The sequence below is a fragment of the Flagellimonas hymeniacidonis genome (assembly GCF_008040165.1).
Classification (GTDB): domain Bacteria; phylum Bacteroidota; class Bacteroidia; order Flavobacteriales; family Flavobacteriaceae; genus Flagellimonas; species Flagellimonas hymeniacidonis.
On sequence record NZ_VRUR01000001.1, the window covers coordinates 1,220,208 to 1,277,878 of the forward strand.

Consider the following 57,671-nt stretch of genomic DNA (forward strand, 5'->3'; position numbering starts at 1 on the left):
TGAGTGCAAGGAATATATTTTTGAAACGATAAAGCGAATTTCTGAGTTTTACGACCATGACATTCATATGACGCAGACAACTCTTGAAGGAACCTTGGAAGTCAAAGCAGACCCGACCAACTATTACTGGCCAGGATTGGGCAAGGTTAACCTCATTGAACGGTTGAGCTGTCTTAAAGAACAAAAAACGAGGGACATTGCTGATTTTAAGAAAAACAACGTCTGTCCTTCTAATGAGGAGCTAATAATGGAGCAGGCTATTCAAATGGCGATAGCTTATTATACGGATGGCTGGTCTTTGATACTTCCTCCAGCATGGACACATGTTGATGTCGGAGAGCTATTCAAAGGGAATGTCCTAGGTGGTGAAAACAGCATGCCCAATGAGGCCAAGCGTGAAATCTATAATGTTTTGGGCATGGGTGAAAACCACACTATTAGACAGGTATTGGACAATCCTCTGCAGCCAAATAAATGGGGGGTAAAATTGGATGCTCCAAAGATTGAGATACCGAAACTTCCAAAAGTAAGAATCGAATTACCGCCAATCCCAAATCCATTGGATTGGTAATTGGGAATGCCTGGTACCAATTCAGGCATCAACAGTAGATACTACGCATGGCTTAAAGGCCCTTTGGAAATTTTTGTTTTCACAGGGCTTTTTTTACTTTCAATCTGTAAGAGCAATCTGGCCGATATCGTTAAAAACTGTAAGATTTTGACCCATTTTAAGCCCCTCTAAGGCACTCAAAAAATGTAAAAGCCTGTAGGGCAGGTGAATAGAAAGTCCTATAACAGGTTTTATGTTAAATAGAATGCCTGAGAGCTTCTTTAAGACAGATAAAAAATAATAGAAAGAAAATTCATAATACAATATGAATGCAAAGGTAAACACGTAAAATATTCCCATCAAAAGACTACGGCATAACCAGACTCATACTTCGCTCTTTTTATTCCGTTTCCTTATTGAGCTGAAATTTTACTAGCATTTGGGACTTGGCAAATATTGTATAATCTAAAATCTTAATTATGAAAAATCAAGAAATCAAAATCGTTGTCTTAGACCAGGTGTTTATCACAAACCTTGAAAACATCAAGGCTAACTATACACTTGAAGCTGAAATAGCATCAGAGTTTGGAAAAACCAAGGAATTTCGTAGCCATGAGCATTTCAAAACAATCGAAGCTTACACATCGGCCTTGGTTGCTGGGAAGATTGAGAATTACGATAATGAGTTAGAGCTAGACACAACACACGATTTGGGAGATTATCCCGACGGGTTCAATCCAGACCTATACGGCTTGTAAAAGTCGACACGCTTTTAGGTTGGGAAGTTAAGAACCTTTTTAAATTAAGTCCGGCACAAATCCTCCATTATGATAGAGAAGAAATCAACATCCGCAAGCGGGGTGCTTTCTAAAATAGTAACAAAGGATGGTCCTGAAATTGATGATGATTTTGGTAATAATAAAAATTGCCGTCAAAAGGACGATAATGGTTTCAATTGTTTTCATTTTTAATTGGTTGTAATGGTTAATATTTTTTTGGTTGGTATTTTGGTCTATAGACCGAAGGCAAGAAGTTTCAAAATTAACCGATAATCTTTAGACTAAAAAAAACATTAAATTTTTCGAGGATCCTCAATTATTAATTAAGGCATATTTGAAAATTAGTTTACATATTTGGATAATTCAAACATCATTTATAATGGCCTTATCTTTTGAAAATTCTGATTTAGACATAACCTATACCCATTGGAAATGTGAAGGGAAGGACAAGTATTTTCTATTTCCGCCATTAAGCCTAAACAACAAATTGTTAGGGGTTCAGTCAAGAAATCGAGTTGAGCTGTCGCGTATAGATTTTACTCTGAAAGAAAAAGCTGATAGTTTAATCTTTGAAGACCTTCATAGCGGGTTTCGTTTTATGCTAGACCTTTCCGATGTTTCGATTGGGAAAATTCACTTTTCTGGCCATAGTGGACTAAAGGAAACCTGGATAAGAATACCCCTTGAACAAACATCAGTTTGGATGTAAAGCGTTAACTCATCAATTTGAACCCAACCTTGTCAATCACTCAGTCTGTATGAGGCTCGGATTTAGCTTTATGTATTAAACCTGTATGTCCTTACAACATTGTTCTGGACTCATATTGTTTTCTGTTTCAACAACAATTATTTCAACACAAATCTTAGATGCTGCCCCAATTGCCCTTTCGGGATCACAAAATAAATAGCCGGCGCTGCGCTTGTTATTTTTTTTGCGCGTTCGCAAGCTCATGATCCCGGTCCAATTGTGGCTACACATCCTTCTAAACGTGTATAAATAATGTTTAACATAAAACAAAAATCATGAGTAAAGTAAAATTTAATGTAGTACAGACAACAGGAACATTTAAAAATGAAAAAGGCGAAGCTAAAAACCGATACCAACAAGTTGGAGTGGTTTTTGAAAACGAGGAGGGTCATCTATCGATGAAATTAAACTCATATCCATTGCCAAACGAAAAAGGCCAAGTATGGATAAATCTCTTTCCCCATGAGTCAAACACCGAAACTACCGAAAAATCCAAGAGAGATGCTTAATCCACGATTCTAAACAAAATGAATCCTTCCAATGGAGGGATTTTTTTATGTCCTAGCCTACGCCCTAATTTTGTCATGGTTTTTAATTCAAGAGCACACACCATAAAGTTTAACGGTCTTGTGTATGGTTAGTTGCGGACTTTTCCAACGGAAAACGTCCGCCCGCAATTAATTATACACCGTGTTGGCATTCGTTATTTTTTTGACAGTTCCGTACATTTTTCATCAATAGAAACTGCTTCGGGACTGTCCGCAAATTTATCTCCCATTACTTCTTTAAAGGGGTACTTTTGATATTCATCGATTAGGCAATCGCAATATTTCTCAATATCGTTTGTTTCTTCAAATTCAGTCCCAACAAGTTCCTTTTTCCAGTTTTTGCGCATTGAATCTGCTAAACGCTCAGTCCATTCCATATTTTGACCATAACATTCGTCTAGACCAATACTTAGGAAGATAGAATCCTGTTGAACCTCTTTGAAAACCTCAATTATTTTGTCTCTTTCAAGTCGACTTTTGTATTTTTCTTTTAATTCAGGGTTGTCCGTTAACTTTTCAACGAAACATTTACAAAATTCCTCACGTTGTTTATCATCGGGGATAAGCCTTTTATTCCCGTCTATGCACTTGCCAAGAGGTATTTTTATTCCATTTACGGTAACAAAATTTGAAGGAACAATTTTGCGACCAACATTGAGGAAAGCGAAACAAAAGAAAATTCCGAACGCAATGCCAAAATATTTTAGAAATTGAATCTTGGTCAACTTGTTTTTAGTTGCGGAAAATCCAGTTCCGATTAGCCAAGTACATATCAAAAGTATAATTATAACTCCTCCAATAACTCCAGCCGAGTACCAAGAGCCTGCTTCGCGACTTGCCGCAACATATTCAACTCCCGCTCCCCAAAGCAATAGAAATCCAACAATAATTTTTAAAGTCCTCAAATCTTGATTGATTTTTTATAATGAATGCCAACGGTCTCGGCTATGCTTAGTGCGGCGCAGAAATCCGACGGATTTCCAGCTACGCGCTAAGCAAAAGCTTTTGGTTTTGTTTTTTCTTTTTTTGTCTAAAGCAAAATCCCAAAGATTTTGCGACTTTATAAATATACACAGACCTCGACTTAAAGACCGAAGTCCGTATTAATTATAGGCATTGTTACCTGCAGTTATTTTTCTCGAATATCAATTTCCATTTCACTTTTTGCCTCTTGAATTTTACTTTTAATTATTAATTCAATTCCATCAAGTGATTTTTCACGTTCTTCAACTATAGCCTTATAGACAGATGAATAGGGGAATCCATTAATCTTATATTCTTTATGTATAACAGTTAAATCGGTACCATACTCGTCACTTAACACTTTCCATTCACAGTCCAAATTGTCCACAATATTTTGTCCAAAAGCACTACCAATAAGAGCAACAACTAACTCTTCGGATTCTTTTTCCGGTGATAAGTCCATTTTCCATGCATTTAGAATTAAATCCAGATTTTTTGATTCTAAAATACCTTGATTGACCTTCGAATACTTTTCGGCAAATATTTTCGCTTTTTCAATGTCCTTCTCGATTAGTTGAAGTTGTTCTTCCGTTAATTCTTTTAAAGAAGTATTACTAGAAGGTCTGCCTTCTGATTCCGTAGTCTCAATTTCTTGGCCGTCAATAACTACAGTTTTTTCTTCAACTTTTTGTTTGCAGCTTTTACCAATAATTGCTAGAGCTAGAATGATGTAAATTATAAAAGGTTTTTTCATAATTGCAGGTAACGGTCTCGGCTATGATTTCGTTGTGGAATCATCCGCAGGATTATTCCGCCGAAATCCAGCCGTTTGATTTATACTTTTATTTTGGTATGGCACAAAACCACAATGAATTATAGCCATTGTTAGCGCCAGTATTTTCTATTTTTATTTAAGAATCCGAGTACCTTGTTAGAAATGACGCTTGTCAAATTATTCGTCACACAATTAATAGTTCCAGATTCACAAGCGAATGTAAATCCTGGGTTTTGGTCGTCAGCTGTCAGTTCTTCATCAAGGACAATTTCATCAAATTTTAGATTATACAGTTGATATCTAATTTCTCCACTCATTCCATTCTCATTCTGTACAAATTCAACTCTTGGAATATTCACGACCCAATTCATATTGTGTTTTTCCGCAATCTTTTTCAATTCCGATTTTGTTGAGTTATTTGTCTCGTGTGCTGGATAAACCATATGGTTTTCGTAGTATTCAAAAAGTTTAAAACTGAAATAGAAATTTAGTCCAAATGTAATTTGAGAGCCTAAATCCATTTTCTCCATAAATAGGATTTCCTTTTCTGATTTCAGTTCGAAATTTTCTCCATTACTTTCTCTTACTCTTTGCTTATGTTCCTCTGTCAATTTCTGTTCACGCTGATACATTTTCGTGATTGAATCAAGTGCTTTGTCTGTAACCGTTTCTTGAGGACTTAATACAACTATAGAAGGAACTCTATTTTCTTGGGAAAAAGAGGTCAAATAGTAAAAAAGTGATATTATCAGTAGTAGTTTTTTCATATTGGCGCTAACGGCCACACGGCTATGGCGAGTAGTGTTGCGAGCGGAGCTTGCATTAGCTACTGTGAGCCATTAGACGCTGATTCGCCATGGCCTATGTTAGGAAATGTAGCGAACAGCGGTTGTGAGAGCCTGTTATTGGGTATTAAATATAAGGTTAATCTGGGCGAAATGGCAGTCGTACTGTGTGGCCGTTAGGAGAAATAGTTCAAGAGGGGGTATCGCTGCGCGATACGGCTTGAACGACCGCAGGTATTTTTCCTAACGGTAAAGTGTATGATTTCGTTGCGTATTTCAGCACCTAATTTAGCAAATACAAACCGAATAGAAAATCCTCGCGGATTTTCGTAAGTAGGCGAGTATTAGCAATGAATTATACACGGTGTTGTGCTTAGTTATTTTATTTTCACATTAAAACTCTCAAGTATTTCATTTCGAGTTTCTGCAATTAGTTCTTCGTCAACTTTATAATATTCTTCAGGGTTTTTCACACCAGTTGATAAACTCATATTCATTATTTCTTTTTTAGAGTAAACAAACGAAGGTGTCTTAGGAATACACATCCTCAAAGCCATTATCTCCGCAAGTGCATAAAGATGAAGTGGAAATTTATCATTTCTCTGTTCCTCCAATAATAGACCTTTTCTAAAATCCGATAATAATTCTTCATTTAGATAGTTCTTTGTCAAAAAACCATCTTCTATTGCCAAAATGAAAACCATTTTTTTGATTTTAATCATTATCATTTTGGGATACACAAAAGTCCTTAAATCAAAAAAATCTTTGTCAGATTCGAACACATATAAACTTGATGGAAGGCAAAATCCGACACCATCTTTATATGCGTTTTGTATCATTCTAAAATTGTCGGTGTTAATTATCTTTTCAGCAGTTTCTTTGTGTTCTAAATCGTCTATTTTTAAATAATCATTATAAAATAGTCCGTAATAAATCTTGGAAAGCCAAGTGGAAATTAAAGATGTTGAAGAATTGTCTGGACTATAAATTATTGATATTCCAGATTCTTCCTTTTTGATTTCCTCAAATAGTTTCTCTGGTTCATCAAGTAATTTGAGAATTTCATTTTCATATTCACTCCCAAAATTACTATTACAATCCTTATGTGCAGGAACCTTTACACGACTATATTGAAACACTCCTTTACCAGTAACTGTCTCCTCTTTAATGCCTAATTTTCCTAATAGGCTATCAGGAATTATATGCTCTTGAGTTTTTTTGTCCTCAATAATTTCAGAACAAAAGAAACAAGTTCTTCGCATATTATTATTTATGGTCTTTTTCTTAGGTTCTGTCATAATTAAGCACAACGGCCACACGGCTATGGCGAGTAGTGTTGCGAGCGGAGCTTGCATTAGCTACTGTGAGCCATTAGACGCTGATTCGCCATGGCCTATGTTAGGAAATGTAGCGAACAGCGGTTGTGAGAGCCTGTTATTGGGTATTAAATATAAGGTTAATCTGGGCGAAATGGCAGTCGTACTGTGTGGCCGTTAGGAGAAATAGTTCAAGAGGGGGTATCGCTGCGCGATACGGCTTGAACGACCGCAGGTATTTTTCCTAACGGTCCCGGCTATGATTTCGTTGTGGAATCATCCGAAGGATTATTCCGCTGAAATCCTGCCGTTAGATTTATAGATTAAACATCGATTTAGCTTTTTGCCACAATGAATTATAGCCATTGTTGCCATTAGTTTTTATTCCGTCAATGAAAGAATCCAATTCGGTCTGTTTCAGGTCATTCGCATTGTCGTAAACTAAATAAAAAGTCAATACAAAATTCCCAACTTCGTAAGTCAATATTCTTAAACTTGAAGGAATTGGTTCAGTTCCATTTTTAATTTTATATTCAAATCCGTATTCGGTCGAAAGTGCTCCAGTCAAGTCGTTTTTCAGAATTCTTTTGGCATTCATTGGAACTTCGTTTGTCTTTTTTGCTAAATATGGTGTCCACATTAACTCAAACTTGTTTATGCTCCGAATGTTCAGGTTGCTTCCACCTTTCAATGCTCTAATGTCAAATAAGTAGCACGCAATGATTGGTCTTCCATTATTTTTTTTGAGTGTAAAAACAGGTGGGAAAATCCGGTTTTTAAAGTCTTCTCTGTCTTTTTTTGAAAATTCCGAGTTTTCTGGAAAAACATATTCTGTTTTAAAACTTTCAAAAATTCCGCCGTCATCAACTGTAAATCCGTTGGGTATTGGAATCGAAATTCCGATGTCGTTCAATTCAACAGTATTTTCTAAAATTTCAACCTTTGGTTTGAATTTCAGCTCTCGGATTTTTATTTGGTCAGTTAGTTTCATTCAAATTAATGGCAACGGTCTCGGCTATGATTTGTGGCGGCGTTGGAAATCGTTAGATTTCCCGCCGTGGCAAATCCAGCCGTGGATAGTTTCTAAGTTTCAAGTTAACGAATTGCAGCTATAAATTATAGCCCTTGTTACCATACGTTTTTTAGTCCGTTCGTACAGAGTTTGAATTTAAGTCAAACCAGTTCTTTGATATTAATAAACCTTTCTTGTTAAACTTGGCAGTCATTAGGGGTGCTCCCATGTTATAGTATATCACGGATTTCACATGTCCATTTTCATACCACTCCGTCCACACCCCATTTTCAAATCCACCTTCCTTTTGCCCAGAGATTTTTGGTTTTCCGTTTTTATAGAATTCCAATACTTGTTCATTGAATTGAATCGGTTCAATCGTATCCTCAGTTCGCTTAAATTCCAGTTTCTTTTTGAAAAGAACTAAATCCCCTAATTCTTCCAAAGAAAATTGGTTTAGTGAATACTCAAGTACTCGGTATTTCCGTGTTCCTATAGTTAATATTGAATCAGAAATCGAATATTTTGCCTTGAATTGTCCAAAATCTTCTTTAATATCCAATATTCCGTCCTTTTGAAATAAGTAAATGCTTTTGGAAACATGATTTGATTCCTTTTCACTTTTAGGCCTTAATAAAAGTTCTGGGTCTTGTTTGGGTTTTTCATGCTCCCAAGTCCCAAGAATTTGGTTTTCAAGCGAATCTTGTCCGTTCATAATGATTGGAACAATGAACAGAATCGAAAAAAGGGTATGACTAATTAAATTGTTCAAAATGTATGGTAACGGTTTTGTGTATGAAACGTAGCGTGTAAAAAGACGCTAGCTTTTCGGATAAATACAGAGCCGAATTTTTATATTTTGTTTTTAACTTATCAATCTTAAAAGCCGAATTTAAAAATTTGGCGGTCTTTGCAAATAAACACAAACCCTTCGATTTAGGACTTACTAGCTATGTTTTATACACCTTGTTAGGCACAGTTATTTTTATTCCTTTTTGTCAAATGGTATCACTCCATTTTCTGTCAATTCTTTTTTTAGTTTATCTGCATAATTATGTGCATATTTCTCTTTCTCAGAACTGGGAAGCTGAAAATATCTATCATTTCGTTTTTCCCATTCTGAAAACTCTTCCTCCTCAAAACCTGGTCTTTCTACAAATTCCAAATAATGAACATAATGTCCAAATTCGTGTATTAAAGTTCGATATAGTTGCGTGTTTCTAATCGCATTTAAGTCAAATTCTGCTATATAATTTCTTTTGTCTTCTTGAAAAATATGTCCGTCCTCTTTAAGTCTTTTCAGTTCTTTTTGTCCATCTAATCCAAGTTTTCTGCTCCATTTAAGTTTTTTATCTCGACTTTGTGCCTCAAGAATTATTGCAGGGAAATAATCGTTTTCGAATTCGTAAGAATAAATCAACCTGCCCCAAACAGAAGATTTAATTTCCTCTTTTCGTTTTGGTTGTCTTAAGACAATAAATCTTAAATCTCCATAATCTGCTTTAGGTATATTTTTAATTATTTCACTAATGTCTCTGATAGTACAAGCGTGAGCAGAATCTTTTCGAGTTTCTTCTGTTATAAATACAAATTCGTGACTATTTATTGTTCTATAATCAATTGAGTAGTTTTCAAGACGCTCGTAAAATTCTCGAAACGGTTCTAAAGGTCTTGGTATTTCTAAAGAATTATCCTGTCCAAATCCTTGTTTAGCTGTTCCAATATTTCTATTTCTTCTTGTTGGATTGAACATTTTGCTTTAATTGTGCCTAACGGTCTTGGCTATGATTTCGTAGCGAAGCTATGAGTTATAGCTGTTGTTGTACCCAGTTTTTATTCAGTTAGTCTTTGTTTCCTTTCCGCAATTCGTTTCTCAAATTTTGGATTCCGCTCAATTCCACTTATAAAGTCAAGCTCAAAACTCCCAATCGTTATAAACTCAAAGTCTACAAAAAAGAAATGTTTTAACCCATTTTGCTTTAAAACCTGATTTCTATTCTTTTCAGGTAATCTGTCAATTTCTAGAGTGTCCGAAATAGGTTTTTCGAATTGGTAAATCCGCAATTGATTTGTGTTCAATTTGAGTATTTTTTTCAATCCACTTAAGTCGGTCTGAACGTCCATTTCCATTTGTCGGACAGATAGATTTTTGAATTCAGTTCCGCTTTGAGTTTTCAAATCCGTTTTCCACCATTGAATTACTTCATTCGGCACAAACTTGTGGATGAAAATTGAATTCAAGTCCTTGTCAAAAAGTTCCCAAATTTCCTCGTTAGAATTTATTTCAAATACTAGTTCATTCATTTTTCAAATTGGGTACAACGTTAGGATATATAAACCTACCCTAAAAGGTAATGATATCCAAAGTAAAGTAGTAGTTATCCAATACTTTTTCCTTGAGGTAATGATAACGTATTAAAATATGGTTATTTTATACCTCCTACAATAGTATCCGACTATAATAATGATATACTAAAAGAAATGAAAAGTAAAGTGTTTAATTTCCTTTAATCTTAACCTGGGCTGCCTTCTTAAACAATAAGGCAAAGATTATAGTTTATCATTACTAAAAACTACTCCATAAATATAACCTGGAACATTTTCTATTTTCCTATGGTCTGCTCTTTGATATTCTCCATAATATCGCTTACCGTCAAATCCTGTCTTGGCCACCAATCGGTTATGAATTCTGGCCTTAATGTCCTTAAAAGCAAATCTATCAATGATTTTCAAGATTTGCTTATGGGAGAGCTCGTACTTGGTCAGAAATTCATAGGCTATTCGCTGATCATTGTTCAAAGTTGACAAATTATCATATTCAACCTGGACCATAATACTACGGATTGGTTTTCCTCTAGTTGAAAAATAATTATTGCCATTTGGCACAACTATTATACCGGTGTCTTTTTTATCCGAGATTTCTTTCAACCATTTATTTAGTTGTCGTCTTAAGCTCTTCCATCCATCCACACCTTTGTACGAAGTCTGTACAAATTCTTGATCAGATATTTTAAATATGTTCTGTTGTAACTTTTCTTGGGACTTGTCCCGTAAATGGCCATAGCCTAAAATCAAATAAAGTTCATCCTTTGAAAATTCAAAGGTGTATTTTTGGAGTTTGCTGAAGGCCAAGAGCTTTTCAAACAATTTTTTAGTCTGGCTTTCCTTAAATTCAATAAAAGTTTGCGGGTAATATGAAATATATTGGTCGTATTTCGGAAAACTTTGTTCGAACAATTCCCTTACCAATCTGTTTTCTTGGAAGTGGCCTTCATCGAGTTTGTTGATGTAGAACAATGGAAGAACATCATCCAAAATTGAAACCTCCAGTATAAAATTTTGATTGACAATACATCTACTGAATAGGTTGTAAATCGAATAAAGCGTATCGCCTTTTAGATATTTAAAAGTCACTTTTGATTCCAACAGATCCTCTGTCAGTTCCTTATAATGGTTCTGCCGAATATCTTCCAGGGTCAGGCCCTTTGCCAAGAAATACGGTTTTAAATCTATCTTGAAATTACTTACAATTTCCTTTTGTTTGCTGGTCATATGTTGTACCAACATGATGAAGTCTTTTTGTGTGGCCGTAAAATCATAATATGCGTTTACAAAGCGCAAGGGCTGGAGTACTTTTGCTGTGGTTTTCATGACGAGGGTTTTTTCGTTTACATTCTAGTTGGGCTAACTAGTTTCGGGTTGTTCCGGGCAATGTTCAACAGTTCTTTTTTGGAAAAGAATATGGATCGCCCAACTTGGTAATAAGGAATCAATTCTTTCTTTTTCCATTTAATCAAAGTTTGGACCGTCACTCCCAAAAGGTCACATGCCTCTTGTTGGGTCAATCTATCTTCTTCTGGTGCAACACTCACATCGCTTATCAATTCGGTCTTACGTACTTTGTTAATTACGTATTCTACAATTTTTTCCAAATCTTGTTTGGAATAGGCATACAAAACTGTCTTACTCATAATTTAATTAATTAGGATTCTACAATGATTATTTGATAATTATTATTTGTTTTAGATTTTGTCCCATGTCCTGCTCATTTCATTTTTTTTAAAATGTTCTGCTATATCCAAATATTTCATAAATGAGGCCTCATCCTTATGTCCTGTGATATTCTTTACAACCTTCTCGTTCATACCAAGGATAAGGCTATTGGTAACAAAGGTTTTCCGTGCAGTATGGCTTGTAATCAGTTTATATTTTGGCAAGACTCTATCCACTCTTCTTTGTCCAATAAAACGGGTAATATTAACTGGCTTGTCAATCCCGACAATTTCGCAGCATTCCTTGATATATTGATTGAACTTTTGACCAGAAATGCGCGGTAAGGGCTCATAAATACTACCCTTGTACTTTTCCAGAATATCAATTGCCATTTTGTTCAAAGGCACTTTGTGATCAATACTTTTGGTCTTAATTATGGACAGCCTGAGGTAGTCGTCATAGACATTTGAAGGACGTAATCGGGAAAGGTCGGAGAACCGCAACCCTGTAAAACAACCAAAACAGTAAAAGTCCCTAACATATTCTAGACGTCTTGTTTTGAATTTATGATTGTAGAGTAACAAAAGTTCCTCCATCGTCAAATAGATGACCTCAATATCATTGCTGACCCTTTTGAACTTTCTGAATTCCTGGTTTGAATGATACCCTCTGAGCAAAGCCCAATTCATAAAGGTTTTGACAAAAGCAACTAGCTTTCCAAAGTAATTGTTCATTGTTTCACGCTCCAGAAATGCATAATCCCTGAAGGACTCATAAAACCTTTGGTCCAAGTTCTGGAAACTTAACCCATAGTTTTTAGCCTGGTCAAAATCCCGGATAAAGTTTATACATGAACCGTATTTTTTTATGGTCCCAATGGCGCGTGTTGTTCTATGTGTATCCACAAACTCCTCGAAAGCCCAATAAATATCCATTATGCTTTCTTTCTTAGCACCCCATTTCAATCTTTCGAGAACATAAGGTTTTGTCAATTCATCACCGTTAAGTATAGCATGGCGGTAAATCTTCTTTATTTTGACTTCAAGTTCATCAAGGACGATATTGTGTTCAATATGGAAATTGTAGGGCTCCACTTTTAGATTTGGTCTTATTCTTTGATTTTTCCAATCTTCGGGTTTTACTTTCACACCACGGACATCCCTTCTAATCCGGTTGGAGTTAAAAGTGATGATCATACGAACCGGGGCCAACCCTTTTTTAGTGATTTTCTCTAATCTGAGATTAAAATGAATGTATAACATGCAACCCTTCTTTTACTGAAGTTTAATTTAATTATTGTTAAAGAGGTTGAATGTCTGTAGAACAGGGGTCAAATTGGGGGTCAGGAATTGAACTAAAAATTCCTAAACCCTATTTAACTCCTCTAGGGTTAGATTCTTTACCCATAAATATACTGGTTTAAAATGTAGCCATATTCCTTAACTTTATTTACAAGCCCAGGTGGGACCACGTCAATGAACATATGGCCTCCGAGAGATTCGGAGGCTTTTTTCTTTTGATTGTTTTCCCATTTTACCCTAAGTTTTGGTTTTTCATCAATAGTAAATCTTTGAAATTTATATCCTTTTAGATAAGATTGGGCCTGCAAATAATCTAAAACCAACATATTATTTAATCATAATCAGGAGGTCACCCAACCCTAAAAACGATTCAAAAGAATTAGTGTGTGCTGTAGTTGGCTTCAGTTAAATAATGATTGAAGAAAATTTATTGTGCTCCTCAAAAAAGGTAGATTAAAAGAATGGACGGAGAAAATGGAGAAAGTCCCAAAAAATGTTCTTTTTCTGGGACTCTAGCGAACCCATCATTACAAAGAGTTACTTAATTCAAGTCGTTGGGATAAGAGATATTTTGTAATATTCCCAAGGGGCGCATTCAATGCCTAAATTTTGGCTTTATCGGTTTTAATCGAGTTGCAGATAACATCATAACTACTCTCGTAAGGTTAAATATCATGAACTTGTCTTGATATAGTGATGCTACTTTGTCCAAGTGCCAAAAGTTTCCTTGTATCTGTCCATACTTGATGCCACATTTTAACGCTCTCCATTTTGTAAGAACTGAGTGCTCTTCGTTAGAAAAACATACCGATTTGAACCCGTTATGGCAATATGTCCCGTATTGGGAACAATCCACAATTCGGAATTGGGCAAAAATTTGTGTAGGGTAATGGCTGGATCAATTCCCATTATTTCATCGCGGTCTCCATTAACGATTAGCACCTTTGTTTTTATTGATTTTAAGGTTTCATCACCTATGCTTATTCTATAGTTGAGATTTTGGTCGAACAATCTCTTTATTTGGCTTTCTCCTCCGTAATGTGTCTCTTTCAGTTCTTTGATGAACGAATCGGGCAGGTTTTCATAAGAGAATGTCTTATCTAGATTTGTGTTTTCTTTACCATCATATATGGGAGCAACACCAATCAAGACCATCGATTCGATTCTTTCAGGATGTAAGCTGGCCAGTTTTAAGAGGGTAAGCCCTCCGTAGCTTAACCCTACGGCCTTTGCTTTTTCTATTTTTAAAAAATCCAACAACTTCAAAATATCCGAAGCGGTTTTTTCTATACTGAAATCATCAGTGAGTTCAGAAGATTTACCATGTCCCCTAAGGTCAATCGCATAAACTTTAAAATGTTGTGCGTAGGTCGGTATGTATTCTGACCAAAATTGGGAGGACTGTGTCCAACCATGTAGTAAAAATAGAGGTTCACCCTCACCATGAACCTCGAAGTACATGTTGATTCCATTGATATTTATGATCTCAGTTTTTTTATGGGATTGCCCAAAGTTTTGCCCTGAAATGAGTGTCATTGTTATAAGTACTAAAAATTTCATGTTATTGAAATTGAACTTTTTTTGTTCACTAAACATATCGCTATGGTTATTATGCATTTACAATTCCTATTTAAAGGAAATCAATTCAATGTTCTTAGCTTCGGAGTGGGTTATCATGAGTATAAACCACTTTGGAAGATGGTTTTCTCATAATTAAATAGCAAGTGCAGAATCAATTGAAATACCGTTCCTTGATAATATTGAAATGTCTAAGCTCGTGACCTGCGATATGGTAGGCAAGTCCCCTTACCGTTCTTTCATTGATGACACTGCCGTCATAATCAACACCACTGCCTTTTCGCATAAAACTGTCATCGGGCAAATTTAGAAATAAAGAAATGGTTGACTTCCTAACCGTTTCGTATTCCTCAAAAATGCTCTTCAACGTCCTCTGGTTTGCATGGGAGTATTTGGCATAGTCATCCTGATCAAATCCGTGGAGCGGGGTATTATCATTTCTTGCATAACGCAAAGCCCTATAGGCAAAGATTCGCTCGTCATCTATAAGATGTACAAGTATTTCCTTTATAGTCCATTTGTCCTTGGCATATCTATAAACAAGCTTTTCCTCTGGAATCGAAAAAACGAATTCCTTTATTTCCAAGAAATTGCTCCAAAGATGTTCTAGCACCCTGCCATCATCATCCATTAATCCCATATAGATTTCCGAATACTCGGGATATTCTCCCACCGAAGGTTTTTGAATAGTTCTCATCGCTAAATCAGTTTAATGATTAATTATAATATGCTTTATAAAATGTAGCATTCTAAATAAAAAAAGCCTGGTTATTTCAGTTCTTCAATAAAATCTTCATGATCTTCAAGATGGTCCACAATTTCCCAGGCACGACCATATATACCATCCAACGCTACATATCTTTCGGTCATTCCCTCCAATTCTTTCTTCATGCCTGCCTGCAGGTAAGCTTTTTTGAAAAGGGCCATAAGGTGCAAATGGTTTCGTACGCTATTGGGCTCATCCCCGTATTTTTCCAATAGCGGTACATTTTCTTTGTCCTTTAAAAGGTCAAAGACGTAGATATGAAGTATTTCATGAAAAACGGTACCAACGAAATGATAGTTAGGTCTAGGGTCATCCCCTGTGGCGGTGGACAGATATTTTCTCATACTCAGCAAAAAAGGATGGCTCATAGAGCCAAATTTGCAAAGTGTCATTGTAGCGTGCACCTCCTTTTTCAGAAAAGACTTGCCAACAATATTTACCGTATTCTGGAGTAATGTGGGTCCTTGATGATTCCACAAACCCTGTAAAGTATCCATCTTTACATAAAGCTCCTCAATCCATTCTTCCTTGATTTCAAACTCAGTAAACTTAGCGCATGACCTATCAAATGGAATATAGCTGTAATGAAAGGTGACCGTGGGATATTCTTGGGCAAACAATGTGCTGGCAAAAAGCACGGTCACTAAGGAGTAAGCCCCTATTGAGGTTTTCATAATATTTCGCATATAGTCTTAAATTGAGGTGGAACACTTTTTGAATTCTCTCGCAAAAAATATTTTAGTCCTTCTTTTCTACAAAATTTTTAGCCCAAGTATGTCTTGCCCAACCGCCCAAAGGCTCGATCAACTCATACAATTCTTTGCCATGTTGGGTCAAAGCATATCCATCCAATGTTCTTTCAATCAAATGGGATTCTTTTAATTCCTTCAGCCGTTTGTTCAAGGTCGTCGGGGAGATTGATTCACAATAATCCTGGAGTTTTCTGAACGTACTTGGACCTTGATACAAATGCCAGATGATGCCCATGGCCCAATTGCGACCAAGGAGATCCAATAAAGCCATTATGGGCTGTCCTGTCTTTGAACCTCTTACAGGTTGTCCGGGAGTTGGTATTTTCATATTACTACATATTTAGTAGCAAAGCTACATAAAAAGTAATATCTTGCAAACCAAAACATCTATTTTTTAAATTTTGTGGAGTATCAAAAGGCAACCTATACGGTAAAAACAAATGATTTGGAAGTTTCCGGGTATCAATCACTTCGGAGAACAACACTATGGAAACAATTACCCGACCATCTTGTGAAGCAAGCGCTAAGTAACGATTTGTTTTCGGTTTCGGTATACAAAGGAGATATCCTAATTGGAATGGGCAGGGTCATAGGGGATGATAGCATCTATTATTATGTTCAAGACGTTGTTGTACATACCAAATACAGGGGGAAAGGTGTGGGAAATCTTATTATGCACAATATTGAGCAATACCTGAAGGGGGAAGTTGAAACTTATGCTTTCATCGGACTTATGGCTGCCAAAGATTCCAAAGGGTTCTACCAAAAGTTCGGATATAGGGAAAGGGACAACGAAAGTCCAGGAATGTATAAAGTCTTTAGCGAGTAATGTCAAATCCATGGTTAAGCATCCCATTTAATGAGTATGAAGACCACATGCGCACCAACGGACAACTACAAATCCTGAACATCATTTTTAAAGGGACACTTGAAAATTACACTCCGAAAAGTTTGGCTCTTTTGGGATGCGCTACCGGGAATGGTTTAGAACATGTTGATTCGAAGGTTACCGATCAAGTACATGCCGTCGATATCAATGAGGATTATCTCGCTATGGTAAAGAAAAGATATGGAACCTGTATTCCCAACCTTTATATTCTTAAGAAAGACCTAGGTGAAGATGTCCTAGCCATCGACCCGGTAAACTTGGTCTTTGCGGCGCTCGTCTTGGAATATGTAAGACCGGAAATCCTTGTTCCAAAAATAGCCGATGTACTACAAACCGGGGGAAAAGCGGTGATTGTTCTTCAGAAAAGCAGCATGGACTCACAAACTATCACAAAGACAAGGTATAGCTCCATTAGAAGGCTTGGCCAAAACTTGAGTGAGGTCAGCCCACAGTGTATTGATAGGCTATTTTCCCAACAAGGTTTTGTAAAGCTAGCTCAAGAGAGAAGAGTAGTTAATATTGATAAACTATTCATAATTATCTGTTATGAAAAAACAAACATTTTGTGAGATGCTATCTTTTATGTAGTTTTGCTACTAAATATGTAGTAACCTTAATTAATACAATCACCATGAAAACAAGAATACTCGTTTGCGCATTTGCACTGCTATTTTATTTTGTGCCAACCCATGCACAATACACTTCTCAGTCGGCCATGGAACTGGAGCAACTGTACGAATCAAATACGTTTTTTCAAAAAACTGTAAAGGACATGTTTGCCAACCTTGAGGATTTGCCCAATGGCGCAACCAATCCGTGGAAAGGAAAGAATATCAGAGACCTATGTAGATTCATGGATGAATGGTTCTACTTTCTTCCAAATACCACCAATGGATTGGACAGAATCATTGAATTTTCAATGTTGTACTACCACAATCCCTATGGAATGAAGTTTATCATGGAAGAACCAGGCTACAGCTGGGGGCTGAAATTCATAGAACATAGGGGAGACTATATGGATAGCCCTGAATCTGCAAAAGGTATTTCCACATGGCTCAATGACAAATCCATAGATCACAATGATTTCGTTATGCCATTGGGTGGTTTCAAGTCCTTTAATGAATTCTTCACCAGAGACCTGAAACCGGGAGCCCGTAAAATCGAGGCCTTTGATGATAATTCCATTTTGGTGTCTCCGGCGGATGGGGTCATCAATATGATAAACAACGATTTGAAATTGGAGACCCAAATTCCCACCAAGGCCAATATGACCCTTAACCTTGATGCCTTACTGGCTAATTCAAAATATACAAAAGAATTCATTGGGGGAACTGCTTTGGCCGTATTCCTAAAGCCCGATAACTATCATCACTATCATGCCCCTGTGTCCGGCACTGTAGTGGAAGCCAGGGAAGAAGTTGGGGATAGGCTGTTCGGAATGCCCGATATTCCGGACATCATAAACAATGGAAATATCGCCTACAACAAAGATTATAGTGTTTTTGAACATTTTCGGCATGGATATTTGGTCATAAAGACCGAAGAATACGGTTATGTAGGCATGGTTCCGATTGGCCTTCAGACCATTGGCTCGGTGGTTTTCAAAGAGTATTTAAAACATGTCGATGATACCAGTCCCGAGAAGATTTACAAAGGTGACGAAGTGGGTTATTTTGCCTATGGCGGTTCAACGGTTCTCCTGATTTTCCAAAAAGGGGTGTTCAATGCCATGAGTGTAAAACAGGGACAACGGATAGGCTCTTTACAATCAAAAAAATAGCCGTATCAACTTTGGTAATTATCGGAGTAAATCTATACCTAACGAATAGACTCCGCCATTGCTTCTATTTCCCCTATGGATTTTCGTTCGTTGGGCTTGGAGTGCGGAATGTTTCCCGCAGCGGTAAGTTTATACAAGTAATTTCTGGAAATCCCAGCATAGTCGCAGGTTTCCTCAAAGGTCTGCGCCTCTTTATTCGCTATTAAAAAGTTTTCCCTAACGGTCAAGCCCATGTGGGATTTCAATAATTAAAAGCCCTATAATCTATAGGGCTTTTAATTATTGAAATGGATAAAATTATCTTATTTAAACAAAATAGCTATAGCCCCGATGGCGGTGACAATTAAAATAAACCTTTTGTAATTACGATCATTGATTTTTTTTACAAGCACAACACCTAAAAAGAGTCCAGCAAGAATTGCAGGAAGTAGCTTTAAATTAATCAACAATGTTTCTTGGGATATCGTTTTCCAAACAAATAAATGAAAAGGAAGCTTAAATAGATTGGTAATAAAAAAAAGCCATGCAGCCGTGCCAACAAATTCGTTTTTGGGCAGGCGCATTGCTAAAAAGAAAATATTGGTAAAAGCACCTGCCAAATTCCCGATCATGGTGCAAATACCAGCCATAATTCCTATGGAGCCAGCAAAGAGATTATGTGTGGGTACAGATTGGGATTTTCTCTTGTCCCACCAAATCAACATGCCTAAACTAAAAAGAATGACGACTACCATTCCTACTTTGAATTCTTTAGCTGGGAGGTCCTTTCCGAGGAAAACACCAATAAGAATGCCACCAAGCATCCAAGGCAAAAATTTAAAAATATGATGCCATTGAGTATGTCTATTGTAATATGCTACGGCAAATACATCTCCAACCAAAAGCAATGGAATGATTAAACCCGTGGATTCCTTTGCTCCAAATGCCAAAGCCATAAGGGTTACATTAAAAATGGAAAGCCCCTTTAGTCCTGCTTTGGATATTCCCATTAAAAAAGCTGCGGTTGCAGCCATGGCCCAAACCATTAAAGAGGGCTCAACTGTTGTAGATAGCGTCAAAACTGGTGTTTAGCGAACAAAGGATAAAGGTATTTTAAAAAATCATACTTTAGTGGAAAACCAAACCAATTAAAAATATGGAACTCAGTACGCTGGACTACACTTTAATTTTTGTTTTTTTTGCCATTGTTTTGGGAATAGGCATTTATGTTTCCAAGAAATCTGGCAAGAGTTCTTCCGAGTATTTTTTATCTGGTAGAACAATGCCTTGGTGGTTGCTGGGCCTATCAATGGTGGCAACGACTTTTTCTACAGACACGCCTAACTTGGTGACCGATTTGGTAAGAACAAATGGAGTTTCGGCCAACTGGGGTTGGTGGTGCTTTCTTTTGACTGGGATGCTTACCGTTTTTGTCTACGCCAAATTGTGGAGAAAATCAAATGTAAAAACAGATTTAGAGTTTTATGAACTTCGATATGGAGGTAAAGCCGCAAGCTTTTTAAGGAAATTCCGTGCCATTTACCTAGGAGTATTTTTCAATGTCATCACCATGGCCTCCGTAACTCTGGCGGCGATTAAAATTGGTGGCGTTATGTTGGGTCTTGAACCTTGGGAAACTGTTGTTGCTGGAGGTTTGATAACCGTTATTTTTAGTGCACTAGGTGGATTTAAGGGAGTGGTTTATAGTGACTTTTTACTCTTTTTTGTTGCCATGGCAGGGGCAATAGGAGCGGCATATTACTTGGTCAACATACCAGAAGTAGGCGGAATACAAGCCATTATGGAAAATGAGAATGTCAAAGATAAATTAAGTATTCTTCCAGACTTCAGTGATAAAAAAGCTGTAATTACAATGCTGATTATTCCTTTGGCAGTGCAGTGGTGGAGTTCCTGGTATCCTGGTGGAGAACCAGGCGGTGGCGGATATATAGCCCAAAGGATGCTTGCAGCTAAAAATGAGAATCATGCCATTGGGGCAACATTCTTTTTTAATATAATGCATTATGCATTGCGGCCTTGGCCATGGATTTTGGTGGCTTTGGCGTCTTTAGTAGTGTATCCGGATATTGCCAGTATTCAAGAAGCATTCCCAAATGTAGCGGACAGCAAATTAGGGCAGGATTTAGCATATTCGGCAATGCTAACAAAACTGCCCAGCGGGTTATTAGGGCTTGTATTGGCTTCCTTGGTTGCGGCTTATATGAGTACTATCTCCACACAATTAAACTGGGGCTCTTCCTACGTGGTATATGACTTTTATAAACAGCAAATCAATCCAGATGCTACAGAAAAACAAATGGTAAATGTAGGAAGACTTTCAACAGTTGTCTTAATGGTTTTAAGCGCATTCTTGGCTTTGGCATTACAAAACGCAATGGGAGTTTTCAACTTGCTACTTTCTTTTGGTGCAGGTACGGGACTTATTTTTATTCTTCGCTGGTTTTGGTGGCGTATTAATGCTTGGAGTGAAATAACCGCGATGTTTTCTTCCGGAATTTTAGCCATCCTTTTAGAAACAACAGTATTAAAAGAGATACTCTTCAATCCTGAAACCGGCGTATTTCCAGAATGGGGAGAATTACCATTTATAATGATTGTAACTTCCATAATATGGCTTACAGCTACCTTTGTTACCCAAGCCGAAACCAAAGATGTGTTAAGAAGCTTTTATAAAAAAATACAACCTGGAGGTCCTGGTTGGACGAAAATTATCGAAGATGCAAAAGAAGATAATGTTGAAATCGTTGATAGTAATCAGAAATGGAGTGTTCCTTCTGGAATAACCGCAATGTTGCTTGGAGTTGTACTTATTTACACTCTAATGTTTGCAACAGGATATTGGATTTATGGTGAAACAAATTTAGCATTGATATTGACTGCTGTCTCGGCTATTTCAGCATTTTTGCTTATTAGAGCTTGGGGGAAAATGAAGGACGACCTTTTATAATCAGCTTATGAAAAACAGGATTCTTTCCGTCGATATTTTTAGAGGCGCGACTATTATTCTGATGATTTTGGTGAATACCCCGGGCACATGGTCTAATGTATATGCGCCTTTACTACATGCAAAATGGCATGGATATACCCCAACCGATTTGGTATTTCCATTTTTTCTGTTCATCGTGGGCACCTCTATTGTTTTTGCTTATCAAAACAAGAAAGCAGATGCTGCGGTATACAAAAAAATTACCATCAGAAGTTTAAAACTAATTGGACTTGGCCTCTGTTTAGGGGCATTTACCCTTACTTTTCCCTTTATAAAGGATTTTGCTTCGATTCGATTTCCCGGTGTATTGCAGCGTATTGGAGTAGCGTTCTTCTTTGCCGCAATACTTTTTTTAAATCTAGATTGGAAGAAGCTAATTTGGGTGGCGGCAGTTCTGTTAATTGGTTATTGGCTGTTAATGGTTTTTGTTCCTGTCGAAGGAGTAGCGTCAACACTAGAGAGAGCGCCAAATAACTTGGCGAATTATTTAGATGTGCAACTTTTTGGAACGCACAACTACAAACCGGATTATGACCCTGAAGGTTTACTGAGCACAATCCCGGCAATAGTAAGTTCGCTATTGGGAATTTTCACTGGCTTGATACTTGCATCAAAGCACGAGAAAAAAACGACACTGTTATTTGGTATAGGTGGGTCAATGTTGTTAGTTGGACACCTTTGGGATTTCATATTCCCCATCAACAAGGCACTTTGGACAAGTAGCTTTGTTTTGGTCACAGCGGGTTGGGCCAATATTGTTTTAGCAGCAATCTATTTCTTAACCGATGTAAAGAAAATAAAGTTCGGAAGCATATTTAGATATGCTGGGGCAAATGCTATTGTGGTATATTTTTTATCCAGCTTTATCACAAAACTGTTTTATTCCATAAAAGTGGATGGTGATACGTCGCTCCACGGATGGCTTTTCAATAAGATTTATGTTTACGACTTTATATCCCTGGAGCTTTCTTCATTGCTCTATGGTTTGAGCGTTGTGTCTTTTTACTGCCTATTGGCCTATGTGCTTTATAAAAGGAAAATCTTTATCAAGGTGTAGAGAGAGAAATAATCATTTAGGAGTGAAGTTGAATCAATCGCGCTACATATTTCCCAATAACATCAAACTCTAAATTTACTTTAGTGCCAGGGGCATAGGTGTTAAACCTGGTATGCTCATAGGTGTATGGTATAATAGCAACACTAAACGCATCTTTTTTAGAATCAACCACAGTTAGGCTGACTCCGTCAACGGTAATGGACCCTTTTTCAATGGTCACATTATTGAGAGAAGAATCATATTGAAAACTAAAAACCCAACTACCATCCTTTTGGTCAACACTACTACAACTAGCAGTTTGATCAACATGTCCTTGAACAATATGACCATCCAATCGTGCTCCCAATACCATGGCTCTTTCAAGGTTTACAACATCGCCAAGGGCTAGGTCACCCAAGCTGGTTTTATTTAAGGTTTCTTCAATTGCGGTTACTGTGTACAAATCCCCGTCCAATGCAACAACGGTTAAACAGACACCATTATGGGCTACGCTCTGGTCTATTTTTAATTCAGAAGTTATTTTGGAGGAAATGGTAATATGCAAATTATCCCCCTCTTTTTCTAACTTTTCAACCCTCCCTAAAGTCTCAATAATACCTGTAAACATGAATCTTTTTAATTGAGTAGTTTTGTAGTGTAAATGTAGCCATATCGGCATTGATTTTATGAAAGAAAAGGGAAAAATAAAGCTAGGGATTTCCATTGGGGATTTTAATGGAATTGGAATTGAGGTAGCATTAAAGACTTTTGAAGATCCAAGAATGATGGATTTTTGTACCCCAATTATTTTCGCTTCCAACAAGATGATAACACAACAAAAATCTGATTTAGAGCTTGGACTACATTTTAATGGTATTAGAGATGCCTCCCAAGTTGTGGATGGAAAAATCAATATTGTAAATGTCTGGAAGGAAACCCCAAGAGTGGAATTTGGACAGGCTACTGAAGAAGCAGGAAAATATGCCATAAAGTCCCTTAGAGCGGCAGTTGAAGCATTAAAAAACGATAAAATTGATGTTTTGGTAACTGCGCCAATCAATAAAAACAATATACAAGCGGAGGACTTCAAATTTCCAGGACATACAGATTTTCTTGCCCAGGAGTTAAAAGGAGAGAGTCTTATGTTTATGGTTGCGGATAGCCTTCGCATTGGTTTGCTAACCGATCATATCGCCGTTAAAAATGTAGCAGAGGCGATTACCCCCCAATTGATTAGGGATAAAGTACAAACCATGGAAAAATCCCTTAAAATGGATTTCGGGATACGTAGACCCAAAATAGCCTTATTGGGTATTAATCCACATAGTGGTGATAACGGGACCATTGGTGAGGAGGATGATAAAATCTTAAAACCCGTAATTCAAGAATTGTTTGAAGCTGGAACTTTGGTATACGGACCATATTCAGCAGATAGCTTTTTTGGCTCCAACACACATTCAAATTTTGATGCTATACTTGCGGCGTATCACGACCAAGGACTCATTCCATTTAAAACTTTATCGTTTGGCAAGGGTGTAAACTACACCGCTGGATTGGAAAAAGTAAGAACGTCACCAGATCATGGAACGGCGTATGAGATTGCAGGAAAAGGACAGGCAGATGAAAGCTCCTTTAAAGAAGCAGTTTTTTCGGCCATTAAGATTTTTAAAAATAGGGCCGAGCATCTAGCATTGAACAAAAACCCTTTGCAAAAGCAGAAGGTGAAACGGGCAAGTTAAAACTTGACATAGGCACATTATATTTATTGGAATTGAATTGTGATTTTCCAAATAAATAGTATCTTTGCACCCGCCTTTAAGGGCTGGTACACAAACCTTAAGTGTAGAAATGATGAAGCTGAAGGAGTTTTTTATTCCTTTTTCGGGATTGAAGTTAGGGAAACATGAGTTTGGGTATGAGATTGACAATACGTTCTTTGAATCTTTTGAATACCATGAATTTAACAGTGCCTCAATAGCGGTTACTGCCATATTGGACAAAATGAACAATATGATGGAACTCACTATTGAAGCTGAAGGATCAGTAAATGTAGATGGAGATTTAACAGGGGAACCTTTTGATCAACCCATTACATCAGATTTGCACCTTGTGGTCAAGTTTGGGGAGGAATATAATGATGAGAATGACGAAATTTTAGTCATTCCCCACGGAGAACACCAAATTAATATTTCGCAATACATATATGAGATGTTAGTTTTGGCAGTTCCGCAAAAACGAGTACACCCTGGAGTATTGGATGGTACATTGCAGTCGGAAATGCTGGATAAGTTGGAAGAATTGCAACCAAAAGAAATCAAAGAAGAATCAGAAAGCACAGATCCCAGATGGGATGATTTAAAAAAGTTACTAACGGATAAATAGGTTTATAATGGCACATCCTAAAAGAAAAATATCAAAAACCAGAAGGGACAAAAGAAGAACCCACTATAAGGCAACGATGCCTACAATTGCTAAGGATTCCGTAACCGGAGAAATGCATCTTTATCACAGAGCACATTGGCATGAAGGCAAGTTGTACTATCGAGGTCAAATTTTGATAGACAAAACAGAAGAAGAAGCTGCGGCATAATCGCAAGCCCTTTAGAATAAACCGACTCCCGTTTTTAAACAACGGGAGTTTTTTTATGGGGTCTAGTTAATTTTAAAAACAAAACGGTTTTGGATAAAAAGTCGTAGAAAATGACTATTTTTCACCGTTTTTGGGTCAAATTTTAACTTTTTTGACAAAAAAGGACACTAATATGAAAAAACAAACAGCAGCAATTACAGCTGTGGGAGGATATGTTCCAGAATTCGTTTTATCCAATAAAGTGTTGGAAACCATGGTGGAAACCAATGACGAATGGATTACTTCAAGAACAGGAATAAAAGAACGTAGAATCTTAAAAAAAGAGAACCAAGGGACCTCTTATTTGGCAATAAAAGCCGCTGAAGATTTGATTGCAAAGAGTGGTGTAGACCCTAAGGAAATAGATTTTGTATTGGTGGCCACAGCTACTCCGGATCTTCCAGTAGCCGCAACAGCCGCTTATGTTGCATCAGAAATTGGAGCAGTGAATGCATTTTCATATGATTTGCAGGCAGCCTGTTCCAGCTTTTTGTTTGGCATGTCTACGGCTGCAAGCTACATTGAGTCTGGACGATATAAAAAAGTGTTGTTGATTGGAGCGGATAAAATGTCTTCAATTATTGATTATACAGATCGTACAACGTGTATCATCTTTGGAGATGGTGCGGGTGCAGCTCTTTTTGAGCCGAACGATGAAGGCTTGGGTCTTCAAGATGAATATTTACGTACAGATGGTGTTGGGCGTCAGTTCCTAAAGATAGATGCTGGTGGTTCTATTTTGCCAGCCTCTGAGGAAACCATTAAGAACAAACAACATTACGTTTATCAAGATGGTAAATCCGTATTTAAGTTTGCCGTTTCCAATATGGCGGATGTTTCTGCCTTGATTATGGATCGGAACAACCTTACTCACGATGACGTGCAATGGTTGGTTCCCCACCAAGCCAACAAACGCATTATAAATGCAACTGCAAATAGAATGGGTCTGGATGCAGACAAAGTGATGATTAACATCCACAGGTATGGAAACACCACATCTGCTACCTTACCTTTGTTGTTGTTTGACTATGAAAAACAGCTAAAAAAAGGAGATAATCTTATTTTCGCTGCCTTTGGCGGCGGGTTTACTTGGGGATCCATTTATTTAAAATGGGCCTATAATTCTTAAAAAGCACAACTAACTAAATCATATTCCATGGACATTAAGGAAATTCAAAGTTTAATCAAGTTTGTAGCCAAATCAGGCGCTAGCGAGGTAAAATTAGAGATGGAAGACATAAAGATTACCATTCGTACCGGAAGCGATTCAGCTACACCTGAAACTACAATAGTGCAGCAAATACCAATGGCAGCAGCACCAGTTACGCCAGCGGCTCCAGCAGCCCCTGCGACAACTCCAGCAGCTCCTGCTGCGGAAGAAGCTGCCCCAGAGGATGACTCAAAATATATTACCATCAAATCTCCAATTATTGGAACTTTTTATAGAAAACCGTCTCCAGACAAACCTACCTTTGTTGAGGTTGGGAGCACCATTAACAAAGGAGATGTGCTATGTGTTATTGAAGCAATGAAACTCTTTAATGATATTGAATCAGAGGTTTCTGGTAAGATTGTGAAGGTTTTGGTTGAAGATTCTTCCCCTGTAGAGTTTGACCAGCCTTTGTTTTTGGTCGATCCTTCTTAATCCAATTCTAAAAGTTCAGAACCTTAAAACCAAGAACTTGGAAAATGTTGTTTTGAAACTTTAGGCAAAACATAAAAAACTATGTTTAAAAAAGTATTGATTGCAAATAGAGGAGAAATTGCACTTCGAATTATACGAACCTGCAAGGAAATGGGTATCAAAACGGTAGCTGTTTACTCCAAAGCAGATGAAGAAAGTCTTCATGTCCGGTTTGCAGATGAGGCAGTTTGCATTGGTCCAGCACCAAGTCACGAGTCCTATTTAAAAATACCAAACATTATTGCAGCGGCAGAAATCACTAATGCCGATGCAATTCACCCTGGATACGGTTTCCTTTCTGAGAATTCCAAGTTCTCAAAGATTTGTGCAGAACACGAAATTAAATTTATTGGAGCTTCTGGAGAACAGATTGATAAAATGGGAGACAAGGCAACTGCCAAGGAAACCATGAAAAAAGCTGGAGTACCCACAATACCTGGTTCAGAAGGTTTGCTAAAGGATGTTGCCGAAGCTAAGAAGATAGCCAAGAAAATGGGCTATCCGGTTATGATAAAGGCTACTGCGGGTGGTGGTGGAAAAGGAATGCGTGCCGTTTGGTCCCAAGATGAAATGGAAAGTAATTTTGAAAGCGCGGTACAAGAGGCTACGGCTGCATTTGGCAATGGCGGAATGTACATGGAAAAGTTGATTGAAGAACCACGTCACATCGAGATTCAGGTTGTGGGAGATCAATATGGAAAGGCCTGTCACTTATCCGAAAGGGATTGTTCCGTGCAGAGAAGGCATCAAAAGCTGACTGAGGAAACCCCTTCACCATTTATGACCGATTCTCTTAGAGAAGATATGGGTAAGGCTGCTGTAAAAGCTGCTGAGTATATAAAATACGAAGGAGCGGGAACAGTAGAATTTTTGGTGGACAAACACAGGAACTTCTACTTCATGGAAATGAATACTCGTATTCAAGTAGAGCATCCCATTACAGAACAGGTTGTCGACTATGACCTCATTAGAGAGCAAATATTAGTTGCCGGGGGTGTGCCAATTTCTGGGAAGAACTATTTTCCAAAGCTACATTCTATTGAATGTAGAATCAATGCCGAAGATCCTTATAATGATTTTAGGCCATCACCTGGTAAGATTACCACATTACATACTCCAGGAGGTCATGGAATTCGATTGGACACACATGTGTATAGCGGTTATATGATTCCACCTAACTACGATTCCATGATTGCCAAATTGATAACAACGGCCCAAACAAGGGAAGAAGCCATTAACAAAATGCGAAGGGCATTAGATGAGTTTGTTATTGAAGGCGTAAAAACTACTATTCCATTCCACAGACAATTAATGGATCATCCAGATTATTTGGCTGGAAATTATACTACAAAGTTTATGGAAGACTTTGAAATGGACACAAAATATCTTGATTAAATTAAACCCGATGAAAATCGGGTTTTTTCTTTTATGGAGCTAAGCTATTGGGAATATAAAACGTGGTTGTCCAATGTAGACTTTACAGTCATTGGAAGCGGTATTGTTGGGCTTAACTGTGCACTGTATTTAAAAGAAAAATATCCTCAAAGTAAAGTTTTGGTTTTGGAAAAAGGGATGCTGCCCCAAGGCGCAAGCACAAAAAATGCTGGCTTTGCCTGTTTTGGAAGCATATCTGAACTATTATTCGATTTAAAAACACATACAGAAGATGAAGTGCTGGATTTGGTGCAAAGACGTTGGAAAGGCATTCAAACACTGCGAAAGCTTTTAGGAGACCAAACGATTGGTTATGAACAGCATGGAGGCCATGAGCTTTTTCTAAGAAAAGATGGGCCTCTGTATCAGCATTGCTTGGAGAATATGAACTTCTTAAATAAGCTGTTAGAACCAGTTTTTGGAGAAGCACCTTTTCTAGAAAACGACAATGTCTTTGGGTTTGATAATATCAAAGACGGATACATTACACATCGTTTTGAAGGGCAATTGGACACGGGCCAACTTATGAATGCGCTGCTTCAAAAATGTCTAAAGCAGGATATTCGTATTTTGAATAATGTTACTGTTGTGGATGTCCAAGATTTGGGAGATGAGGTAGTAATTCAAACAAAAGAATTTTCTTTTAAGACCAACAAGGTGTTTATTGCCACGAATGGCTTTGCAGCTACCTTACTTAAGACCGAAAATGTAAAACCAGCGCGGGCACAGGTATTGATTACCAAACCCATAAAGAATTTGGCCATAAACGGGACTTTTCATTTTGATGAAGGATACTACTATTTCAGAAATATTGATAATAGAATTCTTTTAGGAGGGGGAAGAAATCTAGATTTTGAGAAGGAAACCACATCAGAATTTGGCCAAACTGAAATAATTCAAAAGGAACTGGAAAGGCTATTGAGTAATGTTATTTTACCCAATAATGCGTTTGAAATAGACTATCGTTGGAGCGGAATAATGGGAATAGGCACACAAAAAACACCCATTATTAAACAGGTCTCAAATAATATGTATTGCGGCGTTCGCCTTGGTGGAATGGGTGTTGCTTTAGGCAGCTTAATTGGAAAAGAATTGGCCCAACTGTTAGATTAGACCATTCTGCCATCCAAAAGATTAATAATACGGGAACCGTATTCTGCATTTTTTTCAGAATGGGTAACCTGAATAATCGTAACCCCTTCGTCATTAAGCTGTTTGAACAGTTCCATAATCTCTTCTCCTTGTTTGGAATTTAAATTTCCGGTAGGTTCATCGGCCAAAATCAACTTAGGACTGGAAATCAATGCCCGGGCAATACCAACCAATTGTTGTTGCCCTCCACTTAATTGTGCAGGAAAAAGGTCTTTTTTTCCTACAATATTGAATCTGTCCAACATATCTGCAACCATAGCCTTCCGTTCAGAACCTTTGAATTTTTTATAGAGCAAAGGCATTTCCAAATTCTCTTTAACGGTTAACTCATCTAAAAGATGGTAGGACTGAAATACAAAACCGATATACTCTTTGTATAGATTTGCCCTATGTTTTTCTTTAAGGGAATGCACAGATTCATGTAAAAAATGATACTCCCCTTCATCAAATCCATCTAACATTCCAATCACATTCAAAAGCGTGGATTTACCAGAACCTGAAGGACCCATGATAGAAATAAATTCCCCTTCTTCCACATTTAAATTGATGTCTTTAAGTAGAAAAATGCGTTGCCCACCCGAGTTGACCCATTTAAAAATATTGTTTAGTTGTAGTAACATAGTTTTGTTTTATATGTAATAATGCTAATTTTTTTACTCCTCCCGCAATCCATCCACTGGATTTCTGTTTGCTGCTTGTATAGCTTGGCTCCCCACGGTTAACATTGCCACCAATAATGCTGCAAGCCCAGCACCAAGAAAATACCAAGCCTGTAAGGGAATATGATATGCAAAACCTGAAAGCCAATTATTTGCCAATAGATAGGCAATAGGTAAAGCGATCAGAATGGCGACCAAAACCAATTTGGCAAATTCATTTGAAAGCATGACCGTCACCTGTGTAACAGTTTGCCCCAGAACTTTTCGGACACTGATTTCTTTTTTTCTTCGTTCGGATGTAAACATAGCCAAACCAAAGAGTCCCAAACAAGAAATTAAGATAGCCATCCCCGCAAAATATTTTGATAGGGTGGCGACGCGTTGTTCTGATGCATAAAGAGCCTTATAGTTATCGTCTAAGAATTCGTACTCGAAAGGAAATCCTGGATTAAAGGCCTGATAAATCCCATGAATTTCTTTGATAGCATCTCTTTCTTTTCCAGCCTCAATTCGAACCATTACCTTGTTCACCTCTGGCATAATAGCCATGAACAATGGTTCTACCTTGTCATGCAACGATTTAAAATGGAAATCCTTTACGACTCCAACTATAGGTATCCTACCTGCTACAATTGTACCAATAGGATCTTCTAGCCCCATTGCCTTTATTGCCGTCTCATTAAATATCATACCTATACTGTCTCCGAACGCTCTATTAAAACCACGACCTGCCACAATTTCCATATCCATTGTTTCAATAAAGTCATAATCTACTCCTACAATCTGAAAATTTGTCTCATTGTCCGGATCCATACCCTCCCACTCCAAAGAAGTACTCCAGTTGTGACCGATCATGCTATGGGTAGTACTTGATGCGTTTTTAATTCCCGGTAATTTTTTCAGTTCAGCTAAAAATGTAGGTAACTGTTCCTTTACTTTGCCTTCTGCCTTAAAATAGACAATGTTATCTTTGTTATATCCTAAATTTTGGTTCTGGGCAAATTTGATTTGATTGTAAACTACTATAACAGATATAATTAAAATAATAGAGAGAGCAAACTGCACAACAACCAATCCCTTTCTTGTCCATAACTCACCTATAGATCTGTTTAGTTTACCCTTAAGGACGGTAACCGCATTGAATCCAGAAAGATAAATGGCAGGATAACTTCCTGCCAAAAGACTTGTAACGAAAGTAATCCCCAGTGTTAATAAAACAAGATTAAGATCAAATTGTAGTGCCAATTGTTTTCCTATAATTGTATTAAAGTGGGGAAGAAGTAAAGCTACCGTGACCAGGGCGACAAACAATGCCATAATCGACATTAAAACAGATTCACTAAGAAACTGAAACAGGAACGTTTTTCTTTTTGCCCCAACCGCTTTCTTTACTCCTATCTCTTTTAGTCTTTTTGATGCCCTTGCTGTAGACAAGTTCATAAAATTGATACATGCGATAATCAATATTAGAATCGCTATCATTGAGAATAGCTCAACATATTCTATCCGACCCCCAATCTGTTTTCCGTTTTTATAAGTTCCATGAAGATAATGTTCTGAAAATGGTATCAATATTGATTTTCTAAGGTCATTTTCATTTATTTCGTTTCTGATTTTTGCCACTTTGACCTTAAGTGCATCAATGTTGGTTCCTTCTTTCACCGTCAAATAAACTTGAGGGCCAGTACTACCCCAATGGTCCGTATTGATGGAGTTCCAAGGAGCTTCATCCTTATAGGCTTTATCTGATAACACAAAATCGAATTGCACTGTGGAATTGGCTGGTACGTCTTCAAAAATTCCCGAAACTTGGAATTGTCTACTTTTTTCATATTCTATGGACCTACCCACAACGTTCTCCGTGGTACCGAACAGTTTTAACGCCAAACCTTTAGAAATAACAATAGAATTCGGATCAGCAATTACCTGATTTTCATCCCCTTCAATTAAATTATAGGAAAATATGTTGAAATAGTCCTTACCTACTAACTGCCCTTGGGCTTTTAGATTATGGTCTCCTACCGATAAGGCATGTTTACCGAACCAACTTGGATCAATCGTCGCTGCGGCATATTCCACTTCGGGCATTTGTGCTACCAAATACTCGGCCATTGGAGCCGAAGATTCAACCATTGTTTGAATTCCATCGCTAAACTGAAGATTTTCGGCCACTTGATAAATGCGATCATGATTTTCATGAAACTTATCTACTCCTAATTCATCACTTACCCAAAGAGCAATAAACAAGGCACAGGCCAATCCTGTTGACAACCCAATAATGTTAATCAAAAAAGAACTTAGATTTCTATTGATGTTCCTAAAAAAAAGTTTGATGTTGTGTTTTAACATGATTTCCAATTTTTTTTGATTGATGGTCAAAATCTATAGAGATTATTCGTCTCTGAGTGATTCGACAGGATTTGCAATTGCAGCTTTAAAACTTTGCCAACTCACAGTGAGTAAAGCAATGCACAGCACAGTGAAGCCTGCCAAAGCAAAAATCCACCAACTCATGGTTGTTTTATAGGCAAAACCTTCCAACCATTTATGCATTCCAAACCATGAAATAGGGATGGCTACGATAAAGGCAAGCCCAACCCATTTAACAAAGTCTTGATTAAGCAATTTTAGGATTTGGGTGATTGTTGCCCCGTTGACCTTTCTAACGCCTATTTCCTTTTTCCGTTGAATGCAGGTGTATGATGTTAAACCAAAAAGGCCTAAAGAAGCAATTAGAATAGCCAGTATGGTGAATATCTGAAAAGCCTTGGCGAACTTTCGGTCTTCGTTGAACAATGCCTCAAATTTCTGATCTAGAAAAGTGTAATTATAGGTACTTACTGGAAAAACCTGATGCCAGATACGTTCTAGTTGATCTAGTGCCTTATCTGCCCCAGCCATTGTAATGGCCTTTTTATCCAATTTAACAAGAACATTCTGGGTGTTTCTATCGTGTCTAATAATAGTGGGAACTACAGCAGACTTCATACCAAGATGATTGTAATCTTCAACCACTCCGCTTACGGTCCAATCTTGACCCCAAAATTTGATGGTTTTGCCAATAAGATCTTTCACATCTTCAGCATCCATAAAACGAGCCATTTCTTCATTGATTACTACGTTGTGACTCCATTTTTCTGCGGTTTGAAGAAAAGCATCTCCAGCTACGAAATTCATTCCCATCAAATTAAAATATTCAGGTCTGGCTCCATAGTTGTACCAAATGTGTGTTTCATCGGTATGCCCATCAGGAAAAGTAAGTCCTAGGTTGGAATTCATATTGGAGAAATTATCGCCAGGATAAGTGCGAGCACTACTAACATCAGCTACATAAGGATTTCTTTTAAGTTCCTCCAACAGTACATCAAAATCTTTATAAAATATAGAGTCGTATGCACGGTCCAATACCTGACCGTTCAGGGCTATTACCTGATTGAGATTCGCACCAATGGGTTGGTTTTTTAGATATCGAATCTGCTTGTTGGCTACAAAGGTGCCCACCAAAAGAACAATAGTTGCCGCAAATTGGCATACGATGAGGCCTTTCCTAAAATTGAGACTGTTTTTTGAGGTCTGCACTTTACCTTTCAATACTTTGGTGGGATTGTATTTACTCAATACGAACGCAGGGTAAAAAGCTGCCAAGGTAACTCCCGCAACCAAAACGACAAAATAGGGTAGAAGAGACTTTAGCTCTACAGAGCTAAAACCTAAATTTTGCTCAATAAATCTATTAAAACTTGGCAGCAAAATGTAAACGGCGATAATTGCCAATATAACGGCTATGGCATTAATTAAAGTGGACTCCAATAAAAACTGCCATATCAATTGAGGTCTTTTAGCTCCGACTACTTTTCGAATGCCAATTTCTTTAGCCCGTTCCAACGATTTACTGGTGGATAGGTTCATATAATTTATCCAACTCAATACTAGTGTGATGAAGGCAATAATCGCTAAAAGTTTTACACTACTGGCACTACCGTTAGCCTCAGCTTCGTAAGGTTTATTAGAATGTAAGTGAATATCTTCAACTGGTTCCATATGGTGCCTTTCCTTAAACTCAAACCCTTCAGGCACAAACGCCATTATTTTTTGATTAAGCAACTCTGCATCTGTATTTGGTGCAACCTTTATATAAGTGTAGTATTCATTTTGGTTCCAAGTGTATTTCCAATCGTTCTCAAATATCTTCCAAGTGTAAAAAGTTTTAAAGGAAACAAGTAAATCGTTTTTAATATGGGTATTTCGATTGGTATTGTCCATGACCCCGGTTACCGTAAAGGTCACCGTATCATCTCCCGCAATTTTAAGAGACTGCCCTATAGGGTTTCCATTGCCAAATAATTTTTGAGCTATCACTGTGCTTAACACCACCGAATAGGGTTCGTTAAGCGCGGTACGTTCATCACCTTTAACCAAAGCATGATCAAAAACATTAAAGTATTCGGAATCGGCCAAAGATCCAACGATACCATCATAAGGGGTATTATTATGCATTACCACTAAATCACGAATGCGTCTGAACCGTACAAAACGCTCAATTTCGGGAAATTCCTCTTTTAAAGTAGGCCCACTTACTATATATGCATTAGCATCTCCAGGCACATATTCACCCCCTTCAAAATAATCCATGAATACCCGATATACATTCTCTGAGCCCTCAAACTTGTCATAACTCTGCTCATAGTTTACATAGAGCATAATCAACACAAAAGAGGCAATGCCAATGGCTAACCCAAAAATGTTGATAAAGGAATGAAGCTTGTTTTTGAGCAAGTATCTTGTGGCGATTTTTAAAAACAGTTTGAACATGGTTCTTTCTTTTACATTATTCCGCCCTAAGACTTTTTACAGGGCTAGCCAATGATGCCCTTATGGATTGAAAGCTCACGGTTGACAAAGCAATGAACAAGACCGTAAATCCTGCAGCAAGGTATACCCACCATTGAATTTCTACGTGAAATGCAAATTCCTGTAACCATTTGTTCATTCCGAACCACGCAATAGGGATTGCTATGATAAAAGCAATGAATACTAATTTTAAAAAATCCTTGGAAAGCATATTGACCAAGCGCACTGCACTAGCTCCCAAGACTTTTCTTATGCCAATTTCTTTAAAACGCTGTTCAGTCATAAATGCTGACAAACCATAAAGACCCATACATGAAATGAAAATAGCAAGGAGGGCGAATACATTGAAAATTGTTCCCATGCGTTGTTCACCTAGATACTGCGCATCCAAATCGCCATCTACAAAATTATAAGACAGCGGATAAGCAGGATTTAAGCGACCATAAATATTTTCTAGCGCGGCAATGGTGCTCTCGGTCGTTTTAGGAGCGGCTTTAATTACGGCAATGGAACCAAACTCCCTGTTTTGCATCAACAGGGGCTCTATTGCATATTGAAGTGGTTTGTAGTTAAAATCCTTTACAACACCTATTATCGTGCCTTTATCTCCTCTAAAAGTTAGGCTTTTGCCCAATGCGGTTTCTGCATTGTACCCCATAATACCTGCAGCAGTTTCATTGATTAAATAGTCATTGTTTTTTGAGGATGTTTTCGAAAAACCTCGTCCGTTGGCCAGTTTCATTTGAAAAACATCCAGAAAATTCTGGTCTGTGACCAAGTTTGGAAACAGTACTTGCGAATCAGGATCTTTGCCATCCCAATGAATATCAAAATCACCAGTAATTAGATTAGTAGGCAAGTCGGTTACAATAGAGAAATCGCTGGTTAATGGGTTTTGGCTGAGAGCGGACCGTAGTGCCTCCTGCTTTCCCCACATTTCACCTTCCATTGGTACGTAAATGAGATTAGATTTGTCATACCCTAGATTTTTGTTCTTAATAAAATTCAATTGGTTGTAAATAACCATAGTACCAATCAGTAGTAAAACTGATACCACAAATTGAGTGATCACCAATCCATTTCGAAAAACAAGATTGTACTTGGAGAGCTTCAGTCTACCTTTTAAAACTTTAATCGGTTTGAACCCCGATAAAAATAATGCAGGATAGCTGCCAGAGATCAAACCAGTGATGAGGGCTATGGCTAAGAGGGAAATCCAAAGATTATTGTTACCTAAGCTAAACAACAGTTCCTTTTGGGCAAGATTATTAAAGGCGGGTAAGAATAAATACACAATGCCAACCGCTAGGATTAGGGAAATAAAAGAAATCATAAGCGACTCACCTAAGAACTGAAATATTAACTGACGGCGCCCAGCGCCAATTACTTTTCGCAAACCAACTTCCTTAGCTCTTCTTGCAGATCGCGCAGTTGCCAGGTTCATATAATTAATACAGGCTACGATTAAGATAATGAAGGCAGCAATAAAAAAGATGTTCACATATAAAACATTTCCGTGTCCTGGAAGATCTATCTGCAAATTGGACTTTAAATGAATATCCTTTAAAGCTTGTAAATTGAATGTGATTACAAACTCGGGTTGTCTTTTGGCATAGATTTGATTAATCTTTTCGGTTACTATGGTTACATCATCTTGGGAAGAAATAGCACCTTTTTCGAATTGGAAATATCCATAAAAATTAAAGCTGTCCCATACCTTATTGATAAGGTCGTTATCAGTTTTTGCAAGATATGCCATGGGGATGATCATATTAAATTGCAAATGTGAATTGGGAGGGACATCGGCCATTACCCCAGTAACGGTAAAGATGTCTCGATTGTCTATTTTAATGGTCTTCCCTAATGCTTTTTCCGATCCGAAGAATTTTTTCGCAGTTTTTTCTGTAATTAAGATGCCATCTGGTTTGGCAAGCGCAGTTGTTGCATTTCCTTCGATGAGTGGAAAGGTGAACATATCCAAAAAATTGGAATCAGCGTAAAAAATGGGCTCCTCCTTGAATTTCTGATTGTCTATCTCCACCAAAGCCTCAAAGGGAGCGCTTAAGCGAAGACTAGATGTTATCTCTGATACTTGATGAGGAATCTGCTCAATCATACCCGCAGGACTTACCGCAGCTTTGAAATCTTCATTTGCTATGGCCGTTAACCTATATATGTCGTCTGAATTGGTGTGGAAGGTATCGTAACTAGATTCGTTTTGAACCCACAATAGAATTAGGATACTACAAGCCATTCCTATGGCTAATCCGCCAAGATTTAATAAGGAATACCATTTGTGTTGAATAAAATTCCGCCAAGCAATCTTAATATGGTTTTTTAGCATGATGTTCGTTTTTTATTGATTCATTCTGTTCGTAAACTTTTTACGGGATCGGCTAGAGCAGCCTTAATGGCTTGAAAACCGATGGTCGATAGCGCTATTGCAATTGTTAGCATGCCGGCAAATGCAAAAATCCACCACGTAATGGTAATCTTGTATGCAAAATCGTCTAACCAGCTATTCATAAAATAATAGGCTAATGGAGAGGCAATAAGTATGGCAAGTGACACTAGTTTTAAAAAGTCCTTGGATATAAGGGCAGTAATGCTATTTACGCTTGCGCCCAATACTTTCCTAATTCCTATTTCTTTGGTTCGTTGTTTGGCCATGAACGTAGCCAGGCCAAAAAGGCCTAGGCAGGATATAAGAATAGAAATAAAGGCAAAATAGTAAGTTAAGTCCCCTGTTAAAACCTCACTTTTGTATTTTGCAGCGTACGATCGGTCTAAAAAATCGTAGTGTAAGGGAACATCTGGCAAGACTTTGTTAAAGGCCTGTTGTAAAGAGACTAAAGCTTCTTTGGTTTTTCCAGCTTCCAGCTTTACAAACATCATTCCTGCATCATTTGGATCTAAAAAGAAAACAGCGGGCTGTATCGCTTCATAAAGTGATCTGTTATGAAAATCTTTGAGTACGCCAATAATGTTTCTTTGCTTTCCCCAGATTTGTATGGTCTTGCCAATGGGGTCTTCAATCCCCATAATTTCAACAGCTTTTTGGTTAACAACGATGTTCATGGTATCCTTACTTCCCTCGCGGTAATAAGAACCCTCAACATTGGGAACATTGAATACTTTAGGAAAATTGTGTGCTGTCCATAATAATGAAAATTCTATATTCTCTTGCTCTACTGCCTTTCCTGGCCAAACAATACCGCTTGAAGATGAACGAACGTCTAAAGGGGAAGGGCCTACTAAGGTGACATCTTCAATAGCATTGGAAGAAATGAGCTCATTGCGCAAGGCATCATATTTTTCAGTAAGTTTTTGGTCTTGGTGAATTGAAACGATATGATCCTTGGCGATTCCCAAATCTTTTTCATTTATATAATTTACCTGCAACTTCACAATAATAGCGGCGACTATTAAAAGTATAGTCAACCCAAATTGAAGAATCACCAAACCTTTTCTGAAAGATGTGGCACTTCTTTTTTCGCGACTTTTTCCTTTAAGGGCTTCAACGGGTTTAAAAGATGAAATTACCATTGCAGGATATGCTCCTGATAAAAGGGTGGTAAAAATAAATACACTCAAAATGCTTATCCAGAAGATGGGCTTGGTAAAATCTATCTGTAAATTTTTATCTACAAAACTGCTAACACTTGGCAATAAAAGCATGGTAATGATAAATGCAGCAACAAATGCAATTGAGGTTATTATGGAGGTCTCTGAAAGGAATTGAATAATGAGTGCCTTTTTTCTTGCACCAACCACTTTTCTTACTCCTATTTCTCCAGAACGCTTGGTGGCATAAACCGTAGATAGGTTCACAAAATTAATGCAGGAAACAATCAAAAGGAAAAATGCTGCTATTGTAAAAATGCGGACATATTCAATACGCCCTCCGCTTACTTCGGCTTTTTCATTGAATTTGCCATAGAGGTAACTGTCTGAAAATTTTTGTAAAAAACAACCTTCTTTATTTTCTCCTTTTATGTTGTTTTGAAAGAGTGTGTTGAGCTTGGTAGAAACCAATGCCGGGTCAGCACCTTCTTTTAATAAGAATACACCCTGCATACCATTATTTCCCCATTCAAGTGCCCACTCATTGTCATTTAGGAATTTTTGAAAGCTGTAATAAAAATCGTTTTGGATAGATGAACTACTGGGAAAATCTTTATAAACAGCTTCCACGGTAAAATCACCATTGTCCATAATTTCAATACTTTTCCCCATGGCAATGGTTTGCCAATTTTGCCCCCAAATACGTTTTGCAAAACTTTCTGAGATTGCAATCGCTTCAGGTTTTTTGTCCAATTGGGTAATATCACCTTGAATTACAGGGAAGGAAAAGCCTTGAAACAAGTCCGCATTGGTAAAAGTACCAGAGGCCCTAAAATCAACATTGTCAACTTTCAAGTTGTCCTCGAAAGTGCGCCCCAAGGTGAGGTATTTTTCTATCTCCGGTAATTGTTCGGTTGCAGTTCTGAGCAATGGATAAGAAGAGTTTTCATACACATCTAAAACTCCTTGCTCCAACGGCACGGTTCGTTTAACCAAGTATAGCCTATCATCATTTTCATGAAACGTATCAACGCTTCTTTCATCATGTACCCAAAGCAACATTAGAAAAGATACCGTCAGCGCTAACGAGAGACCGAAAATATTTATAAAAAAGTACGCCTTATTTTTTATGAGATTTCTCCAAGCTATTTTAATATGATTTCTGATCATGGCTGTTTTTTATTCTGTTCGTAGACTTTTTATTGGATTGGATCTGGCGGCTTTAATCGCTTGAAAGCTAACAGTTGTCAATGTAATAGCAACTAAACAACCAATTGCCAATAAAAATATCCACCAGGAGAGGTCAGTTCTATAGTTGAAGTTTTCCAACCAATTTCCCATGAAATACCAAGCCAATGGAGATGCTATTAAACCTGCAATTAGGATCAGTTTTAAAAAATCTTTTACAATAAGCCAAAGGATACCTTGCAAACTGCTTCCTAAGACCTTGCGGATTCCAATTTCTTTGGTTTTTTGTACGACAAAGAATAGGATTAACCCATAAATACCCATGGAGCCAATAAAAATGGCAATACCTGAAAAGAGCTTCGTCAACTCTAGAAAACGCTGTTCTGTAGCGTAGAGCTGTGCAACTCTGTCGTCTAAAAATTCATGTTCAAAAATATAGCCTGAAAAAAGGCCATTCCAATGCTTTTCAAGATGGGCAAGAGCGGCTTGAGAATCATTCAAGTTAATTTTGACGGCCAATTTGGTATAACTATCTATGGCTGGGGCAATAAAAACAGGACTTATGTTCTTATGAAAATCCTGATCATGGAAATCTTTAATGACTCCAACAACATTCCCTTTTACATAATCGTCGGCAACTGTTAGCTGTTTTCCCAAAACTTCATCTAAAGATTGTACACCAAGTTTTTTGGCAAAAGTTTCGTTGATCAAGATTTCATCCACGGAATCTTTTTCATAAAAATTACGCCCAGCCAATAGTTGCAATCCAAAGGTGTTCAAATATTCTTTATCTGCTATTTTAACCTGTACACTAAATACCTCGTCTTCCGAATTGCTATTGTACCTTACATTAGTACTCCACTCGTTTTTTCCAGCCCCAGGTGCTGCATAACATGCAGATACTTTTTCAATACCCTGGTGTTGTTCGATGCGTTCTTTAAGACCATTTAATTGCACAGCATCCACTTCTTCAGGAATTTCTACCATCACTATGGCTGATTTGTTAAATCCTAAATCTGAATCTATTGCAAATTTTATTTGCTTGTTTACTACAATTGTTCCTACGATAAGAACAATAGATACAATGAATTGAGTGGTGACCAGGACTTGACGGGTAATGGAACCACCTGAGTCGTTTTGGGATAGCTTTCTTTTGAAGGCCAATACTGGGGAAATCCTGGCCAACAGAATACCAGGGTAACTACCTACAAACAAGGTTATGCCCAACAATAGGATTGATACAAAAACAAAGAAGGAACCCGTGAAAAGATTTGAAATAGAAAGTTGAAGATCAAAAATGGAATTAAAATAAGGCAATGAGGCTATGCCTACCAAAAGACCTAAGATAAGTGCAAGAAAAACAATTAGGAAAGTTTCGGTCATGAACTGCCAAAACAATTGACTTATAAAGGACCCCAATACTTTACGCACTCCAACTTCCTTGGAACGGGAGACGGATTGTGCAGTTGAAATATTTACAAAATTGATGCCCGCCACTACCATGATAAAAAACCCAACCAAAGAAAAAATCCACAGTAGCTTTACATCAAGACCCCCATCGTATCTAGAATCAAAATGAACATCTCCTATAGATTGGAGTTTATAGTGATGGATGTTTTTGGAATTGGGCCTAAACTTGGTTTGATATTCCGTTAAAGCGCTTTCTATTTGGGTAATATTTTGGCCGGGGTATAACAGGGCAAAACACTGCAGATTTGGACTTATCCAACTCCAAGTTTCCCCACCCATGCCTTCGTTGATTTTTTTTAAGGTTTGGAAGGAAACAAAAATATCTCCTTGGACGAGGGTGTTTCTGGGTAAGTCTTTTAAAATACCAGTAACGGTTACTATTTCTTGATTTGCCAGCAGGAAAGTCTTATTTATAGGGTTTTCTTCTCCAAAAAGCCTGTTGGCCATTGTTTCGGTAACGATAGCAGTATTGGGTTCTTTGATCTGAATATTTTTAGAACCATCAATAAGTGGAAAATCAAAGATTTCAAAAAATTCAGGTTCAGCAAATACAACCCCTTTTTTTGCTTTGATTTTTAAATTGCTTTCCTCTATATAGATTACCTCATCTTCCCAATTTACAATTTTGGCGACCTTCTCTGCATACTCATAATCATTTCTAAAAGCATTTGTAAAACCTGGCGGTACACTTTGCACATAGTTAATATAGTCCTTGTGCTGTTCGGTGACAAAACGGTATATCCTATCAGCATTTGAGTGAAATTTATCAAACTGTAAATGATGACTTACAAAAAGGAAAATTAGAATACTACTGGCAAAACCAAGGGAGAGACCCAAAATGTTGATTAGTGCAAAGCCTTTCTTCTTTTTAATGTTTCTCCATGCTATTTTAAAATGATTTTTGATCATCGCTACTTTTTATTCTGTTCTTAAGCTTTTTATTGGATTGGATCTAGCGGCTTTAATCGCTTGAAAACTCACGGTCAAAATCGTAACACCCATAGCTCCCAACATGGCCAAGGCAAAAATCCACCACTTGAGGATTACGCGATATGGGTATTCTTGTAACCAACCATTCATAATATAATAGGCTATGGGAACGGCAATGAAACAAGAAACGGTCACCAACTTTAAAAAGTCCTTTGAAAGCATGTTCCATACATTGAAAACGGATGCTCCCAATACTTTTCGAACCCCAATTTCTTTGGTTCTTTGTTCGGCCACAAAAGAGGTTAGGCCAAACAGTCCAAGACAACTGATTAAAATGGCCAAGGCGGTAAAAATCCCAGAGAGTCTTCCAATACGTTCTTCCGAGGCAAATTTTTTCCCGTATTGTTCGTCTACAAAATCATATTGAAAGGGAATATTTGGGAAATGTTCTTTGAATACCCGCTCTATGATGGCGATATTCTGTTTAGCGCTTTGTTGTGGATTCAACCGAAGGTTGTAATAGCTAGATTCACCGCCTTTGTCATACACATACATGCCTTGCTTAACTGGCTCGTAGGGTGACTGTGCAATCATATCCTCAACGACCCCAACAATTTTTAGTGGAGGGTCAGGATCTTCTTCGGAACTGTCTTTGATAAGCATTCCTATTGGGTTTTTTAGTCCCAAGTATTTCACTGCCGTTTGATTCAATAAAACTGCATTTGAATCCGTTGCAAACTCTCTTGAAAAATCCCTTCCGGCAACAATTTTCAAATTCAAGGACTTGGCATACTCAGGCGATACTTCTGTCCAGGCTAAATCTTCTTGGAAACCTTCAGGCTTGCCTTCCCAAGTGAACCCATTTCGGTTAGACCATATTCTGGTTGTTGGACTGCTTGAAGAAGACATTTCAACTATTGCGTTTGAGGCTAAAAATTCGCTGCGCATCAGGTCATATTTGCCTGTAAAATCTTCACTGAAGGTGGGCACTTGAATCAATCCCTCCTTATCATAACCAATAGGTCTGTTTTTAGCATAGTTTATTTGTTGCATAACAATCACCGTTCCTATGATAAAGGCCACGGATACAGTAAATTGAAGTACCACTAGAATTTTTCTGGGAGTGCCTGCATGTCTACCAGCTTTAAAAGTGCCTTTTAGCACATCCACAGGTCTAAAGGAAGAAAGATATAAAGCAGGATAACTTCCGGCCAACAGCGCTGTCAGTAAAATAAAAACAAGCGCTGTAAGCCAAAAAGAAGGATTTCCCCATGGGAATACAATCTCTTTTCGAGCTAATTCATTAAAGCCCGTCAACGATAACAAAACAATGAAAACGGCAATCATAAAAGCAAATAAAACCACAAGGAAAGACTCGCTTAAGAATTGGTTGATCAACTGCCCTCTTTGCGAACCAATGGATTTTCTAATCCCTACTTCTTTGGCCCTTTTTTCCGATCGCGCGGTACTAAGGTTCATAAAGTTGATACAGGCCAACAGCAGTACAAAAGCCCCAATAATTCCAAAGAGCCAAACGTATTTTATTCTGCCCCCAACTTGTTTGCCATCCTCAAATTTTGAACGCAAATACCAATCTTTCATTGGTAGAAGGAACAACTGTGGATTAAATTCCACTCCGTCTTCATATAGGTCCTTTTTTACATCCTTAATGGTAGAAGAGATTCTTTCCATTGAGGTGTTATCTGCAATTTGAACAAACATTTGAAAAGAATTATTGCCCCAATTATCCTCAGACTCCTTAACCCATTCTCTGGTGGTAGCATATTTTTCCCATGGCATAATAAAATGGGTGTCATAAAAAGAAGAATTAAAAGGCAAATCTTCATAAACAGCGGTCACCATCATATCATATTGGCTATTGACCTCAATAATTTTACCTATTGGATCTTCCTGCCCAAAAAGTGCTTCGGCGGTCAAGGAAGAAAGCATGATTGAGTTTATTTCTCTAAGCCCATCTTTTTCCCCTTTCAATATTTTTAATGCTAACATTTCCGGTGCTGCTTCCTGCATGAAGTTGCCATCTCTAGAAATGCTGTTATCCTTGTACTTTAAATATTGGGAATTGGTCCAAGAAGACATGACCAAATGTTTAAAATTATCCATATAACCTTCTCGGAAAGCCATTTCCAAAGGGCGTGGAATTGCTTGCCCGGTCCCAGTTAGATTGTTAAAGGTTTGGGATTGCATTACTTGGGCAATCTTATCTTTGTTTTCGAAATAGTCGTCGTGCGAAAGCTCATCTTGAATCCAGAGCCCTATAATAAGGGTTACGGCCATGCCCAATGCTAGACCACCAATATTTATGATGGTATAGGCCTTGTTCTTTGCAAGATTTCTCCAAGCTATTTTTAAATAATTCTTTATCATGATAGTCCGTTTATGGATTATTTTATTCTGTTCGTAAGCTTTTTACTGGGTTAACTATTGCCGCCTTAATGCTTTGATAGCTCACCGTAATAATGGCTATTGCGATGGCCAAAAAGGCAGAAAGGACAAAGACCCATCCACTGATTTCTATTCGGTATGAGAAGTCTTCGAGCCATTTGTTCATGGCAAACCAACCAACCGGAAGGGAAACGAGTATTGCAACGCCGACTAATTTTAGAAAATCCATGGTTAGCTTATAGGTAATCTGTCTAACGCTGGCGCCCAATACTTTTCTAACACCAATTTCCTTGGTTCTTTTTTCAGCATTAAAAGAGGCTAAGCCAAATAATCCAAGGCATGCGATTAGAATGGAAAGGGTGGTGAAAATGAAAAAAATATGACTCAGACGTTGTTCAGATTTATACGTGTTATTGAAGGAATCTTCCATAAAGTAGTAATCGAAAGGTTGGCCGGGGGCGGCCTTGTTCCAAATATTTTCAACACTGCTAATGGCATTTGAAAAATTACCAGCCTCCAATTTTATGGCAAGTGAGTATGCCCAAGTGCCCAAGTGAAGACTCAAAGATTCTATTTCCTCCCTAAATGGGGAAAAATGAAAATCCTTTACTACGCCGATGATGGTATAATATTTTGGGTTTTCAGCACCCATATCTGGAGTATATCGTTTACCAATAGCTTCGTTGGCAGGGACCCCAATAACGGCTAACGCGGACTCATTGATAATGATACTGGTAGAATCATTTTTAAATTGTCTGTCAAAGTTTCTTCCCGCAATTATCTTGAAGCCCATAGTTTGTATATAATCATGGTCAACACCCCAGCGTTGCATACTAAGAGCATTTTCTTGGTCGGTAGCCCCTTCTTCAGGAGCAAAAGTACTGTCGGACCTGCTGGAAGGAGTAGGAAAAAAACTGCTTAAGGTTGCGTTTTTGACAAAGCCCAAATTTTTCACCTCTTCTTTAAATGTGGCCACTTGATTGCCCATTGCAAACACGTCATTGATGATGAGCACTTGATCTTTTGAAAAGCCTAAATCTTTATTCTGAATATATTTTAATTGCTGATAAACAACTAGGGTGCCCACAATTAGAAAAACGGAAATTGCAAATTGAAATATCACAAGTCCATTCCTGATTTTTCCACCGCCAAGATTAGTGCCACTAGACCCTTTGAGCACTTTTACTGGCATAAATTTCGACATAAAGAATGCGGGATAACTACCCGAGAAAAGCCCTAAAATAATACCAGATGCTAAAAGGATTAACCAAAAAAATGGATTTGAATAGGGCATGGAAATAGCCTTATCTGCCAAATTGTTAAAAAACGGCAGCGCTATTATGGCCAATAGTACAGCCAGCAAAAGGGCACCAAAGGATACTAACCCTGATTCTATCAAAAACTGACGGATAAGCTCTCCCTTCTTGGACCCCAAAGTTTTGCGAACACCTACTTCTTTTGCTCTTTTTAGTGAATGTGCCGTGGATAGATTCATGAAATTGACACAAGCCAAAACAATTAGAAATATGGCGATAAAGGAAAGAATGTATATGCTTTTAATATCGTTGTTTGCACTGATTTCCGCTACCCGGTCAGATTTTAGATGGACATCCGTTAATGGTATTGTGCTATAGATCAAATGATTTCCTGCCGCCTTGAACTGTTCTTCGGTAATACCGGGCATAAACTGCTGTACTCCGGGAACCACATATTTACCCAAAAAACCGCGTAAGGGCTCCTGAATGTTATCAATATTGGCCAAAGGAATAAGTTTTATATAGGTTTGATAATTGTTACTGCCCCAATTCACTACACGGGAATCATCATACCCAGCCATGGCCATAAAAACGGTATGATCCCTTAGGAATGAATTGTTTGGCAAATCATCAATAACTCCAGTTACAGTATATGTTTCCTGATTGTTCAATAAAAGTACCTGGCCTAAAGCTTCATTAATTCCAAAATGTTTTTCTGCAGCTGTCTTGGTCAAGACTAAAGTGTTAGGTGATTTGAGTGCTGTTTTTATGTCACCGCTTAAAAGCGATATCCCAAACATTTTAAAGAATGTGGAGTCTACATAGGTAGTCTGCAACTCTTTTACATTTACTTCGGTGTCTGCTTTTCTAACCAAAGCACTCCCTCTGGTTCTAAATCTTGTGGTCAATTCAACTTCCGAAAAGTCGTTGCCGACAGCTTCTGCAAGTGGGGCAGGTGTTACAGCAAATTCTCGTGCTTCACCACCAAACTTTATATCCACATTTATTCTGTGTATGCGGTCTGCATCTGTAAACATTTTATCAAAACTTAACTCATCGTAGATATATAATGAAATTAAGAGTCCACCAGCCATGCCTATGGCCAAACCAAAGGTGTTTAGAAATGTAAAGAAGGGTTGTTTTTTAAGACTCCTCCAAGCTATTTTAATATGATTTTTTAACATTGCAATAGTTTTTGTTGATGTACTTATTCTGTTCTTAGGCTTTTTGTTGGGTTTACTATGGCAGCTTTTACACTTTGAAGACCAACGGTCAACAACGCAATAACAATTGCTAACAGAGAGGCAATGGCAAAAACCCACCATTCAATTTCAATTCTATATGAAAAATCTTCTAGCCATTTGTTCATGGCGAACCAACCGATAGGAAGCGAGACAAGTATGGCGACACCCACAAGCTTTAGAAAGTCTATTATTAGCTTATAAGTTATTTGTCCAACGTTGGCTCCCAATACTTTTCTTATTCCAATTTCTTTAGTGCGCTTTTCTGCATTGAAAACGGCTAGACCAAATAGGCCAAGGCATGCAATGAGAATGGACAAGAAGGTAAAGACAACAAAAATGCTTCCAAGTTGTTGTTCTGCTTTATACGTGTCATTAAAAGAATCATCCATGAAATAATATTGGAAAGGTTGGTGCGGAGCCATCGTATTCCAAATCTGCTTTATTTGCGCTATAGTGTTTTTAAAATCTCCGTGATTAAGCTTAATCAACATTTTATTGGAGTTACGACCTAATGACAGGCTCATGGCGTTGATATTATTTCGCAGCGATTCAAAATGAAAATTTTCAACTACACCGATGACGGTTAAATACTCCATATTCTCCTTATCAGGACGCTTAAAGTCATGGCTTAACCTAGCCCCAAGTGCATCTTCATTTTGTAACCCCAACATTGCTACGGCAGATTCATTTAAAATTATGGAGGAGGAATCTGTGGGGAGTTGACGGTCAAAATTTCGGCCAACTATAATTTTCATGCCCAAAGTATTCATGTAATCATGGTCGACTCTCCATTTTTCAAAAATGTAGCCATCGTGTTTTATTCCGCTTCCGGCTTCAGGAAAAAATGTGATGCCATTACGTGCAGAGGGTGTTGGTAGAAAACTGCTCAGAGACACACTTTTTACATGACCAACTTTCTCAACTTCCTGTTTCAAAGATTGAATCTTATCACCTGATGCGTCAACATCATCTATGATTAAAACTTGGTCTTTTTTGAACCCCAGATCTTTGCTTTGAATAAATTGTAATTGCTGAAAAACCACTAAAGTTCCTATAATAAGAGACACAGAAATGGCAAACTGGAAAATAACCAGATAATTTCTGACCCTGCTATTGCCAGTTCCACTTTTACTACCCCCTTTTAATGTTATTATAGGAGCGAATTTTGAAAGGAAAAATGCTGGGTAAGAGCCTGAAAACAGACCTAATAAAATGGCTGAAACAAGAAGTAACCCCCAGAAAAGAGGACTATTTAATGGCAAGGAAATGCCTTTCCCAGAAAGCTCATTGAAAAAAGGAAGTGCTATTGCGGTAATAGCCAATGCCATAACAAGTGACAGGAATGAAATGGTGACCGCTTCAGTCAAAAACTGTTTGATAAGGCCAATTTTTTTGGACCCTAGTGTTTTTCTAATACCAATTTCCTTTACTCTTTTTAAGGCTTGTGCTGTTGATAAGTTTACGAAGTTGACACTTGCCAATATAATTAGGAATAAACCAATTGCAGAGAGAATATAGATATTTTCAATGTCATTGTTTGGACTTAGCTCCCCTTTCCTATTTGAGGAATACAAATGAATATCGGTTAATGGTGTAGTGCTCCAAACCATATTGTTGCCTGATGCTTTGCGGCTTTCCCGAAATTTTTTTAGGGTCATGCTTGGATCAAATGTTTGTATCCAAGGAATCATGTAGGTTTCATAAATATTTTTTAGAGGCGCGTTCAAGGATTGAATGCTTGCTTCAGAATGAAGTTTGATAAATGTGGAATAGTTCCAATTTGCCCATGAAGGACTTTCCGCATCAGGAAAACTGGTCATTGAAATAAAAATAGTATGGTTTCTTAAAAAGGAGTTTTCGGGCAAGTCATCAATAACACCTGTAACGGTATAAACATCTTTATTGTCCAATAACAGTGTTTGCCCTAAAACCCTATCAGATCCAAAATGTTTTTGAGCTGCTGTTTGGGTCAAGATTAAGGTTTTGGGTGCTTTAAGTGCTGTTTCGGGATTTCCTTTTAAAAGAGTTAATCCAAACATGTCAAAAAAGGTAGAATCAACACCTATAATATGATTTTCCTTTATGTTTTGTTTAGCTTCAGTTTTTCGTAGAAGTATACTACTCATATCCCTAAACCTAGTTACCATTTCAATTTGGGGGTAGTCCTGCATCAATGTATGCCCTAAAGGAGCTGCTACAGAAGCATATTTATTGGTTTCTCCTCCATTGGTATTATCAATATTAATTCTATGAATGCGATTCCCATCTGGAAACATACCATCGAAACTTAGCTCATCATATATATACATTGAGATAAGTAGGCAACCAGCCATGCCTATGGCCAAACCAAAGATGTTCAGAAAGGTAAAAAAAGGATGTTTTTTAAGACTCCTCCAAGCAATTTTGATATGGTTTTTAAGCATGACGATTCGTTTTTGATATGTTTTATTCTGTTCTTAGGCTTTTTAGTGGTTGAATCAACGCAGCATTAATGGACTGATAGCTGATCGTGAGTATGGCAATGCTTAATGCAATTAGTCCTGCCATGAAAAAAGTAGTCCAATCTAGCCCTGTTTTATATGCAAAATCTTCTAGCCAACGACTCATTACATACCAACCAACGGGTACTGCGAGTACAATGGAAACTCCAACAAGTTTCAAGAAATTTATACTCAATAGGCTATATATATTTTTAAAAGTGGCTCCTAGTACCATTCGAATACTGATTTCCTTTTTTCGTTGCTCCACCATAAAAGCGGATAGCGCAAATAAACCAAGGCAAGCCACAAGAATTGCTAAAACGGAAAAGGACAGAAAAATGGTTCTTATTCGAGTTACATTAGCATACATTTTGGTAAAAGAATCATTCATAAAAGCATACCGAAATGCCATGTTGGGTGAAAATTCATTCCACTTTTTTTCTACTTCCTTTAATAGGGAAACCATGTCTCCAGTATCTGCTTTTAAAGAAATTATGGAAGGGCTTACACCTCTAAAGAAACAGAGGGGCTGTACTTCTTGTTTTAAAGAATTAAAATTGAAATCTTCCACGATGCCAACGACTTCGTAAAGTCTACCATACCTCGATATTTTTTTACCAACAGGATTATCAAGGTTCAGTTTTTTTACCATGGTTTGGTTTATTATAGTTGCATCATCATCACCAATTCTATCTATAGAAAAGTTTCTTCCTTCCACCAGTTTCATGCCCAAGGTTTCCAAATAATCTTCATCTATAACCCAGGCTTGTCCAGGTACGGTTTCGTCAATATTGTCCCTGCCTTCATTTACAAAGCTGTTGCCATTTCTTTTGGCTCCTTCTAGAGGTAAATAGTCACTTATACTTGCATTGGTTACTCCGTTTAGTTTTTTCAATTCATCTTTAAAGGTATCTACTTTATCACCCAACATATTTGTTCCATAAAGTTGAATTACTTCTTCTTTTTCAAACCCTATTTTAGAGTTTAGTATAAAGTCCATCTGCTGATTTACGATAAGGGTCCCAATGATTAAAATAATTGAAATGGTAAATTGAAATACAACAAGACCACTTCGTAATGCATTGGATTTACCGCCAGTACTAAGCTTGCCCTTAAGGACAGCAACTGGACGAAATCTTGATAGATAAAAAGAAGGATATAAACCGGCAAGTAAACCTACGGCCAAGGCAGATGTTAATAGAAGAGGAACAAATAGGGGGCTGGCGAACGGCAAACTCAATGCTTTTCCAGAGATACTACTAAAAAGCGGCATCATTAACCAAGCGATTACCAAGCCAATTATAAAGGAGATGCCGGAAAGTAAAACAGATTCGGTCAAAAATTGACCAACGAGATATCGTTTAGGCGCTCCTACTACTTTTCTTACCCCTACTTCTTTGGCTCTATTAGCGGATTTGGCCGTTGCAAGATTTACAAAATTGATGCTGGCAATGACCAAAATGAACAAGGCCACGATACCAAAAATCCATACAATCTTAATGTCGTTTCTTGAGCTGGCCTCAAAATCAATGTCATTTGAATATAGATTTATATCGGTCAAAGGCTGTAACCCAATGGAAAGACGGTCCTCAAAGCTTTCTGCCATTGCAAACCCACCTGCTTCAAACGCAGGCATTAGGTAATCTTTGATGATATGATTTGAGATTTTCTTTTGAACCTGCGGGATATTCGTTCCAGTCTTCAGGGTGATGTAGGTAAAATAGTTGTTTTGTGTCCACCTTGTTTGTTCTCCTTCCCCAAATTCAACGCCGGATAGGGTTAGCATAAAATCGTAATCTAAGTGGGAGTTGCTGGCGAAGTCTTCCATAACCCCATTGATTCGAAATGGTTGGTCGTTGTTTCCGTTTAGATATATTGATCTTCCCACCGGATTACTTTCTCCAAAGTACTTTTCAGAAATGCTATTGGAAATCACAATAGTACCTGGTTCGCTAAGGGAAGTTGGCGCATTTCCATAGACCATTTTGATATCCATAATATCCATAATGGACTGATCCGCATAAGCAAAACCCTCCTCATGATATTGCGTGGGGCTCCCTTCCAATCGAATTTCATTACTGCCCGCTCCATAAAACAATCCGTTATCCATTATTCTTCCTGCATTTTCAACTTCAGCAAAATCATTTAGAACAGTACTTGCCATAATGGCTGAAAAATGGATGCCACCCCTTACATTACCATCCTGGATAATGGCATTGGTCATTCTATAAATGTTGTTGGAATTTGCTACATGTTTATCATAACTGCTTTCATGAATAATATAAATTGAAATTAGAATGCATGCGGCTACACCAAAACTAAGACCGACGATGTTGATTAAAGTAAACCCCTTGTTTTTTAAGAGATTTCTCCAAGCAACTTTTATATAGTTTTTAAGCATGATGGTTCGTTTTTTGATTGTTATTCAGTCCTTAAACTTTTTACAGGACTTGTTACCGCAACCTTTAGGGTTTGATAACTTATTGTAATGAGCGTAATGATCATTATTGATACAATAGCAAGGGCAAATACCCACCAATGTATCTGAGTTCTATAGGTATACCCTTGCAGCCATTGCTCCATTAAATACCATGCAATTGGAGTGGCAAAAACACCCGCTATCAGAATCAACTTGAAGAAATCCATGGAGAATAGTGTCAAAATATTACCCACGCTGCTGCCGAGCACTTTTCGTATTCCAATTTCTTTTGTGCGCTGCCCAACATAGAATAGAATGAGCCCATATAAACCAAGACACCCTATTAATATGGCTAAGGCAGAAAAGACTTTGGATAAGGAAAGATAACGCTGTTCGGTTTCGTATTGTTCTGCCACGCGTTCATCCAAAAAACGGTATTCGTAAATATATTCTGAAAACGCATTTGTCCACTGTTCTCCAATTTGTTCTAAGGTCAAAGCTGTGTTCGAGTGATTAATTTTGATGGCCAATTCAGAAAACCATGAATTCCTTGCACCAATAAAAACAGGATTGATTTCATGAGTGAAATCCGTATCATGGAAATCCTGTACCACACCTACAATAGTAACATCGATATCACCACTTACTTGAAGTTTTTTACCCAACATTTCCTCTGCGGATTCCAAACCTAACTTTTCACCCAACCGTTCATTCACTAACACTTCGGTAAGCGAATCATTTTCAAAAAAGTTTCGGCCTGCTACCAATGGAATATCAAAGGTTTTCAGATAATTCTGATCACCCGCTTTAATTTCTATACTAAATTCTTCCTGTTCTGCTTTATTATTGTACCTCACACTTGTACCCCAATTACTAGTGGCCCCACCTGGACTGCTTAAGCAGGCAGAAACATTTTCAACACCTGGAATTTGCGCTAGTCTTTCTTTTAGTCCTTTTAGTGGAATTGATTCCATATCCGTTGGGATGTCCACCATAACTACAAAATCTTTATCGAAGCCCAAATCTGTATTTATTGCATAATCAATTTGTCTTGAGATAATCAAAGTTGCTGCAATAAGGGTAATGGATATTGCAAATTGGGCTACAACCAATACTTTTCGTGTAGTAGCACCGCCGGTGTCGTTATGGTCTAGCTTGCCTTTTAGTGCAAGCACGGGAACGATGCGGGATAGCAACAAACCCGGATAACTACCAGAAAGGAAGGAAACCATGACCAGGACCAAGGACAAAAAGGCTATAAAGCGAATGTCCCAAAGGTCAATTGAAGCTAATTGTATTTGAAAGAGATCATTAAATGCTGGGATAAAAAGAATGGCGAGACCAATCCCAAGAAGCAAGGCGAACAATCCAATCACAAAAGTTTCTGAAAGAAATTGCCAGAACAAATGTTTTTTAACGCTCCCAAGTACTTTGCGGACTCCAATTTCTTTAGACCTATAGAACGCCTGAGCGGTTGAAATATTTATAAAATTGATGGATGCTATAATGATTAGAAACAAACCAATAATGCCAAAAACCCAAAGCAAGGTAGGCTCCAAACCTCCATAAACAGGATCAAGATGCATTATGGACAAAGGTTGAAGTTTATAAACATGTTTGTTTTTACTTTTTGCCCTATGTTTTTTAGGTAATTCTAGCAGTGCTGTTTCAATAGTACTGATGTCCTGATTTGGCTTTAGAAGGGCAAAACACTTTAGATTGGTAGTAATACCATTCCAACTTTCAGAGCCGGCAAACCCAAAGAAATCTTTGATGTTATCAAAAGAGATGAATACTTCTGTCTGTAAAAAAGAAGTTTTGGGAAGATCCTTTAAAACACCGGTTATTTCAATGGTTTTATCATTTTCTAGTACAAAAGTTTTGCCGACAACGTCAATTTTACCAAACATGTTGAGTGCCATGGACTTTGTTAGTACCGCTGTGTTGGGTGCTGATAGCGAAATTTTGTTACTACCATTGATTAGGGGGTAGTTAAAAATTTTGAAAAAATCCTCTTCAGCAAAAACAATGTCTTTCTTAAACTTGTTGGTAACACCTTTTTTTTCCACGTCTATCACGAGGCCATCATATTCTACAATTTTGGCAACCTTTTCCGCGTAATCGTAATCGGCCTTAAAGGTTTTCGCGAAGGCAGGAGGAACACTGGGGTCGTATTCAATATCATCTCGATGTTCCTCGGTCACCATTCTATAAATGCGGTCCGAATTATGATGAAAATTGTCAAACGAAAGATGATAGCTTAAGAACAGATAAATTAAAATGCTGCTTCCAAAACCCACAGCAAGCCCTAGGACATTAATTGCCGTAAACACTTTTCTTTTAATTAAGTTTCGCCAGGCGATTTTAATATAGTTCTTAAACATGATGGTTGTTTTTTGATTGATGAATAAACTCCTCGTTTAATTATACCATTGCTCCCATAGGTTTGTTTTGACTTTCAGTAACGATTTGCCCATCGAACAAGTTGATGACTCTATGTGCATAATGGGAATCTCTGTCGGAATGCGTAACCATAACAATGGTGGTGCCTTCTTGATTCAGTTCTGTAAGCAGGTTCATAACCTCAATCCCGTTTTTGGAATCCAAGTTACCTGTAGGCTCATCCGCCAGAATTAATTTTGGATTGGTTACAACAGCTCTTGATATAGCAACTCGTTGCTGTTGCCCACCAGAAAGTTGTTGTGGAAAATGTTTTTCGCGATGTGCAATTTTCATGCGTTCCAACACTCGTTTTACGTTCTCTTTGCGTTCAGCCTTGTTCATTTTCAAATAAATCAAAGGGAGTTCTACGTTTTCATAAACAGTGAGCTCGTCAATTAGGTTGAAGCTCTGGAAAACAAAGCCCAAATTCCCTTTGCGCAATTGAGTGCGTTGGCTTTCTTTTAACCCTCCAACTTCATGCCCGCCAAATTGGTAGCTTCCATCTGTGGGATTATCCAGCATTCCTATAATGTTTAGCAGGGTTGATTTTCCACAACCCGATGGGCCCATAATGGCCACAAATTCACCTTCTGCTACATTTAGATTTACACCATTTAATGCTAGCGTTTCTACTTCTTCTGTTCTAAAGCTTTTTTTAAGATTCTGTATCTGTATCATTTTTTTGATTGTTATTCTTACGTTGTTTTAAAAAGACATCAGGATGACCCCCGATGTGACACTTAATATTTATTTTAATACAATTCTTTCGGCTGTGCCAAAACTATCGTAGTTACTTGTGATTACATTTTCCCCTGGTTCCAAGCCTTCTAAAACTTCATAGTATCTGGAGTTTTGCTTGCCAATTCGGATGTTTCTTTTCACAGCTTCATTTTCATTTGTGCCAACCACAAATACCCATTGTCCGCCAGTACTTTGGAAAAACCCTCCTTTTGGGAGCAGCAATGCTTCGTTAGATGCACCAAGTTGTAGTCTTATATTATAGCTCTGACCTGCACGGATGGTTTCTGGTTTGTCATCCGTAAAAACCAAGTCTACCTTAAACCTTCCATTTCTTACTTCGGGATATACTTTTCTCAAGCGAAGCCCGTACTCCTTTTCATTTCGCTCTAATGTGGCAGATAAATCTCGCTTTACACGATCTATATAATGCTCATCTATCTCTGCTTCAATTTTAAAATCGGTAAGTACATTTATTTGTCCAATACGTTCCCCCTGTGCTATGCTCTGCCCTATTTCGGCATCCAGAAAACCTAACTGGCCATCTGCAGGAGCTCTAACGTTTAAATGATCTAGACGTTCATAAACCATGGACAGGGTTTTGCGCATTCTTTGTAGATCTGCATCGAGCCCGGTGAGGGATGTTTTTCGCAGTTCATCATCCTGTTCAGTTTGCAATTTTACAATGTCGCGCTGTTTCTTGGCCAACTCATAGTTCTCTTTAGAGAGAAGGTATGTCTCTTTTGAAATCAGCTCATCTGCAAACAAAGCCTCATTTTGCTCATAATTTCGCTTTAGTCTTTGCAAGTCATATTCGGTGGTAGCGAGAGACCTTCTACCTTCCACTTGTCTTGAATCAAAAGTCAGTTTGGTGGATCTTAAATCGTTTTGTTTTAGGGCGAGGTTACTTTCACTAGCTAAAATCTGCTCATAAAGTCCCATGTTTTCTAGCTTAAGAATGATGTCACCCTTTTTAACCATGGTTCCCTCTTCAATCAACTTTTCGGAAACACGACCACCCTCATATGCATCCATATAAATAGTTGCAATGGGAGCTACGGACCCGTTTATGGTGATATAATCATCGAACTTTCCTTGTGTTACTTGTGCAATAGAGAGGCGTTCCTTTTCTGTCCGGTATGTAGAAACAGAGTTGGCAAAAAGCAACTTCCAGCCAGTAAATAAGACCAATGCACCCAAAGCGATGTAGCCGTAGTGTTTTGGCTTAAGCCCTTTCTTTTTTTCTAATTGTATATCCATGGTATATTTTAGTTGATATTAAAAATAGGCAGGCCGTTGTAAAAATCGATGGTGCTTTTATTCACTTTTAAGCGGAGCCCTACTTGTAAATTTTCATTTTGAGTTACACCATATAAGTTTTTTGCTTGAAAAAGGTCTATGGCGTTAATAAGACCTTTTTCATATCTTTTTTGAGCAATATTGAATGCCAATTCTTGCGCTTGAACTCGCTTGTTGCTTTGTTCATATTCAACTATCAAAGCTTGGTTGGTCTGAAGCAACTGTTGTAAAAGCTGGAATAATTCCTGTTCTTGGATGTCCAGATTTGTTTTGGCCTGCTTATAAGCTATTTTTTGCTGCTTTACCCTTGAATGATTGGACCAACCCAGACTGATGGGGATGTTGATTTGCGCGCCAGCAAAGCGAGCAAAATTATCGCTAACCTGATCTGAAAATGGGATGATATCATCATTGTCATCAAGATTTGTTTCCGAAAACCGGGTTGATAATCCAGCAATCAGTGAAATAGAGGGGTATAAACCTCCCCGTGTGGCTTGCAATTGCTTTTTTGCCGCATAGACTCTAAATTCTTGTGATTTTACAAGTGGAACAAACCCACGTGCTACTTGATATATAGAATCTATAGAAATGTTATTGTTTAAACTTTCAGACGCTGGATTCAATGTGGTCTGCAATTGAATATCGTTTTCTTCCGTTAGATTCATTTCTTGAAGAAGCGTAAGCTTAGCAAGTGACAACAAGTTCTTGTTCTGCGTTACCAAAAGTTTATCACCTAACAAGTTAGATTCAGCCTCATACAAATCCGCCTTGGCCATAATCCCTAATTCAACTTGTTTTTTGACCAAGTCATAATTGGACTGTGAAATGTTTTGTTGCTCTAGAGAATTGGCCACCAAACCTTCATTGAATTTAATGTCATAAAAAGCGCTCATCACTCTAAAGGCCAAAAGAAATTTTTCCTGTACCACATCTTCTTGGGTGGCTTTATAAATAAATTTAGAAGCCTTTATTGTATTCAATTTTTGAAATCCCTGAAAAAGATCAATGTTGGCATTTAAACTATAGCGGTTACTATAAAACTCATTGTTTACAAGAACCCCTGTTTGTGGATCTTCTATAAGACCGGAGTTATATATGTAGTTGGAAAAACCTGTAACATTGGGCAACAAGTCTCTTACAGATTGTCTGTATGTTTCTTTACCTGCATCTTTGTTATGGGTTGTGTTTTTTACTTGGAGGTTATGTTCTATGGCATAAGCAACACACTCATCCAATGTCCATACCTTTTGAGAAAATCCGGCTACGGAA

Annotated in this window: 49 protein-coding genes (2 of these 49 cut by a window edge); 17 read left to right on the forward strand and 32 right to left on the reverse strand. The window is 37.7% G+C overall.

Annotation, left to right across the window (positions count from 1 at the left end):
• From FVB32_RS05450 to FVB32_RS05465, 5 genes are all read left to right on the forward strand, one after another.
• Positions 1 to 571 carry the 3' portion of a hypothetical protein gene (locus FVB32_RS05450; protein WP_147741952.1) on the forward strand. The gene continues 125 nt to the left of window position 1, outside the view, so the window shows 571 of its 696 coding nt (coding positions 126-696); the start codon falls outside the window, past its left edge; it ends in the stop codon at positions 569 to 571.
• A gap of 458 nt (positions 572 to 1,029) precedes the next feature.
• Entirely contained in the window at positions 1,030 to 1,308 is a 279-nt protein-coding gene (locus tag FVB32_RS05455) for a hypothetical protein (protein ID WP_147741954.1), read from the forward strand.
• Positions 1,309 to 1,377: 69 nt separating this feature from the next.
• Positions 1,378 to 1,521 (forward strand): hypothetical protein, encoded by a 144-nt coding sequence (locus FVB32_RS17705; protein WP_187269508.1) that lies wholly within the window; start codon positions 1,378 to 1,380, stop codon positions 1,519 to 1,521.
• 187 nt (positions 1,522 to 1,708) lie between these two features.
• Positions 1,709 to 2,038, forward strand: a complete 330-nt coding sequence (locus tag FVB32_RS05460; RefSeq protein ID WP_147741956.1) for a hypothetical protein — start codon at positions 1,709 to 1,711, stop codon at positions 2,036 to 2,038.
• Positions 2,039 to 2,352: 314 nt separating this feature from the next.
• Entirely contained in the window at positions 2,353 to 2,586 is a 234-nt protein-coding gene (locus FVB32_RS05465; RefSeq protein WP_147741958.1) for a hypothetical protein, read from the forward strand.
• Positions 2,587 to 2,780: 194 nt separating this feature from the next.
• On the opposite strand, the gene FVB32_RS05470 is transcribed toward FVB32_RS05465, so the two are convergent.
• From FVB32_RS05470 to FVB32_RS05540, 15 genes are all read right to left on the reverse strand, one after another.
• Positions 2,781 to 3,530 carry a hypothetical protein gene (locus FVB32_RS05470; protein ID WP_147741960.1) on the reverse strand — a complete coding sequence of 250 codons (750 nt, stop codon included), beginning with the start codon at positions 3,528 to 3,530 and terminating at the stop codon, positions 2,781 to 2,783.
• Between the two features lie 224 nt (positions 3,531 to 3,754).
• A complete protein-coding gene (locus FVB32_RS05475; RefSeq protein WP_147741962.1) occupies positions 3,755 to 4,342 on the reverse strand; it encodes a DUF3806 domain-containing protein in 588 nt (195 codons plus the stop codon).
• Positions 4,343 to 4,473: 131 nt separating this feature from the next.
• Entirely contained in the window at positions 4,474 to 5,130 is a 657-nt protein-coding gene (locus tag FVB32_RS05480; protein WP_147741964.1) for a hypothetical protein, read from the reverse strand.
• 395 nt (positions 5,131 to 5,525) lie between these two features.
• Complete coding sequence (locus tag FVB32_RS05485) at positions 5,526 to 6,446, reverse strand: HNH endonuclease (RefSeq protein ID WP_147741966.1); 921 nt, start codon at positions 6,444 to 6,446, stop codon at positions 5,526 to 5,528.
• A gap of 334 nt (positions 6,447 to 6,780) precedes the next feature.
• Complete coding sequence (locus FVB32_RS05490) at positions 6,781 to 7,455, reverse strand: hypothetical protein (RefSeq protein ID WP_147741968.1); 675 nt, start codon at positions 7,453 to 7,455, stop codon at positions 6,781 to 6,783.
• 151 nt (positions 7,456 to 7,606) lie between these two features.
• A complete protein-coding gene (locus tag FVB32_RS05495) occupies positions 7,607 to 8,191 on the reverse strand; it encodes a toxin-antitoxin system YwqK family antitoxin (protein ID WP_147741970.1) in 585 nt (194 codons plus the stop codon).
• A gap of 270 nt (positions 8,192 to 8,461) precedes the next feature.
• A complete protein-coding gene (locus FVB32_RS05500; protein ID WP_147741972.1) occupies positions 8,462 to 9,229 on the reverse strand; it encodes a hypothetical protein in 768 nt (255 codons plus the stop codon).
• An 80-nt stretch (positions 9,230 to 9,309) separates the two neighbouring features.
• Positions 9,310 to 9,780 (reverse strand): hypothetical protein, encoded by a 471-nt coding sequence (locus FVB32_RS05505; protein WP_147741974.1) that lies wholly within the window; start codon positions 9,778 to 9,780, stop codon positions 9,310 to 9,312.
• Positions 9,781 to 10,026: 246 nt separating this feature from the next.
• Entirely contained in the window at positions 10,027 to 11,127 is a 1,101-nt protein-coding gene (locus FVB32_RS05510) for a hypothetical protein (RefSeq protein ID WP_147741976.1), read from the reverse strand.
• A 17-nt stretch (positions 11,128 to 11,144) separates the two neighbouring features.
• Positions 11,145 to 11,447: a helix-turn-helix domain-containing protein gene (locus FVB32_RS05515; protein ID WP_147741978.1), complete on the reverse strand. Its 303-nt coding sequence runs from the start codon at positions 11,445 to 11,447 to the stop codon at positions 11,145 to 11,147.
• A 51-nt stretch (positions 11,448 to 11,498) separates the two neighbouring features.
• Complete coding sequence (locus FVB32_RS05520) at positions 11,499 to 12,731, reverse strand: site-specific integrase (protein WP_147741980.1); 1,233 nt, start codon at positions 12,729 to 12,731, stop codon at positions 11,499 to 11,501.
• Between the two features lie 795 nt (positions 12,732 to 13,526).
• Positions 13,527 to 14,330 carry an alpha/beta fold hydrolase gene (locus tag FVB32_RS05525; RefSeq protein WP_187269510.1) on the reverse strand — a complete coding sequence of 268 codons (804 nt, stop codon included), beginning with the start codon at positions 14,328 to 14,330 and terminating at the stop codon, positions 13,527 to 13,529.
• Positions 14,331 to 14,502: 172 nt separating this feature from the next.
• A complete protein-coding gene (locus FVB32_RS05530; protein WP_147741984.1) occupies positions 14,503 to 15,045 on the reverse strand; it encodes a DinB family protein in 543 nt (180 codons plus the stop codon).
• A gap of 71 nt (positions 15,046 to 15,116) precedes the next feature.
• Positions 15,117 to 15,788, reverse strand: a complete 672-nt coding sequence (locus tag FVB32_RS05535; protein WP_147741986.1) for a hypothetical protein — start codon at positions 15,786 to 15,788, stop codon at positions 15,117 to 15,119.
• Between the two features lie 64 nt (positions 15,789 to 15,852).
• The gene (locus FVB32_RS05540; protein WP_147741988.1) at positions 15,853 to 16,194 is read right to left on the reverse strand and encodes a winged helix-turn-helix transcriptional regulator; all 342 of its coding nucleotides are present in this window, start codon (positions 16,192 to 16,194) and stop codon (positions 15,853 to 15,855) included.
• Positions 16,195 to 16,269: 75 nt separating this feature from the next.
• Between FVB32_RS05540 and FVB32_RS05545 the strand changes: the two genes are divergently transcribed.
• The 3 genes from FVB32_RS05545 (at position 16,270) to FVB32_RS05555 (ending at position 18,535) form a co-directional block, all read left to right on the forward strand.
• Positions 16,270 to 16,695 (forward strand): GNAT family N-acetyltransferase, encoded by a 426-nt coding sequence (locus FVB32_RS05545; protein WP_187269511.1) that lies wholly within the window; start codon positions 16,270 to 16,272, stop codon positions 16,693 to 16,695.
• Entirely contained in the window at positions 16,695 to 17,324 is a 630-nt protein-coding gene (locus FVB32_RS05550) for a class I SAM-dependent methyltransferase (RefSeq protein ID WP_147741992.1), read from the forward strand. Before FVB32_RS05545 ends, FVB32_RS05550 begins: the two co-directional genes overlap by 1 nt.
• 62 nt (positions 17,325 to 17,386) lie before the next feature.
• The gene (locus FVB32_RS05555; RefSeq protein WP_147741994.1) at positions 17,387 to 18,535 is read left to right on the forward strand and encodes a phosphatidylserine decarboxylase; all 1,149 of its coding nucleotides are present in this window, start codon (positions 17,387 to 17,389) and stop codon (positions 18,533 to 18,535) included.
• A gap of 38 nt (positions 18,536 to 18,573) precedes the next feature.
• Here FVB32_RS05555 and FVB32_RS05560 read toward each other — a convergent pair whose 3' ends face one another.
• Together FVB32_RS05560 and FVB32_RS05565 are read right to left on the reverse strand one after the other, a co-directional pair.
• Positions 18,574 to 18,780: a hypothetical protein gene (locus FVB32_RS05560; RefSeq protein ID WP_317132198.1), complete on the reverse strand. Its 207-nt coding sequence runs from the start codon at positions 18,778 to 18,780 to the stop codon at positions 18,574 to 18,576.
• A gap of 57 nt (positions 18,781 to 18,837) precedes the next feature.
• A complete protein-coding gene (locus FVB32_RS05565; RefSeq protein WP_394348884.1) occupies positions 18,838 to 19,548 on the reverse strand; it encodes a sulfite exporter TauE/SafE family protein in 711 nt (236 codons plus the stop codon).
• 122 nt (positions 19,549 to 19,670) lie between these two features.
• On the opposite strand from FVB32_RS05565, the gene FVB32_RS05570 reads away from it, so the two are divergent.
• Complete coding sequence (locus FVB32_RS05570) at positions 19,671 to 21,482, forward strand: sodium:solute symporter family protein (RefSeq protein WP_147741996.1); 1,812 nt, start codon at positions 19,671 to 19,673, stop codon at positions 21,480 to 21,482.
• Between the two features lie 7 nt (positions 21,483 to 21,489).
• Positions 21,490 to 22,578: an acyltransferase family protein gene (locus FVB32_RS05575; RefSeq protein ID WP_147741998.1), complete on the forward strand. Its 1,089-nt coding sequence runs from the start codon at positions 21,490 to 21,492 to the stop codon at positions 22,576 to 22,578.
• A gap of 16 nt (positions 22,579 to 22,594) precedes the next feature.
• Here FVB32_RS05575 and FVB32_RS05580 read toward each other — a convergent pair whose 3' ends face one another.
• On the reverse strand, positions 22,595 to 23,185 hold the full coding sequence (locus FVB32_RS05580; protein ID WP_147742000.1) for a riboflavin synthase: 591 nt from the start codon (positions 23,183 to 23,185) through the stop codon (positions 22,595 to 22,597).
• A gap of 58 nt (positions 23,186 to 23,243) precedes the next feature.
• Here FVB32_RS05580 and pdxA point away from each other — a divergent pair, with 58 nt between their 5' ends.
• The 7 genes from pdxA (at position 23,244) to FVB32_RS05615 (ending at position 29,417) form a co-directional block, all read left to right on the forward strand.
• Complete coding sequence (pdxA, locus tag FVB32_RS05585; RefSeq protein WP_147742002.1) at positions 23,244 to 24,296, forward strand: 4-hydroxythreonine-4-phosphate dehydrogenase PdxA; 1,053 nt, start codon at positions 23,244 to 23,246, stop codon at positions 24,294 to 24,296.
• Between the two features lie 109 nt (positions 24,297 to 24,405).
• Positions 24,406 to 24,939 (forward strand): YceD family protein, encoded by a 534-nt coding sequence (locus FVB32_RS05590; RefSeq protein WP_147742004.1) that lies wholly within the window; start codon positions 24,406 to 24,408, stop codon positions 24,937 to 24,939.
• A 7-nt stretch (positions 24,940 to 24,946) separates the two neighbouring features.
• On the forward strand, positions 24,947 to 25,147 hold the full coding sequence (rpmF, locus tag FVB32_RS05595) for a 50S ribosomal protein L32 (RefSeq protein WP_147742006.1): 201 nt from the start codon (positions 24,947 to 24,949) through the stop codon (positions 25,145 to 25,147).
• A 172-nt stretch (positions 25,148 to 25,319) separates the two neighbouring features.
• The gene (locus FVB32_RS05600) at positions 25,320 to 26,315 is read left to right on the forward strand and encodes a beta-ketoacyl-ACP synthase III (RefSeq protein ID WP_147742008.1); all 996 of its coding nucleotides are present in this window, start codon (positions 25,320 to 25,322) and stop codon (positions 26,313 to 26,315) included.
• Between the two features lie 27 nt (positions 26,316 to 26,342).
• A complete protein-coding gene (accB, locus tag FVB32_RS05605; protein WP_147742010.1) occupies positions 26,343 to 26,831 on the forward strand; it encodes an acetyl-CoA carboxylase biotin carboxyl carrier protein in 489 nt (162 codons plus the stop codon).
• Positions 26,832 to 26,912: 81 nt separating this feature from the next.
• Entirely contained in the window at positions 26,913 to 28,265 is a 1,353-nt protein-coding gene (gene accC, locus FVB32_RS05610; RefSeq protein ID WP_147742012.1) for an acetyl-CoA carboxylase biotin carboxylase subunit, read from the forward strand.
• Positions 28,266 to 28,298: 33 nt separating this feature from the next.
• The gene (locus FVB32_RS05615; protein ID WP_147742014.1) at positions 28,299 to 29,417 is read left to right on the forward strand and encodes an NAD(P)/FAD-dependent oxidoreductase; all 1,119 of its coding nucleotides are present in this window, start codon (positions 28,299 to 28,301) and stop codon (positions 29,415 to 29,417) included.
• Here FVB32_RS05615 and FVB32_RS05620 read toward each other — a convergent pair.
• The 14 genes from FVB32_RS05620 to FVB32_RS05685 form a co-directional block, all read right to left on the reverse strand.
• Positions 29,414 to 30,076, reverse strand: a complete 663-nt coding sequence (locus tag FVB32_RS05620) for an ABC transporter ATP-binding protein (protein WP_147742016.1) — start codon at positions 30,074 to 30,076, stop codon at positions 29,414 to 29,416. The genes FVB32_RS05615 and FVB32_RS05620 overlap by 4 nt on opposite strands.
• A gap of 33 nt (positions 30,077 to 30,109) precedes the next feature.
• A complete protein-coding gene (locus FVB32_RS05625; protein ID WP_147742018.1) occupies positions 30,110 to 32,464 on the reverse strand; it encodes an ABC transporter permease in 2,355 nt (784 codons plus the stop codon).
• A 42-nt stretch (positions 32,465 to 32,506) separates the two neighbouring features.
• Positions 32,507 to 34,927, reverse strand: a complete 2,421-nt coding sequence (locus tag FVB32_RS05630) for an ABC transporter permease (RefSeq protein WP_147742020.1) — start codon at positions 34,925 to 34,927, stop codon at positions 32,507 to 32,509.
• Between the two features lie 16 nt (positions 34,928 to 34,943).
• Positions 34,944 to 37,310: an ABC transporter permease gene (locus tag FVB32_RS05635; protein ID WP_147742022.1), complete on the reverse strand. Its 2,367-nt coding sequence runs from the start codon at positions 37,308 to 37,310 to the stop codon at positions 34,944 to 34,946.
• Positions 37,311 to 37,330: 20 nt separating this feature from the next.
• On the reverse strand, positions 37,331 to 39,700 hold the full coding sequence (locus FVB32_RS05640) for an ABC transporter permease (protein ID WP_147742024.1): 2,370 nt from the start codon (positions 39,698 to 39,700) through the stop codon (positions 37,331 to 37,333).
• Positions 39,701 to 39,709: 9 nt separating this feature from the next.
• Positions 39,710 to 42,097, reverse strand: coding sequence for an ABC transporter permease (locus FVB32_RS05645; RefSeq protein ID WP_147742026.1), 2,388 nt, complete (start codon positions 42,095 to 42,097; stop codon positions 39,710 to 39,712).
• A gap of 9 nt (positions 42,098 to 42,106) precedes the next feature.
• Positions 42,107 to 44,506, reverse strand: coding sequence for an ABC transporter permease (locus FVB32_RS05650; RefSeq protein WP_147742028.1), 2,400 nt, complete (start codon positions 44,504 to 44,506; stop codon positions 42,107 to 42,109).
• 22 nt (positions 44,507 to 44,528) lie between these two features.
• Entirely contained in the window at positions 44,529 to 46,964 is a 2,436-nt protein-coding gene (locus tag FVB32_RS05655) for an ABC transporter permease (RefSeq protein ID WP_147742030.1), read from the reverse strand.
• Between the two features lie 23 nt (positions 46,965 to 46,987).
• Positions 46,988 to 49,447 (reverse strand): ABC transporter permease, encoded by a 2,460-nt coding sequence (locus FVB32_RS05660; protein ID WP_147742032.1) that lies wholly within the window; start codon positions 49,445 to 49,447, stop codon positions 46,988 to 46,990.
• Between the two features lie 22 nt (positions 49,448 to 49,469).
• Positions 49,470 to 51,905 (reverse strand): ABC transporter permease, encoded by a 2,436-nt coding sequence (locus FVB32_RS05665; protein WP_147742034.1) that lies wholly within the window; start codon positions 51,903 to 51,905, stop codon positions 49,470 to 49,472.
• A 20-nt stretch (positions 51,906 to 51,925) separates the two neighbouring features.
• Positions 51,926 to 54,307: an ABC transporter permease gene (locus FVB32_RS05670; protein WP_147742035.1), complete on the reverse strand. Its 2,382-nt coding sequence runs from the start codon at positions 54,305 to 54,307 to the stop codon at positions 51,926 to 51,928.
• Between the two features lie 40 nt (positions 54,308 to 54,347).
• Positions 54,348 to 55,043: an ABC transporter ATP-binding protein gene (locus FVB32_RS05675; RefSeq protein ID WP_147742037.1), complete on the reverse strand. Its 696-nt coding sequence runs from the start codon at positions 55,041 to 55,043 to the stop codon at positions 54,348 to 54,350.
• A 69-nt stretch (positions 55,044 to 55,112) separates the two neighbouring features.
• Positions 55,113 to 56,363 (reverse strand): efflux RND transporter periplasmic adaptor subunit, encoded by a 1,251-nt coding sequence (locus FVB32_RS05680; protein WP_147742039.1) that lies wholly within the window; start codon positions 56,361 to 56,363, stop codon positions 55,113 to 55,115.
• Between the two features lie 8 nt (positions 56,364 to 56,371).
• A protein-coding gene (locus tag FVB32_RS05685; RefSeq protein WP_147742041.1) for a TolC family protein crosses the window boundary here: on the reverse strand, positions 56,372 to 57,671 show its 3' portion. Its footprint extends 41 nt past the window's final position; only the last 1,300 of its 1,341 coding nucleotides appear in the window; its start codon lies beyond the right edge, outside the window — the gene reads right to left on this strand; it ends in the stop codon at positions 56,372 to 56,374.

Coding starts and splice junctions, on each gene's coding strand:
- FVB32_RS05485 (WP_147741966.1), bottom strand. CDS start 6,446: ATGACAGAACCTAAGAAAAAGACCATAAATAATAATATGCGAAGAACT.
- FVB32_RS05660 (WP_147742032.1), bottom strand. CDS start 49,447: ATGCTTAAAAACCATATCAAAATTGCTTGGAGGAGTCTTAAAAAACAT.
- FVB32_RS05645 (WP_147742026.1), bottom strand. CDS start 42,097: ATGATCAAAAATCATTTTAAAATAGCATGGAGAAACATTAAAAAGAAG.
- FVB32_RS05500 (WP_147741972.1), bottom strand. CDS start 9,229: ATGTTCAATCCAACAAGAAGAAATAGAAATATTGGAACAGCTAAACAA.
- FVB32_RS05490 (WP_147741968.1), bottom strand. CDS start 7,455: ATGAAACTAACTGACCAAATAAAAATCCGAGAGCTGAAATTCAAACCA.
- FVB32_RS05680 (WP_147742039.1), bottom strand. CDS start 56,363: ATGGATATACAATTAGAAAAAAAGAAAGGGCTTAAGCCAAAACACTAC.
- FVB32_RS05670 (WP_147742035.1), bottom strand. CDS start 54,307: ATGTTTAAGAACTATATTAAAATCGCCTGGCGAAACTTAATTAAAAGA.
- FVB32_RS05530 (WP_147741984.1), bottom strand. CDS start 15,045: ATGAGAACTATTCAAAAACCTTCGGTGGGAGAATATCCCGAGTATTCG.
- FVB32_RS05600 (WP_147742008.1), top strand. CDS start 25,320: ATGAAAAAACAAACAGCAGCAATTACAGCTGTGGGAGGATATGTTCCA.
- FVB32_RS05540 (WP_147741988.1), bottom strand. CDS start 16,194: ATGAAAATACCAACTCCCGGACAACCTGTAAGAGGTTCAAAGACAGGA.
- FVB32_RS05475 (WP_147741962.1), bottom strand. CDS start 4,342: ATGAAAAAACCTTTTATAATTTACATCATTCTAGCTCTAGCAATTATT.
- FVB32_RS05655 (WP_147742030.1), bottom strand. CDS start 46,964: ATGTTAAAAAATCATATTAAAATAGCTTGGAGGAGTCTTAAAAAACAA.
- FVB32_RS05675 (WP_147742037.1), bottom strand. CDS start 55,043: ATGATACAGATACAGAATCTTAAAAAAAGCTTTAGAACAGAAGAAGTA.
- FVB32_RS05550 (WP_147741992.1), top strand. CDS start 16,695: ATGTCAAATCCATGGTTAAGCATCCCATTTAATGAGTATGAAGACCAC.
- FVB32_RS05575 (WP_147741998.1), top strand. CDS start 21,490: ATGAAAAACAGGATTCTTTCCGTCGATATTTTTAGAGGCGCGACTATT.
- FVB32_RS05495 (WP_147741970.1), bottom strand. CDS start 8,191: ATGAACGGACAAGATTCGCTTGAAAACCAAATTCTTGGGACTTGGGAG.
- FVB32_RS05640 (WP_147742024.1), bottom strand. CDS start 39,700: ATGATCAGAAATCATATTAAAATAGCTTGGAGAAATCTCATAAAAAAT.
- FVB32_RS05515 (WP_147741978.1), bottom strand. CDS start 11,447: ATGAGTAAGACAGTTTTGTATGCCTATTCCAAACAAGATTTGGAAAAA.
- FVB32_RS05565 (WP_394348884.1), bottom strand. CDS start 19,548: ATGGCTGCAACCGCAGCTTTTTTAATGGGAATATCCAAAGCAGGACTA.
- pdxA (WP_147742002.1), top strand. CDS start 23,244: ATGAAAGAAAAGGGAAAAATAAAGCTAGGGATTTCCATTGGGGATTTT.
- accC (WP_147742012.1), top strand. CDS start 26,913: ATGTTTAAAAAAGTATTGATTGCAAATAGAGGAGAAATTGCACTTCGA.
- FVB32_RS05650 (WP_147742028.1), bottom strand. CDS start 44,506: ATGATAAAGAATTATTTAAAAATAGCTTGGAGAAATCTTGCAAAGAAC.
- FVB32_RS05465 (WP_147741958.1), top strand. CDS start 2,353: ATGAGTAAAGTAAAATTTAATGTAGTACAGACAACAGGAACATTTAAA.
- FVB32_RS05620 (WP_147742016.1), bottom strand. CDS start 30,076: ATGTTACTACAACTAAACAATATTTTTAAATGGGTCAACTCGGGTGGG.
- rpmF (WP_147742006.1), top strand. CDS start 24,947: ATGGCACATCCTAAAAGAAAAATATCAAAAACCAGAAGGGACAAAAGA.
- FVB32_RS05520 (WP_147741980.1), bottom strand. CDS start 12,731: ATGTTATACATTCATTTTAATCTCAGATTAGAGAAAATCACTAAAAAA.
- FVB32_RS05635 (WP_147742022.1), bottom strand. CDS start 37,310: ATGCTAAAAAACCATATTAAGATTGCTTGGCGGAATTTTATTCAACAC.
- FVB32_RS05460 (WP_147741956.1), top strand. CDS start 1,709: ATGGCCTTATCTTTTGAAAATTCTGATTTAGACATAACCTATACCCAT.
- FVB32_RS05590 (WP_147742004.1), top strand. CDS start 24,406: ATGATGAAGCTGAAGGAGTTTTTTATTCCTTTTTCGGGATTGAAGTTA.
- accB (WP_147742010.1), top strand. CDS start 26,343: ATGGACATTAAGGAAATTCAAAGTTTAATCAAGTTTGTAGCCAAATCA.
- FVB32_RS17705 (WP_187269508.1), top strand. CDS start 1,378: ATGATAGAGAAGAAATCAACATCCGCAAGCGGGGTGCTTTCTAAAATA.
- FVB32_RS05580 (WP_147742000.1), bottom strand. CDS start 23,185: ATGTTTACAGGTATTATTGAGACTTTAGGGAGGGTTGAAAAGTTAGAA.
- FVB32_RS05505 (WP_147741974.1), bottom strand. CDS start 9,780: ATGAATGAACTAGTATTTGAAATAAATTCTAACGAGGAAATTTGGGAA.
- FVB32_RS05455 (WP_147741954.1), top strand. CDS start 1,030: ATGAAAAATCAAGAAATCAAAATCGTTGTCTTAGACCAGGTGTTTATC.
- FVB32_RS05570 (WP_147741996.1), top strand. CDS start 19,671: ATGGAACTCAGTACGCTGGACTACACTTTAATTTTTGTTTTTTTTGCC.
- FVB32_RS05555 (WP_147741994.1), top strand. CDS start 17,387: ATGAAAACAAGAATACTCGTTTGCGCATTTGCACTGCTATTTTATTTT.
- FVB32_RS05625 (WP_147742018.1), bottom strand. CDS start 32,464: ATGTTAAAACACAACATCAAACTTTTTTTTAGGAACATCAATAGAAAT.
- FVB32_RS05630 (WP_147742020.1), bottom strand. CDS start 34,927: ATGTTCAAACTGTTTTTAAAAATCGCCACAAGATACTTGCTCAAAAAC.
- FVB32_RS05525 (WP_187269510.1), bottom strand. CDS start 14,330: ATGAAATTTTTAGTACTTATAACAATGACACTCATTTCAGGGCAAAAC.
- FVB32_RS05665 (WP_147742034.1), bottom strand. CDS start 51,905: ATGCTTAAAAACTATATAAAAGTTGCTTGGAGAAATCTCTTAAAAAAC.
- FVB32_RS05510 (WP_147741976.1), bottom strand. CDS start 11,127: ATGAAAACCACAGCAAAAGTACTCCAGCCCTTGCGCTTTGTAAACGCA.
- FVB32_RS05615 (WP_147742014.1), top strand. CDS start 28,299: ATGGAGCTAAGCTATTGGGAATATAAAACGTGGTTGTCCAATGTAGAC.
- FVB32_RS05535 (WP_147741986.1), bottom strand. CDS start 15,788: ATGAAAACCTCAATAGGGGCTTACTCCTTAGTGACCGTGCTTTTTGCC.
- FVB32_RS05480 (WP_147741964.1), bottom strand. CDS start 5,130: ATGAAAAAACTACTACTGATAATATCACTTTTTTACTATTTGACCTCT.